Source organism: Legionella genomosp. 1 (genome assembly GCF_900640215.1).
Lineage (GTDB): Bacteria > Pseudomonadota > Gammaproteobacteria > Legionellales > Legionellaceae > Legionella_C > Legionella_C quinlivanii_A.
Map to the genome: position 1 here is coordinate 1 of NZ_CAAAJH010000001.1, position 57,671 is coordinate 57,671.

Genomic DNA, 57,671 nt, shown 5'->3' on the forward strand with positions numbered 1-57,671 from the left:
TAATTATTGAGCATGATGGATTTAAGTATCTTAAATTCCACGATGAACCACTTGCTCAAATCATTCAAAATGAATTGAGCAGAAAATGGTAATTTTCGTGGGGATCATTCAGCTCGGGATGACGTCAGGCTTGACTTCTCATTGGGTCTCCGTAGGTATGCCAGGAATACAAAAACCTTTCGGTCCCCCCGTCATCCCGAGCATAGCGAGGGATCTCCGGCATAGGCACGTATTTAAGGGAGATCCCTCGCTGCGCTCGGGATGACGTCGGGAGTGGATTATTGTCTCCTAAAATTCAGACTTGGTTCCTCATCGGTCTCCATTGGCATGCCAGGAAACAAATCATCCAGCAATGCCTGCATTGGTGGCTGTGAGGAATATAAGTCATCCGGTGTTTTTTCTGAGGATGAAACCTGATAGCTTTTTCCCATATCAGAGAGTTCGTTTCTGCGATGTCGTTTACCTGGCGCAGCCAGCTCTTCGTTCGCTTTGCGTTTTCTACTGCCAAAAAATGATTGGGGATTTAGCCCAGGTGAATCATTTGGAATGACCTCTTTAAGCGCGGGTAAATACCTTGACAGGGTTTGAAGTTCCCCGGTTTCAAGACGGTATATTAACTCGTCACACTCCTTTGTGGATGGATTGAGGGCTGCCAAGAGGGGTTGGGCGGCTTCGAGGAATAGTCCAATATTAAAAAACATACGTCTTTTCATAAAGAAAATGACGTCTTCAACAGAGCTGAGCAAATTCGGTAAGGATTGCAGCTGATTATTGCAAAAAGTGTTGAAGTTTACTCGATTGTCGCCAAGAAATCCAAGCATAGTGAAAAGAATAGCTTGGGCAGTTTCCTTTGGTCTTGCTTTAATCAGAAGAGGCGAAATTATGAATGACTGCTCAATCTTGAGTCTTTCCAGAAATTCAAGACAAGAAGCTGTTGTGGTTAAACTGGATGACAATTGGGGAAATACTGTCAAAAACAATTTGTAACATTGTTCATGGTTTAAATAGCTGCTGAGCAATATAAAATTTTCCAGCGACTTAATTTCCGCCGGGAGAAAATCAAATATTTTATCTATAACCGGCTCGCGTTCATGTAACTCAAGACGGTCCAGTGCCGAAAAAGTCAAATTACTAATGGACTTGATGGTCAGTTTAGGTGCAATAGCATCTATCTGCTCTTTGCTTAAAAAACGTGAAATAGAAATTAAATCCATTAAAAATGTAAACTCGTTAGGTATAAATCTCTTTAGCAGTTTAAATGCTTCTTTGCGCCCCTCATCATCTAAATGAGCAAAAAGGACGGTAATTTTATAAGCATTTTTATCAACCCAGCTGGTAATTTTCTTTCTAAATAGCTCAAATACTAACCGGCACTCTTTATTTGAAAGCTCATTAAGGCTTATAAAATTCGATAGATCAGAGAAAGAACTAATCGAATATGTTAATTCCTGTTTAAGGGTGTTGAGAATATGAGAACGCTGCCCCTCATTCAAAAATTGCATGGGGCCCCAGATGAAATCATTAGCTCCCCTGAATAAGTCTGAAAGCACAAGGTTACTATAGACAAAATCATTAACTGTTTCACGCTGAGCAGGTGAAAGATGAGTTAATAAGATACCCCAGTTTGCTGCAGGAGCTACGAGGGAACCTAAGTGTGGCAAGATGAATTGGCGAAATATCAATTCTCTCTGTTGAATATTGCAATATTTAAGCACATAAGAAAGAGTCGAAATCGTATCCCAGCTAAGTTTTGGTAAGCACTCTTTAATGCTTAGAAAAAGATTTTCAATTTGTTCTCGTGACTTACGCAAAAAGAGACGCTCTGTCTCGTTAAGCTTTTCTTCATGCTCGGGAGTAATTTCTGCTACCGCACTGAGATAGGCAGGTGAAGTTGCTTTATTGATTAGCCGTAATTGCTCAGCGGCAATAGGTTTAATAGCGTGTAGTAAAGACTGGAAAGAGAGAATAGCGTCGGGATCTGCTAATGGAATCAGCAGGAAAAGGGATCTATGGGGTATTGATCCCTCATACTTTTTATCAAACACAGAATATATTTCTTCAGGAGTTACTTTTTTCTTAAGCTGAAGCTTGAGCTTGTCTATTGGTATGATATCGAGCAATTCATTAAAGTGCTCCTGGGTCAGGATTTTGCATAACTGTAACAAATGTCGGGAGGTTTTGACCCAAACCGGGAAACGCTCTTTATGTACTAAAAACAAATTCGCTGCTTCATCAGAGCTGAGTGAGGCATAGGTCTTAATAAAATCATTAAGACTTTTTATTTTATCTATTTTCTCTTTTAATCCCTCAGGAAATACAAGTTCTCGATGAGCGGGTAAAAGCGTTTTATAAAGATGGGCCCACTCACCTATGCTCTTTGGCAATCCAGAAAGCTTCCCTCTCATACCATTGAATAAAGCTTCTTGTTGCGGGGTACCTTCCAGAATATACAGTGAGTATATTTTACAGAAAGATGCGTTGCTAGTGATCGATTTTGGCAGTTCATCTCGTATTGAATCCAAAATAACAATTTGTTTATCTGAATCAAGTTTGTCCACCAGGTTTGTGAATTTACCTGTCTTTAAAATACAGAGTTTAGTGGAATACTGTTTTATCTGCTCGCAGATACCCTTGCACTTTTCTATGTCCAAAGCACTAAAAAGATGAAGAAGTAAAGGAACTAAACGATCCAGCTTTTTATTATCCCCATCAAGCAGTGATTGACTTAAAGCGCCTATGAGCGCATTTAATTTAGCAGGGGATGTGGTCAATGCAAAAAGGATTAGTGGCTCAGTATTTTCTGGATTTAGTAATGAATCTGCTGTCTCTTTGTCAGAACAAATGGCTCCAATTTCCTCTTCTTTCAGGGATTCAAGAACTTCAAAATCCTGGGGATGAGTAAAACTGGGTTTTAAGGAAAATTTATTCAAGAGATCGAGACTTAATTTAAGCTTGTCGTAGCCATTTAATTCTTTATGTTCATTGAGTTTACTTTTTAAGGCGGCTTTTGCATCTTTAAATGATTGGACTACTTCAGCAATGAATAATTGTTTCTTCTCATTACTGATGCCGATTTTACTTAATATTGGAGCATGTTGTTTTATCAGTTCTTCTAGCTTATCCCCTAAAATTTTCAGACAGGTATTTGGATCTTCCTGGTTATTTTTTTTAAATGCAAAGGTCCTCAGTCTGGAGAGGTATATAAAAAGTGTCGGGGGAATAGTGACTGGATCGGAGGTTTCACCAGAAATAACTCCCAATTTTGAAAGAACCTCATAAATAACCTGACGTGCCTGTTCTAGTTGATCCACATTCGGTTCGTTCATTTCCACTAAGGGCTTTAGGGGGTTGATATAATTCTGAAATATACTCTTGACTTCGGATGGCAATTTATCAACTGCCTTTATAATTTTAACAATCAGATCCTTGTCGAAAGCTTTAATACCAGGGGCAGTAAACTCACGCACTTTCTGGATAAAATCCCTGACTTTTTCAGGCTCTACACTGTGGTCATCCAGTTGATCATACCAGGACAGAAAATCAAAGATATTTTTATCAAAGAATTGACCTGCGGTTAATTCCTTTCCAATGCCATGGACGCTATTTTCCCGCATTTTCTGGCGTAAGAGATTGAGCTGACCAAGCAAATTGCCATCATTTAATGTCAGTGCGTCGAGCCGTTGTTTGGTTTCATAAATCGTCTGGGATGCAAAGCAGTGCTGAGCCAATCGATAAATTTCATTACTGTTCATTTCGACTGAACTGGGTTCAGTTTTATCATCAATATAGGGATTATATATCCTGGGCGTACCAGCATTTTCGTTAAACACCAGCATCGCACGCAATGGCAGCAAGTGAGTGCCAGCATCATTTAATATGTGAGTAGAAAGAATATGAATCAGATCCATATCCCATTCTTTTTCCTGGTTAAGGGCTGGTACTAAATAAGGATAGTCATCATACACTGACTCGACGCATTGCAGGCTGGGAATTAAAAATAACAGAGGATTTGCCGGTTCTCCACTTTCTGAATGCGGTTTGCTGGAAGCAACGACTTTGGCCGCTTCGCACCAGATTTTAGTGACTGGATGATGCGGTAATGCCGTATAGCAAAGCATGTTACCGGTTATGAGATTCCAGTTTTCAATCAGCGCTTGTTCGAGTGCCGCTACTGGATTCTCCGATTGTAAAACGCTGCGAAGCAGTTTGAAGCTGCGAATAGTATAGGCATGTATGGCTTTTTCATGGAGAGTATGCGCAGCCCCTGCTGCTTCATAATCGTCGATCAATTGTGGGAAAATGGTCTCAATGCTATTGAAAAATATTTGCTCTTTTTTATCCATTGTGTTCTTTCGTAAATCTTAGTGATTATCGTAATGGCTATATAATAATTTAATTGTTCACTTTGTGCAATGGTTGAGCATATTGGCTTTTGAAATTAGTCTTCGCGCTCGCCTTAAATCGATGGTGTAAATTCTATCTACGGGATAGGTTTGATACACTAAATGAGTTGTTCAATAGAGTTACTCATATTGAGGCAAACTAATCGCATTTGAGACTGACTTTATCATCCCCAGGACTTTGTTCGAGCGTTCTTCTGCAATCTCCTTGGAAACTTCATCATCTACCAGAAAAGATTTGCTCACCCAGACACCAAATTCCTGATTGGCATCAACAAGGGGACGCAGCAGCTCATTATAACGAGCAAACGCTTGCATATAATTTCCATTCGCAGCTTTTAATTCTCCCGCCAGGATATAAGCTCCCACAAAAGCCAAATTATTACCTTGCCCGGATAAGGGAGAAGGGCAGTAGCCCGCATCACCGACCAGCACAATTCGCCCTTTGGTCCAACTATTCATTTTGACTTGCATAATCGCGTCAAAATAAAAATCATCACTTTCTGGCATTCGATTTAAAATATTTTGGGTTTCCCAGCCAAAATCACGAAAATTCTCACACAGGAATTGTTTTTGTTCCTGCTCATCTCGAGGATTTTTGAGCAACTGCTCTGAGCGGAACATAAACCCTGCTCTCGCGATTTCAGGATTGTTATCGCTATTGATTGATACCATTTTGCAATTGGCTTCACATTCCAGGTCTATGTGACTCAATCCAAGATAATTCGGAATAGTAAATGTACTAAGATAGGAACCCAGGTGAACCAGTTGATATTCATTTTTATTAAAAATCATGCGTCTGGTAGCGGAGTGTATGCCATCTGCGGCAATCACCAGGTCGTAATTAATCACTTTGCCATCATTGTAATGAACCAGCACGCCATCAGCACTCTGCTCCATGCGTATGACGGATTGATCAAAATCACAAGGGACATCAGTGATAGTGCTCATGAGAATTTCAACCAAATCACCGCGAAGAATTTCCACTTCGTCATCTTGCCTGAATCCAAATTCCTCACCCTGTACTTCGTGCAAAACCTTACCTTCTGAATCAACATAGCGGCCGCATTCAATTCGCGTGCGCATATTACATATCTGCTCATAGATACCCATATCTCTGGCGATATGAGTGGCTATGCCGCGAACATCCAGGGCTTGCCCTCCTGTTCTAATGGAAGCAGCTTTCTCAATCAAACATGGCGAAAACCCAAATCTTTTCAGCCAATAACAAATAGCTGGACCCGCTACTCCAGCACCAATTACGAGAATTTTGATATCTTTAGACATTGAGAATTACCTGAATGCTGCCTCTGATTAAAAGGATATGTATTAACTTTTTATATTCCTAGCATACCAACGGAGACCCCAATGAGGAGTCAAGCCCGACGTCATCCCGAGCGCCTGCGAGGGATCTCCCTTAAATAAGTGCCTGGTGCCGGAGATCCCTCGCTGTGCTCGGGATGACGTGGTGACCGAAAAGTTTATCCTGGTTAGCTTCTGCTTTAATCTTTACTTGATTAGTTAAAGAGTGTTTCTACAAACGCTTATCCAGAGTTAATGTGCCACCATTGGACATAATGTGAATTAATAACGCGAACGTACCATAGAGGCTTAAAAAATGTCAATAATTAATCATTCATTTGAAATTGCGATTCCATTTGAAGGAGTTGAACTGGAATTATCTTTGTCAGAGAGGCTGACAGGCCTTGGCGTCTGGTTTTTATTAAATATTCTATGCACGTTTGAAGCACTTTTTAGAGCAGGAAAAGGAGAGTTCACATAATTTAAAAAACCTTCCAATGTCCGTTCAACAGATTGATATCGATTGCAAAAAGTTAACAAGTAATTCTTTAATTCACTGATAGTCAGCCTGGCAGTAAGTTTCACAGGTGTTTCGCGAATGTCTATTTCTAATTTCAACGCCTTAATTAAGGTTGAAATCTCGGGTTTTTGGATTGTAGCCGGCATTCTTATTGTCTCATCGCAAGCAATTTGCCCATTAAATAGCTGTTGAACAGATTCCACATTTTTGCTCACCATCACCACTCTCAATGTTTCGCCCTCATCAAGCGGCATTTTTAATTTATCACGCAGATAAATACGGGGATTAAAGTGGCAGGAAGTAATATCTTCAATATTGTCAATTATTAAAACACCCTGCTCTTGGTTTAGAGCCTTATAAAAACGGTCATCAATATATTTTTCCTGGTCTTTAGGGGGTAAATTAACGAGTTCTCCCGCTTTCATATACACGATTTTATCAGGTTGTTCCGGGAATAGATTTAAAGCACAAGTTGTGGTTCCTGTACCCTGTTTTCCTGTGACATTCACAATCATCGGGCTTAAATAAGCAAAGTTGCTTTCTTTCTCAAGCAGATCTGACATATTTTTTTGCAGAGAGTCATTCCAGGGGCAGAAAACGCGTGATTGCAATAATTCCTGCTCCGTTTTTTTCCGCCGATTATTTTTAAGCGCATCATCAAGACAGCACAGAAACTGTGCATCATTAAGCGGAATAATCTGGCTTGAGTCTTCAATTTTATACTTGCCATTATCAAAACTGACGAGTTGAGAGATACCAAATCGCTTCATAGCGCTGTCAATAAAGGCTTTTATGCCGGCACCGCTTAATCCCTCCGATTTTTGTGCAAGCATTTCAATGTCCAATGACGCCTGAACTTTATTTTTTTTCTGAAGAGGGCACAAATACAGGCTCAAAATAGCCAGGCGATCCTTATAATTTGGCAATCCAATATTAATATGTACATCAAGACGCCCGGGACGTATTAGCGCTTCATCCAAACGTTCAAAATAATTGGTTAAACCAATAATCATCAGATTCTCAATGGCATCTACCCCATCAAGATAGGTTAAAAGTGTCGTAGTTAAATCGGCTTTAATTTGTCTATTAAGATCATCGCCAGAGCTGTCGCGAGAGCAAACCAGTGCATCCATTTCATCGATAATAACCACATGGGTTACCCCGGGTTTTTTTTTCGCTTCGTCCAGAATGCGGCGAAGATTTTCAGCTGACTGGCCTACATATTTTGAGATTAAAGCAGGCCCATTAATAACCGTCACATTCTCTTTCCCAATAAAGTCATTAGCAATAGTGCGGGCTATCAATGTTTTACCTGTGCCGGGGGGACCATATAATATGCCGCCTCGCGGTAACTTAAGATCGGTTTCTTCCAATTGTTTTGGGGAAAGCGATCTGGGGATGAATAATTGCTCTACAATGTATTGCGTTTCATCAGTATAACCGGCTACCCCGTGCTTATCCCAGGCGAGTGTTATTTTTTCTCTGATTTTTATATATTCAGGTACAGGCTCTGGCTCTAGTGGGGGCTGAATCTCTTCTTCAGGGGCATAAGATAATGGTTGCAAGTGACTCTGACCCGTACTCACCTCGCTTATTCCTTCTCTTAGAAGCTCTGCCTGGGGCTTTTTCACTTTGTAAGGGGGAAACCATGAAGGGGGTAATACCTCTAAATGATTAAAAAGGAAGGCAATTTTGATTAACTGCATTTTGTTTTCAGTCACTTCAGGCTCAAAAAAAAACTCCTCTCCATTCGACATTTTTTGATAATAACTATTTATAAGTTTCTGACTAAACTCCTTTATCGAATAGCCCTTGATGCATGCCAGGCTATACGCATTTAAATGAGCAATAAGTGCATCGTTGTTAATATTAATTCGGTTATTGCGGGTAGACTGATGTTCTGCCAGAAGGTTTAAGCAGGTGTAACATTCTTCAAATTGCTTTAATTGACTTAAAATCTTAATTTTAAGATTCATTGCATAGCTGTATACTTTCGAGCCTGTCCAGGAAACACTATTGAGATTTTTCAGGATTAGATCAATGAGATCTATCGTCTCCTGAGCCGATAATTGGCTTTCATATTCCTCCAGATACTTAATTATCTGCTCTTTATATTTTGTCTGAGTTGTCGATGATAATCTGATTAATAATTCACAAAGATATTTTTTGCATTCCTCTTTTTTATTCAGTGCCTTAGTACATTCAACAAGGCCTTCTAATACCTCGATATAGGAGACTGCAGCCTCTGAGTCCAGATTTCGAGCCTTATAAATAATGATTAGGAGATCGAATGCTTCATTATAGTGCTGGCCATTTTTATAAAGTGTTGCGAGTTTTATACGATTTTTAAATAATTGTTCTTTTATTTCCTCTTCATCCACCGGCCCTGAAAGCAACGATAATATTGAATTTGCTCTTTTAAGCTGTTCCTCAAGTTTTTTTATTTTTTGTTTTATTTCTTCTATATTATCGTGCATGGTAAACCTTTTAAGAAAACGTAACTCCAGATACCTCATCCTGAGCGTAGCGAAGGATCTCACTGCTTAGAACTGAGCCAGATTAAGGAGATCCTTCACTGCGTTCAGGATGACGTTGGGACCAGCTGAACAGGTTTCAGCTCCCCAGGTACGTCATCCTGAGCGTAGCGAAGGATCCCACTGCTTAGAACTGAGCCAGATTCAGGAGATCCTTCACTGCGTTCAGGATGACGTTGGGACCAGCTGAACAGGTTTCAGCTCCCCAGGTACGTCATCCTGAGCGTAGCGAAGGATCTCACTGCTTAGAACTGAGCCGGATTCAGGAGATCCTTCACTGCGTCCGGGATGACGTTGGGACCAGCTGAACAGGTTTCAGCTCCCCAGGTACGTCATCCTGAGCGTAGCGAAGGATCTCATTGCTTAGAACTGAGCCAGATTCAGGAGATCCTTCACTGCGTTCAGGATGACGTTGGGACCAGCTGAACAGGTTTCAGCTCCCCAGGTACGTCATCCTGAGCGTAGCGAAGGGAAGGATCTCAAACTGCTTAGAACTGAGCCGGATTCAGAGATCCTTCACTGCGTCCAGGATGACGTGCCTGGGGAGTTACAAGAAAACAAAGTCACTGGATTAGGAAACGAAGTCAGCCACCGCCTTGCAAACAATATCTATCTCTTCCTCAGTATTATAATAATGGAGCGACGCTCTGACCAGGGCATCAAGTCCTCTGGATTGAAGATCCAGGCGGGCAAATTCCATCACCGATACGGTGACATTGATCCCTTGTCCACGCAGTGCCTGTTTAATCTCAGCAGGGGTTTTGTTTTTGGTAGAAAACGTGATAATCCCGCATTGATCTTTTCCTAAATCCTGGAGCGTAAGCCCGGGGATTTGCTCGAGTTTACTGCGAAAGAGTCTGGATAAATGCTGGATTCTTTGCCAGATATTTTCCATGCCGATATCAAGCGCATAGCGTACTGCCGCGCTTAGGCCCAATTTCCCGGCATAATTTTGTTCCCATGTTTCAAAACGTCTGGCATCAGGCATGAGTTCATAAGCATCCAATGAACTCCAGTTTGCAGCATGTAAATCGATAAAAGGTGGATTGCAATCGTTGATGATGCGCTCGCTGGCATATAAAAAGCCAGTACCTCTTGGCCCTCGCAAAAATTTTCGCCCGGTACCGCAAAGAAAATCGCAGCCAATTTGTTGAACATCGATGGGCATTTGCCCCACTGACTGGGTTGCATCCAATAAATAAGTGACGCCCTGTTTTTTGGCAAGATGTCCCGCTTCTATTGCTGGATTAATTAATCCCCCCTGAGTGGGAACATGAGTAATCGCCAGCAATTTTACCGAAGAGTCAAGCATGGATTCCAAAGCATTTAAATCCAGTTGCCCGTCACGGTCATCAGGGATTACTTCTATTTTTACGCCTTTCTGCCGGGCCATATGCAAAAAAGAAAGATAGTTGCTGGCATATTCATTCATGGCCGTGAGTATGCGATCACCGGGTTTAAAATCCAGACTATAGAACGCCATATCCCAGGCTCGAGTAGCATTTTCGGTGAAAGCCACCTCATGAGGCTGGCAGTTAATCAGTTCGCTGATATTGCGGTAAAAACCGTTAATCTCATCGGCCTTAAGCTCTTCAGCTTCATAGCCCCCGATGCTGGCCTCCAGATCAAGATAGTTTTTGACTGTGTTGGTGACCACTGCGGGGGGCAGGGAGGTACCTGCGTTATTAAAATGAATTACTTGTTCAGAACCGGGCGTTTCTTCACGCAGTTGTTTGATATTTAATTGTTTCAATTGATAGTCTCCACCAAAGATTGAATCACGATATCCCAGCCATTAATAAGAACAAAAACCAGAATTTTTATTGGTACTGACAAACTCGCCGGAGGCAGCATCATCATTCCCATCGTCATTAGCAAACCCGATACAATCAGATCGATTAGTAAAAACGGCAGAAAAATCATAAATCCAATTTGAAATGCGGTTTGCAATTCGCTTAATAAAAATGCCGGGATTAGTTGAAGCAGTTTTATCTCGTCAATGTTATCAGGTAGTGGTTCTTTCGCAAGCTCCAATAATAGTTGTAAATCCTTTTCACGGGTCTGATGAAAAAGAAATTGTTTTATTGGCTCCTTCGCTTTATCGATGGCTAATTCAAAATTAATTTTTTGCTCCATAAACGGTTGATAAGCTTCGGAGTAAAGGACCTTTCCGACTGGCATCATGGTATAAAATGTCAGGAAAAGAGCCAGGCTCATAAGCACCGTGTTCGGGGGTGTTTGTTGTAAACCAAGTGCTGTGCGCAGCATCGACAGCACAACCACGATGCGGGTAAAGGAGGTCAACATAATCAAAATACTGGGCGCAAGACTTAAAACCGTCAGCAAGCCAAAAACTTTAAGTGCAGGCGCAATCGTTTCCTGATTAAAAGACATAGCGCCCAGGAAACTGGTGTCCGCAGAAGCAGCAAAATGAGAATAGCCTAGTAACGCAATCCAGCACAGGTATTTCATTTCTGGCTCTCTTTCAGGGAATGAAAGCAGAGGCCTTTCTGGTTTTCCGCCAGCAAAAAACGCTGCTCCTGGTATTCAAGAAGATAAATAACGGTTTTATTATTGAGCCAGGTCTTTTCAAGCAACCGGCAACCGGTGGATGGTTTTTTATTTTTTTTAAGATGTAAAAACAGCACAGCCAGGCTTAAAATAAAAAATGCAAGCCCATAATTGAGCCATCCCATTCCACTGTTTACAGGTGTTTTAAAGGCTAAGGCCGAGTTTGAAAACGCTTCTTTGCTAAAAAAGTTTAAAATAATCATAGAAAACAATGGCACTTTCATTGGGCAACCTCGAGAATCTGCACTGCAAAATAATCATCGCAGCTCATTAACTCGCCTCTTGCAAACACTTGATTGTTTAGCAGAAGATCAACCGGCTCATTTGTTTTCTGTGAGAGATTAAGCACTTTGCCTCGAGTCAATTGCTTTAATTCAGCAATAGTGAGTTTAAGACTGCCTATGCGGATTTGACATTCCACCTCAACATTTCCCAGTAGTCCCAGGTAATCGGCCTTAACAGTGTCAGTGGTATCTTTGACTTGCAGTTCAGGGAAATGAATTTTTTTAACCAGAGTTGTCATATTAATTACTCGCTATTTGAATGGATTTATAGCCATCATTGATCCCCTTGTGCACAGTACACAAAGTGAGCTGCTGATGCTTTAAAAGCAGATCCTCATTTTGCGGATGATCTGTTTTGATCACTTCCCCGGGTTTTAGTGTCAGTAAATCAGCAAGGTTCATAGTAAAAGAAAGCAGTTTGATCTCAAGTTCGAGTGGCTCGCTTGACAAGTTATTCTCAAGCGGCGACAGGGGAGTGTTGCCGGAAAGCACTGGTAATTGCTCGACAACCCAGCGGGGATGAAAAAAAAGGCTTGTAGTGGTCTGGCCAAACGTCAGATCTAATTCCAGACAGGGTGAACCCCAGTAAAACCACTCCCGACTGTTTAGCTGTTCTTCCTGTGTGGAGAGATGCTTGTGCTGAAATAATGCAGATAACAACTCATGAATGATTTGTTCGTTTACACCACGAAAACACGAGCTGCTGCTTCCAAAAATAACGTGCTGTAAATTTTCAAAAAAGGCGGTGGGGATAAATCCGATTAATTCCCCTTTCTGATTATACAGGTACAGCATTCGGCTTGCCTCGACAGGGCGAGCTTTTTGCAAATAAACTGATGCCGTCGACAGGGTATAGACTTCATTCCAGGCCTGCAAAACCCTATGGAACTGCTGGCTCAGCCTCTTAATTTCACTTGGGTTAATCAATCGATAAGGTTTAAGTGTTTGATTCATTTTCTATACAGCTCTTCCAATAATTGTTTATCAATATCCATAATTTGCGAGCAGGCCTGAAACATTCTTTGCAGCACCACAATTTGAGCAAATTCGGTGGTAGGGTCGACATTGGATTGTTCCAGCGTTTTGGGCTGAATCTTGCCTTTTCCTTCTTTGTTGGCAAGACCAATATGGCGAAACTTGTCATTTTTAACACGAAAAAGGTTGTTTTCCGTTTGTACCAGCGTATGTTCCATATCATCGAACGTGGCCAATGCAAGATGAGAACCTTGCAGTTTCTGACCATTGTCGTAGGAATAGGTGATTTGACCGTTGAAATCAAAGCTGAAATCAATTTGCCGGCCTTCTCCATAACCGTCCTGTTTATACACTTCGATATTAGTGAAGGGGTTGTTTGATGTAAATTTATCCAGTTGCACCGAGCTTTCGGCATTACTGTCGCGATCGCCCAGTTGCAGGCAGACCGACTGTGTACCGTTTAGCAGGAAACGAATGCAATTGCTGCCTTCTTTACCTTTGCCGCCTGAATTACTGTCGAATACCAGTTCCTGGGGATTGAATGTAACATCGCCATCGTAGCAGCGAATATTTTTTAGGGTCCAGGTTTCTCCATCATTGAATTTTACCTGGGAATCTTCACTGCGTTCTAACTCAATAGTCACTTGATGAACTTTGCCGTTTGCATCATAAATGCTGCCTACATTGAATAGAATAGGCTCATACTTATTCTCTTTCTTACTGTCATTTTTATCAGGCTCAGGCACTGATACTGGTACTGTAGCATCTTCCTTGATTGGTTTACTGACTAGATTTCCTTTCAGATTGACGACCGAGGTGGCTTTTCCAGGATATTTAAGTGGGCCTTTTTCCTGGATAGGTACGAGTTGGTGGTTTTTATCATAGCCCATAACCAATCCCTCGCTATGCTGGTCAAACAAAAGGCCCTGCTGATTGAAACCAAACTCACCGTCTCGCGTGTACAGCAGTTCTCCGCTTTGAAGGCGCACGATGAAAAAGCCATTGCCATCAATAGCCAAATCCCCGGCATTGCCTGTATTAACATAACTGCCTGCTTTAAAATTGGTTTGCTGGCCCTTAATCGAAACTCCAAGCCCTGTACCTTGCTGACCGTGATCACTTCCCAGGGAGGATTAAAAGACATCACTGCGCTTAAATCCCGGGCTTTGCATATTGGAGACATTATGGGAGGTATTTTGCAAGCCATAACTTGCTGCCATCATGCCGCTCATGCTGGTGTAATAAGTATTGCTCATTTGTATTTCCCTAGCTTACTTCACTCACATCGAGCAGTGTTTTCTTAATATAGCCCCCATTGATGCTGATATTAAGAAGGGGAGGAGAGCCATCAGGAAATTCAATGTCAATTACTTTGCCGAGCTGATTGCTATCTCGCAGTTTGACTGATTTTTGCAAAAGCATCAGACTTTGACTGCTACTTGTCAGCTCAAGCAGTCGCCTCAGACTCTCATTCGTACTACGCGCTTCCTGCAGTGAGGAAAACTGGGCCATCTGTGCCATAAACTCGCGGTTATCAATAGGCTTTAGAGGATCCTGATAGGTTAACTCCTTTGTGAAAAGCTGTAAGTAATCGGTTTGACTGATAATATTTTCCTGTGCGGGTTGAACTGGGCTGCTCATTGTACTACTCCATTAATGACTAACTTTTTTAATAAAAATCCTTTGGAACTAATAAGCTGACGAATCTGACGGCTGATTTCCCTGGCTTGTGAAAGGAACTCCCCGGGTAGTCCAATAGCCAGCTGCACTTCACCATCCTCGATGAACAGTTGAAACTGGTCCAAAGAACGTTTGGGAATTGAGGGGGCTGATAAAGAAGGAGCAAGGCTTTCTTTCCTTGTACTGCTGCCAAAACGAAAGGAATTAAAAGCGAACCCCGAACATTCCTGTTCAAAATAGTGGTCTATAAATTCACGTAAATCATTTTCCAGATAAATTATTCTACTAAAAGGAGGCTTTTCAGTTTGCGTTGCTGCCAGCATTTGTCTGGAAGGAACCTTGGGTTCTGACAAAACTAATTTGTCGGGAGTATTTAAGTTCGCTTCATGGCCAGAGTCTGGATATTGATATTCTTCTTTTGAAAAATTGCTCTTAAAGTGAAGATCATTTTTCTGAAGTTGATCCAAATGTTCAACGTAATAGGAGTCTACCTGGGGCGAATGTTGATTAAGCCACAATGAAAAGGGTTTAGCGGCAGAGGAATGCCTGTAAAATGCGTCAAAAGCTGCAGGTTGGTTTGTTATTTTCATATCGTCTTCCTTGTTCAGCGTATTATTATCAATTTTTTATTGGACTGTCTATCAATTTTTATTTAGCAATCACTTGGACGACAATTTCGCCGAGTCTTTTGCAATGCCCAATCGTCCATTTCTTTCTCAAGTACTAATTGAAGGGTCTTTTTTTCATTTTGCTCACGTCGGTCCTGGTATTTCCTTAGCAGTTTAAGCTCTGTACTGAGGCGCAGACGGCTTTCCTGATAGCTGAAGAGAAGTTTTTCATAATCCATTTTTTGATTCTGCAAATCGTCATGCTTTTGCTGTTCGGAGATAATAAAATGAAGCCGGGATATTTCCTGCTCTGGAAGAATACAGGCAGGAATTTTCAATGCGTCCAAGAGCCTTGATTTGATTAGAAGAGCTGCTTTATCCAGCGTCTGTATTTTTTCCTTGAGAGCCAGCTGCTCAGTGTTGAGCTCTTCAAGCTGACTTTTTAATCGAGTCATTAGGCTGGTTAATGCCTGATTCATACTAAAATCTCCTGAATGCGCGTCAGTAGGGCTGATAAAGGGAGTGACTCCTGTTTTTGTTGAGCGAATAATTTCTTCAAAGGATCAATGCGGGCAATTGCATAATCCAGTTCCTGATTGGAACCGGTTTTATAACCGCCCAGTTCGAGTAAATCCTTATATTGCTCATGCAGTGCAAATAACCGAATTACTTTTTTAACCAGATCATTTTGTGACGAGGGAAGTAAATGATCTTTCAGACGCGAAACGCTTTGGAGAATATCAATGGCGGGAAAGTGACCGCGTTGCGCCAGCTCACGAGTCAGGATAATATGTCCATCAAGCAGTGAGCGCATGGTATCTGCAATGGGCTCGTTGAAATCATCGCCTTCCACCAATACGGTGTAAAGCGCGGTAATACTGCCTTTCCCAATAAAATTACCCGCTCGTTCGACCAGACCTGGAAGGAGGGCAAATACACTGGGCGTGTATCCGCGGCTGGTAGGCGGTTCTCCCAGACTTAAGCCGATTTCGCGTTGCGCCATTGCCAAACGGGTTATGGAGTCGACAAATAGCATCACCTGTTTCCCTTTGCGACAAAAATATTCAGCAATTGCTGTGGCGGTAAAGACGGCTTGACGGCGCATGATGGCTGATTCATCACTGCAAGCAACGACCAATACGGATTTTTGGCGGCTGTGTTCATCAAAATGCTCTGTGATAAAATCATTCACTTCGCGGCCACGTTCACCTACCAGGGCGATAACGTTAATGTCGCTTTGCAATTGCCTGCACATCATTCCCATCAATACGGATTTTCCAACGCCGCTACCGGCGAAAATTCCCATGCGCTGTCCCTTGCCGAGAGGAATCAGACAATCCAGAGCATGGATTCCGGTGATCATATTTTCTGTCACCGCTTCGCGATCCATGGGATTAATCGCATGACCTGAAATCTCCAATGATTCAGAAGAAGCGCTGATGCTCGATTCTAGCGGTCGTGCTAATGCATTTACGACTTTGCCGAGAAGATGTTCACCCACCTGAATCCTGCTGGCATGACCTGATGCACGTACTTTAAAGCCCATACTGATGCCAGTATGGGAAAATGGCAGTAAATAGACTTTTCCCTGATTAAAGCCGATGACTTCTGCCTGGGTGATGATCTGCTGATCGCTGCCAAGAATATCGCAGATTTCTCCTACAAAGACTTGAGGAGGACCTTTAGCAACCAGTTGTAAGCCAATCGATTGTTCAATTTCACCGATACGTTCAATTGGTTGTAATAATTCAGACCAGTTTTTCATTGCGGCACCCTTTGTCGTAGTTGAACAAGCATTCGTTTGAGTTTGTCAATTTGCTGTTCAATGCTGGCATCAATCAACCCATGATCATTACGGATACGACATCCTCCTAGCATTAATGTCTCATCAGGAATAAACTTCAAATGCCGGCACTCACTGAAATCAATTTTCAATTTGCTATGCTGCACAAGCGCAAGATCCTGGGGATGAAGAAAAATCTCTATATTTTCTTTATGATTTAAATGATTAATTGCCTGCTCAATCTGAAAAGAAATCGCTTCTTTGCTCGAAATCTGATTAGAAAAAAATTGCCTGCAAATTAATAAGACGATGTCTGCAATCTGGTCACGAAGTGTTTCCTGATAAGTTTGCAATGCCACAGGTATCTGGGTCAAAAGCTGTTTTAACAAGGTGGCTTGCATCTCTGATTCCTGCATCTTGCAACGATTCTCCTCAGTATATTTTGCTTCTGCTTCCTGAAAGCCCGCTGCAAACGCCTGCTGCCTTATTTCATCCAGAAAATCATCGCTTTTTGCAAGTTGTTCTATTGAGGAAGCAGGATTGTTTTTCTCATTGTCAGGGGAAGAACTGCAATTAGTTATCAAAATCACTTTTTCACCACTTACCCTGATATTTTTTAATAGTTCTGCCATAGTTATTCCACTAGTCTTTATTCATGCCGATATCAGATTTTTGATGTAAATTTCCCACTCCGCATACACCAGACTTTTGCTGGTCTGGCTAATATTGGCAAGGGAAGTTTCAATCGAATCAATGCGTTCTAAAAGATTAAATTCATTTAAAAATTGCTCTTTCCAAATGAACCGACCTTCCTCAAGGATAATGGCGATATACAGAGGGTCTTTAGCCGCAAGACTGCGGCAGAAACCTGGTAAGTTATTGTCAATTATATTATTGGAAAAGGGCGCTTTGTGACTCTCGCTCCTATTATCCAACTGTTTCCTTTTGGTTTCTGGTAACTTCCTCAGTATCCATCGCTGATCTCTGAGGGCTAATTTGCCTATAGCTGATACAATATCCTGTAAATTATTCATGATGACTAATCCATTGATTAAGAGACTCCAGGAGATGTTGACGTCTTCTCAAATTATTTCTTCTCTGAACTGCATAACTAATTGCTCCGACCATCAGAAGCGCTGCTAACCCATATTTTATAGAAAGGGTTTCTACTGCTGGAGCGGAAGGCGTCTCGTTTAAAAAAATGTCTGACTGGACGGGTGGTGGCAGGAGTGCTTCCACTGAAATGGAATCCCCTCGTTTGGAATCAAAGCCTATGGTAGTTTTTACCATGCGTTCAATTTGTAAAAGGGTCGAGGATTCGGTTTGTTTGGGAACTGTGACAGAGACAGTTAGCCGCTCAATCCTGCCATTGGCACGCAGGAACTGCTCTTTTTCATGACCAAACTCATAACTTCGTTCGCGGGTGAGATCCTGAACTGGATTTGTTTTCTTTGTGAGTTCTGCAGAGGCTGTATGTTGAATCTCTTTTTCATGTGTGATTAAGCCCTGGGACTGCGGCTTAATCAATTCCCGCCGCAATTCATCATAATTAAGCGTCACATCTATTTTTACATAGACATTATCCTGGGGGAATATGTGCCTTAGCATATCGGTTATTTTACTATTTAAATAATCTTCTATTCTTCGCTTGGCCGCAAAATGACCCTCACCATTAATTTCTTTGGGTATACTCAGATTGTTACCATTTTGATCGATGATCACCACATTTTCTGCAGCAAGATTTGCTATGCTGGCGGTCAGCAGTTTCTGAATGCTTTTTACCTGATGTTTTCCTATTGGTTTTTTTAATTGAAGGGTAACAGACGCTTTGGTAGGGTGCGTTTCTTTCTGCAGGAAATGCTGTTCAGGGATTACCAGATGAACTCTGGCCTGCCTGACTTCCTCAAGACTGCTAATGGTTCGCTCAAGTTCGCCTTGCAGAGCTCGTTGGTAGTTAATTTTCTGTGAAAATTCGGTCAAACCAAAATCAGTTTTATCAAACAATTCAAAGCCTACATGACCATTTAAATTGCTGCTCATCAATTGAATCCTGGTTTTATCCACCAGGTGTTTATCAATTAAAATATCACGTCCGGAATTCTGTAGCTGATAATGAATATTGTCCTGATCCAGTTGACGAATTATTTCATTGGCATCCTGTGAATCAAGATTATTAAATAGTGTTCCATAATCAGGCTTCAGCAAAAAAATGGAGATAAATAAACTGCTTAAAATGAGAAATCCACCGGCAAGCAGGAGCATGATTTGCTTTGACTTTTCTTGTCTGCAAAACCAGAGATAGATGGAATTGAAATAAAAATTCATATTAAATTTGCTCCCTTATAATTTCCTGATAAGCAGTCATTAAGCGATTACGCACCTGCTCCAGTAATTGAAAAGACATTTTGGCTTCTTCCAGATTCCACATTACCTGGTGCAGGCTGGCCGTTTGACCGCTGACCAGTTGTTGCAGCGAATGATCAGCTTCAATCAATTTATCATTCACCTGCTGAATGGGAGCGGCCAGCCAATGACTGAACTGGTCTGCTTTCTGAATGTTTGAATTATTAAGGTTAAAGTCGATTTTGAAATGATTGACGGGTTCTATGGTCATCGTTCATCTCCTATTGTCAGGGTTTGCATGAACAGGCTGTGTGCTGTGTTAAAAATTTTGATATTGGCTTCATAGGCACGCGAAGCGTTTAATAAAGTGGTCATCTCCTCGACTGTATTTATCCCGGGATAATGGATATAGCCTTTTTCATCAGCTGCCGGATGCTCTGGTTGATACACTTTATTAGGCGGTAGAGTTTTCGGGCTTAGAACCGCTGCACTCCATTGCGTTTCATCTGTGATGTAATCATTGAAATTTCGACTGCCTGTGATGACCTGCATTGGCTGAAAACCGCTGCCATCACTTTTCAGCAAGGTATGCTGATTAGCGATGTTATAGGCGACCGTATCAATACGTAATTTTTCGACTTGCATTCCCTGGGCAGCAATTGAATAAATGAGATTGTAATTCATGCCTGATTATTTCCATGAAGGGCCATCTTCATAATGGCCAGTTTATGATTAAGTCCTTTGATGAGTGCGCGAAATTGGGTGGCATTTTTAATACCAAGCGCAATTTGTTCATCCAGTGCTGGTGCGGTGTCGCTAGTATGGATAGCCGGTTGTAATTCCAGAAAATTACCCGAGCCTCGATTGCTATTCTGGTCATAATTGGCAAGTTGCTCCTCAAAAATCACCTCAACAGTCTGGTAATTGGGGGTATTGACATTGGCTATGTTGGCAGCAATCGCTGTTTGCCGCATGAGCGCTGCATCGAGCCCCAGTTTTACGAGCCTTATCGTGTTATCTTCAAACATGGTTCGGTACTCCTATTGAACAATTAATTCTGCGTGTAAAGCACCAGCGCGTTTTAAGCTCTCTAAAATGGCAATCATGTCCCGCGTGGTGATTTTGGCCTTATTCAGGGCGTTGATTAAGTCAGCAATGGTAGCTCCCTGTTCAAGAACAATGGATTGTCCTGCACTTTCTTTAACCTCAACATTGGTCGATGGAGTTATCGCAGTTCTGACAGAGGGGGACGCATTGAAAAGCATTGCCGGCTGTGAAACTTTATAGTCGCTGGCAATGGCAATCTGGAGATTGCCCTGGGAAATTGTTACTGCATCGAGTTTGACATCGGAACCGGCAACCACCACCCCTGTTCTTTCGTTGACGACTACGGTGGGCAGGTTATCCGGAATAATTATGATATTTTCCAGCTGGCTGATGAAACGAACATAATGCTGTTTTGCGATTACCGGGGGATGAATTTCAATATCCTGGGCACTGCGTGCGATCGCTGTGTTTTCACCAAAGCGTTTATTGACAGCAGTTTCAACATTATCTGCCGTTGTAAAATCAGGATGATTCAGAATCAGATGCAATTCGCCGCTTTTATCGGTCAATTCATTGTAGAGCGTTTTCTCAACAATGGCTCCTCCTGAAATCATCCCGGAAGTAGGATGGTTTTTTTGCACCACATTGCCAAATAAATCATATTTAAACCCTCCGAGAGAAATCGGACCTTGCGCCAGGGCGTAAATTTGGTTATCGGGTCCTTTGAGAGGGGTTATTAATAAGGTGCCTCCTAACAAGCTTTTCGCATCCCCGAGAGATGATACATTAATGTCAAGCTTGTCGCCCTGATGGACATTGGCAGGCAGATTGGCGGTTATAATAACTGCGGCACTGTTGCGGCTGGTGATGTCCCGGGCGTTAATATTAAGGCCAAAATTCTGCAGCAGGTTGGAAATTGCCTGGGTTGTATCTTTATTGCGATGCGAGTCACCTGATCCTGCGAGACCGATAACCAAACCATAACCAGTAATCGGATTTTCCTGCAGTCCGGATAAATGCGCCAGAGATTTAAGTCTAACACTGGCAAAACTGCTGAATACCAGCAGTTGCAGGCAAGCGCAGAGCAATAGTTTTCTAAAACTAAACATCATACTAGCCCCATGAATGACATAATTTTATAAATAGTGTTGTAACGTTGTGAGTTTGAGACAGAGCCATCGCCAGTGTAGGTAATCTGGGCATTGGCAATGCGAGTCGACAATACGGTATTTTGCGGACTTATATCCTCTGGTCTGACGATACCGCTTAACAAAATTCGTTGTTGTTCCCCATTAATCTGGATGAGCTGATATCCCTCCACTTCATAGCTTCCATTAGGGCAGATTGCTTTAATTCTAACGGTTAATGAGGCTTTAATTTTGCCGTTTCTACCGGTTTGTGCCTTGCTATTTCCTTTACCGGTTAATCCCAGACGCAAATCATAGCGTTTTTGATTATAGCTGGCCTCCAGCGCTGTTTTGATTTCTTTACTGGAACCTAAATCGGCGCTGGTTTGCGCATTAGAGGTTTCCAGTACAATGACAGTGAGTAAATCGCCTGGTACAGACGCGCGCCGATCTGCAATGAGTGGGCGATAATAGAGATCATTGTATAAATTGGCTGCTTTTGCAGAGGGGTTATACATGAGAATTACCAGACTTGTAAGTAATAAAATTGGCTTTATCATGAGTAAATCTCTAGTCGCGAAGTTCATTAATCATTTTTTCCAATTCATCTGCTATCTGCACTGTTTTGGCGTTCAATTGGTAAACGCGCTGGGCCATAGTAAGCTGCATTAATGAGGTGACCATATCGACATTGGATGCTTCAATCTGTCTCTGCAGCACTTGCCCCATACCGCTATTACCGGGATTATCAATAATGGGATCACCACTGTCGGCAGTGGCATGAAAGAGTCCGGCACCATAAGGGTCCAGGCGGCCTGGGTCCATAAATCGTGCTAAACTGATAGTGCCGACTAGCTGAGGCTCGGCATCCTCTGATGACATAATTTCAACCTCGCCGTTTTTTTGAATCACAATGGACTGAGAATCTTCAGGTATCTGGATGCTGTCGGCTAGCCGCAAGCCCTCCGCTGTGCAGAGGTAGCGCTCACTGTCGATTGAAAAGCTGGAGCTTCGCGTGTAAGCCAGGCTGCCGTCAGTTTGCAGTACCTGAAAAAATCCCTCTCCATCAATGGCTAAATCATTCCAGTTCGTGCCCGCTTTTAGCGGTCCCTGGCTGAAATCTTTAGTTGACTTGATAATGGCTGTTCCTAAACCTATTTTGATCCCGGACTGCCGCATCGAGTGATTGCTGTCTACGTTCTGGTATAAGACATCGGCGAAGCTTAGTTTGCTGGCCTTGTAATTGGGCGTATTCAGATTGGCAATATCATTGGCGATCTTGTCAATAAAATATTCTTCAGATTTTAAGCCACTGGCAGCTATTGAAAGCGCGTCAGACATTTCCTTCCCCTAATTGACTAATTGCTGTTGAAAGCAGATTGTTGCTTGTTTTCATAATTCGCTGGATCGCTTCAAAATGGCGTGAAATCTTCAGCATTTCAGTCATTTCATCGACTGATTTGACATTGGATTGTTCCAGGGAAAACTGCAGAACCCGGGTTTCAGAAGAGGCTTCTTCCGGCAGATCTTTACTGAAATATAGCCCTTCCCCCTGATAGTGAAGTGATGCAGGCTGGGGAAAATCAACAATGCGAATCTGATCGCTGAGTTGTTTATCTATAAATAGTTCTCCTTTGGTATTGATTGAAAACTCTTTATCGCTGACACGAACAGGTCCATTTTTTCCCATTAATTTTCCGCCCCTTTCGCTAATCAACTCTCCATCCTGGCTAATGTGAAACTCGCCACTTCGTGTGTAAAAAACGCCTTCATTGTTCTGGATCTCAAAAAAGCCTTTCCCGGCAAGTGCCAGTTCCGATCCCTGATTGGAATGAGAGATTGAGCCTTGCTGAAAGTTACTGAGTGATGCCATTTGCTGAACTACAGTTTCAAAATCAGGCGCGTCCAGTGCCGGGAAATCCTGACTTTCCATGATTTGACGTTTATAGCCAGTTGTATGCAGATTACTGACATTCTGGCTGAGCACCTGCAGACGAAATTGATCCTGCAAAAGGGCTATCTGTGTGGTTTTTATAGCGGATAACATGCAATGCTCCTTATTGAATGACACCAAATGGTTCAATCTGGATATGAATTGGTATTTCGCTTAACGATAAAATCGTCAAGTGGGGAATAATGCGCTGGGTAAACAGTTTCAATTGCCTTCTTAGCATCGGAGAGCAGAGTAATACTGGTTTCTTGCGCTCACCGAGCATCTTTTCCACGTGTAAGGAAAGGGATTTAATCAGTTTTTCGGTCTGTGAAGGGTCAAGGTGGAGATGATTGTTAGCCAGATTTTGCGCAAGCGCCTGCTCCATAACCGGGGCTAAGGTGAGAACTGGAAGAAGGCCCTGATTATTTATTAATCTCTGACATATCTGAGAAGAGAGACGAACGCGTACAAGTTCAGTAAGTTGATTGATATCCTGGATGCTTTTGGCGTGTTCCAGCAAGACCTCCAGAATCAATGACATATGGCGAACAGAAACTTTTTCTGACAGTAAATTCTGCAAAATTTTTTGAACCTGACCTAATTGCAGCATGGTGGGTATCAATTCATCACGCAATTTGCAGACATCAGACTGATCCAGTAAGGTTTCCACTTCATTACGGCTTAATAGTTCAGCCAAAGAGGATTGAATCACTTCCTGTAGATGAGTCGCCAATATGGACAAAGGTTCGCATACGGTAAATCCCTGATGCTCCGCCTGTTCTTTTTCGGCCCTGTCAATCCATTGAGCTGCTAAACCATAGCTGGGATCGCTCACTTCTATACCTGATATTTTATTTTCAATCGCCTTTTGAGACGAAGCGGCTATTGCCAGAAACTTATCCAGATACAAGGGATGTTTGTCATAATGAATTCCCTGAACGGTAATTCGATAGAAGGGATAATTTAGTTTGGCCTCCGATCGGAGTTTTACTTCAGGGATAACCAGGCCCAGATCGAAGGCCAGACGCTCACGTATTTGCTGAACAAGCGACAGAAACTCATCCTGTTGGGATAATAAATTTTCATAGAGACTGGGATTAAGCTGTATCTCAATCGGATAGATATGAATTTTCTGATAAAGTGTTTCTTCCTGGATCAGACTAACTTCAGGATCCTGCTGCTGGCGCTTCATGGCAAACCAGGCACAGACTATAAAAAAGGCCAGCACCAGGAATACCGGTATTCCCGGAATTCCATTAATGAACAGCAGTAAAGCCAGGCTGCAACTGACGATCACCAGGCTTTTAGGATAGGTACTGATTTGACGAACTATTTCACTCCCCAAATGGGTATCGGTCGCGGCCCGCGTCACAATAATACCGGTCGCTGTAGAAATGATGAGGGCAGGAATTTGGGTCACCAGACCATCGCCTACAGTAAGCAGAGAGTAGTTTTGAATCGCCTCGCCAAATGTCATGCTCTTCTGGAGTACACCAATTGCCAGACCGCCAATAATATCTACAAGCATGATTAGAATTCCGGCAATGGCATCGCCTTTAACAAATTTACTGGCCCCATCCATGGCACCGTAAAAATTAGCCTCTTTCTCTATCTGGGAACGTCTTTCGCGCGCTGTCTCCTGACTGATTAATCCCATATTCAGATCAGCATCAATACTCATCTGTTTACCGGGCATACTGTCAAGCGTGAAGCGGGCTGCGACCTCAGCGACCCGCTGCGCACCATTAGTGACTACAATAAACTGCACAATGATTAAAATCAGAAAAACGACCATGCCCATGACATAGTTGCCATGAATGACATATTCACCCACGGCGGTTATAACCCGGCCGGCATCGCCTTCAGACAGTATCAGTCGGGTTGCGGAAATATTTAAGGCCAGGCGGAATAAAGTGGATACCAGAAGCAGGGCAGGGAAAGTCGAAAAGCTTAAGGGCTTATCCGTATAAAAGCAGAGCAGCAGGATAACCAGTGCCCAACTGAAATTGATAATCAGAAGCAAATCAAGCAATGCAGAGGGGATTGGAATAAACAGGATGAGCAAAATGCCTGTGACAAAAAGAATGGTACCGAGTTCGCTTCCCATACTGGAAAGATTTGTTTTCTTGTTTTCCATACACTAATCCATTGAATTCCATTGATTACGAGGTGCTGCAATTGGCTTTAATTACTTATGTCATCTCTTACCCAACCCCAGTTGTTTATAAATTGCGGCGGCAGCTGGAAAATGCTCTCGACGAATCCATTGATTCAAATCCACTGAAGCGTATAAACGTCGAGCAAATGCCTTATTCTCAATAAGGGGAACCTGATGTTTCAAAGCAAGTTTTTTGATAATCCTTGCCTGTTCATTACGGCCTTTACATATCAGTTTCGGAGCCGGCATGGTCAGACGATCATATTTTAATGCAATTGCATAATGTGTAGGATTTGTGATTACCATATCCGCTGTTTTGACTTGCTCAAAAGAGGCACTGCGTTTTCTTAACTCAGATTGTAATTGCCTGATTCGACTTTTAATTTTGGGATCACCTTCATGCTGCCGATACTCCTCTTTTACTTCCTGTTTACTCATACGCTGCTCTTTGGCAAACTTTCTGCGAGTATAGAGTTTATCAATGAGACTTATTGCGAGAAGAATAAGCACTAAAGGACAAAGCAGTCTAAGCATCAATTGCAGGATGGCCAAAGGCAGTTGAACGGGCAGAATACTCGATAGTTTTAGAAAGGAAGCCTGCATTTGCCTTAGGCTATAAAAGCTGATCAGACCTGTTAAAGCAATTTTTAGCAAATTTTTTAGTAAATCAAATACTATTTTGGTTGAGAATAATCGTTTAAAACCTGCGGCTAGACCAATTCGTTCAAATCGGGGGGATAAGGGAGCCGCCGACCAGACAAAACCGGTTTGTACCAGGCTGCATAATATTGTTGTGGCCACTAATATCAAAGCAAAGGGCAGCCATATGTACAATAGATTGGTAGTTAACAACTTGAAAATATAAGTGACAGTTTTTAAAGAAAAATGCAAATGGCCAGTCAGATGTAGCTGCTCCTGGCTAACAGCCAGCATTTGCTGCCAGGCCTTTGTTCCATATAACCATATAAGCAGCAAAATAACCATGAGTTGCGTGGTATTGATTAACTCGCTGCTCTTGCTGACCTGGCCTTTTTCCTTCGCCTTTTTTAGCTTGTAGGCTGTTGCAGTTTCTGTTTTTTCACTCATAACAGATACTCCTGCCAGGCTTGAAAGCCCAATTCAAAGGTTTTTTCGAACAGGGGATTCATATTGTTTATTAGTAAATAGAAGATAAAAAAGCCCAGCAGGACTTTTAAGGGCAAAATCAGGAAGTAAGGGCTGATTTGCGGCATGTTTCGACTTAATACACCACTGCAAAATTCGGTAAGCCATAAACAGAAGACCAGTGGCGCCGCAATTAACATGCCTAGTGACCAAACCAGCGCAAACTGCCTGATAAACTGAAGCATGCTCGCTTCTCCAATCAATTCACCAGGCGGGAAAGCAATAAATGAGAGGAGTAGCAATTTGATGACGCGATGATGGCCTTGGCTGGCAAAAAAGAATAAGCCAGCAAGCATTCCCAGTAAATGAGCTGAAATAGAATCAAAGCCTTCACCCGGTTTAAAAACAGAGATACCGTTTAAGCCATTTTGGAAATCAATTAACTGACCGGCAACCTGAAAACAGCCGAAACAGGTGATAAGAGCCAGATAAATCAGTTGGGCATTGATGAACTCGGCTGCAAATGCGGCTAACAGGGAGCCAGATGTCTGAGTAGTGGAATTCAGGTTTGAAATTATAAAAAAGCTGAACAGGAGAATCAGTATTAGCCTGATTTGTACAGGAAGCCGTCTGATCACCTCAAGTGGTGAAAAAAGTATAATCATGCCAAGGCGCGTAGCAATTAAAAAGAAAGTGGGAAGAGGGAGCAGGTCAGTCATTTCAAGCGCTCCGGGATATTACTAATCATATTTTCAGCAAAACTGACCACTGAGCCTAACATCCAGTGACCACAGAACATCAGCATGAGTGCAACAGCCAGAATTTTGGTAATGGTGCTTAAAGCTGAATCCTGGATTTGGGTTACTGCCTGAAGAATTGAAATGAGCAAGCCGCAAATTACTGCAACAAACACTACAGGGGAGCATATGCAGAGAGCCTGCCAAAGTAATTGTTTTGAAAGATAGACCGCGAGATCCTCGGACATTTTCCTTATCCATTCCATTATAGGTTAACGACTTCCTGCCTCGAGTGTGATTTCCATTACTCATTCGCAGTGAACGGGAATTAAAGCAAAAAGTATTTACGGAAGCAAGAGAAATTATTCTTTTCTATAAAGATTTGTAATTCCCTTGTCATCCCGAGCGCAGCGAGGGATCTCCATACAGTGGCTGAATCTTTAGTACATTGAATTTAGTATGTGCAACTGCCGGGAGATCCCTCGCTGTGCTCGGGATGACGTGGCGCGTAGCCTGACGGCTATGGGATGACATGGGGAGTTACAAAGATTTTATAGTGCTTTTAGAGTACTATTTCCCTGCAGGCTTTCTCCCATGACAGTTCTTGTATTTTTTTAGACTGCCACAAAAACAGGCAGTATTTTGAGACATGCGCTGACTTTTTGCTGGGCGCGTGTGATGGGGAGAATGACTGTCAATGTAATACCATTGACCCTCATCAAGCAAAAACTCACTTCGTTCATGAATTGACTTAATCAGACCTGACTGATGATATCTTGCTATAAACTCCACAAATCCCTGATTTGCTTTTTCACAAGGGTAGAGAACTTCTAATACCTCCAAACCAAGCCAGTCTGCTTGTTCGGCCCATTCTTTGGCATCAGACCCGTTAAAATGCGCTAAAGGTTTGCCTCTCATGGTTTTAACAATATAGGGTATGTTAGCCTTTGTATAGGCAGTGTACCGTGAACGCATCAGGGCTTCTGGGGTGGCAGGCTTGCCGCCTTGATCAATTAAAATACCGCAGCAGGCGGTATAGTCAAGTTGCGAACCGCAAGGACAGAAGTTCATATATTCGATAATTGGTTAATTTTCACGAGTGTAGCGGTTTAGGACAAAAATCACAAATTTCCTGGATAATGATTTTTTGTCTATTTTTCAGTACTATTCCATTATTAGAAACCAAATGGTCATCGTCATGATAAAGCTGTATCAATTTCCCGAAATATGGGGTTTGCCCAATGCCAGCCCATTTTGTCTTAAAATAGAGACTTATCTGCGGATGACCGAGCTGCCTTATGAAAATCGCTTTGTCAGGGATCCGCGAAAAGCGCCTAAAGGGAAGCTGCCTTTTGTTAAATGTGAAAATACGATAATCGCTGACAGTGAGTTTATTATTGCAGGCTTGAAGCAGCAATTTGGAGATCTCCTGGATAAACATTTAAGCATAGAACAGAAAGCCCTGGCAGTCCTTCTTGATAATGTATTTTCCGAGCGCCTTTATTGGCTGATGTTTTATTTCCGCTGGCAGGATGAGCAGGGCTGGAAGCATGTTAAACCCAGTTTTTTTGCAGGGCTTCCCTGGATTTTAAATCTTTTTTTGCCCAATCTGATCCGTAAGAAAACCATTAAAACCCTCTATATGCAAGGTACAGGCAGACATAATCGCGAAGACGCCTTGCAATTGGCTCAAACCACTATTCGAGCGATAGCGGACACGCTGGGGGATAAACCCTATTTTATGGGAAATGAAGTTTCGACTATTGATGCAAGTGCCTTTGCATTTTTGGCAAATATAGTTTGGATGCCTTATGATGATCCTTTGAAAATCATCGTCCAAAAACATCAAAATATTCTGCATTTTTGCGATAGAATGTGGCAGAGTTTCTACCCGGAATTAAAGCAGCCCTTTCGGATTGTTTAAAAACGCGAGTAGCAGGTGATTTATCCCTAACTATATGATAGTTAGAGTTGTTTTTTATTTGACGTCTTCGTCAAAATTATAGTTTCGTTTAAAAAACAGCATAAAAATTTGCCGATGGGGTTTGCAATTTTCACTTTATTTGCTAAGCTTCTTTCGTCTTATTAACACTTGGGGATTGAAATGCCTATTATAAATGGAACACGCTTCCAGAAAAAAGAAAAAATTAAAGCAGACATCAACAGTGAAACCTATGAGAAAATTATGGAATATTGCGCGTGGGCGGATATTGATGATGTTGGTTTTTTTATAGAAGAAGCAGCCAGCTTTGTTTTCGCGAAAGATCGTGAATGGAAACAACACAAAAAAGCGGCAAAAAAGCGCGCTGAATCAGTTTCGGAATAATTTTTTAATGTTCAAGGTGCTTTTAATAAAACACCTTGAACATGCATTTAAGCCTTTCTTCATACTGCTCTGCTCTTGCCTTTCTGATTTTTTAAAATATCTTTTGATTGATTATGACACTGCGTAAGGAAACAAAATGTCGGTACACAAGGTACATTTATTTATCCATGCCTTATTGGGATTGTTATCGCTGCTTTTCATTTCATCCGTCCAGGCTGCAACGCCTCTATGGACATTTATACCACAAACACCAGTTGAGCTGACACTGACTAACAGCGCTAGCGCTGAAGTGATTTATACGGTGCAAAATCAGTCTGTTCGCCCGAAAACCCTGGTGATGATGCCAATTGGCGGTATAACGCAAAACGGCGTTTGCCAGTTACCGGGAAAGGGGACATGTACTTTAAGATTGAGCATTCAAGGTAATGCATTACAGGGTGATGTTTTAGGCGGGCCAATATTATGTCAGCAAGGTGATCCTAATCAATGCTATCAACCAGCACCCGGGTATTCACTCAGAATCCACTTCGTAAACCAGCCGCCAGTACAGCAATTTACCGTAACACCATCGGCAGGGCCTAATGGCAGCATCACACCTGCCACACCTCAGGTGGTTAATTCTGGTAGTAATCTGGTATTCATGGCGACCCCTGCTGCAGGATTTGCAGTTAAACAATGGTTGCTCGATGGGATGGTTGCTCAGAATGGCGGTACCAGTTTTCAGTTAAATAACATTGACGCCAATCATCGCCTTGAAGTGGTTTTCGGCCAGTATTTTGCCTATGTCACGAATGATTTTAACTCAGCCGCGAATAATGTCACTCGCTGTAGATTGGATACTAGCGGTAATTTTATCGACTGTACTATAGTTGGTTCGGGATTTACAAATCCTTTAGGCCTGGTATTCAATCCGGAAGGAACGCGGATATATGTGGCGAATTTTGGTGTTGCCAATACAATTAGGAAGTGTGATATAGGAACAAATGGTATTTTGCTAAATTGCATTAATTCAGCTGCAACATTCAATAACCCGGTTGGTGTTGCAATTAATCCACAGGGCACAAAAATCTATGTAACTAATACGGGCAATGTTTCTCGATGCGATTTGGACACTAATGGTAATTTGATTAATTGTACAATCACGGCCCTAATCAATTTTCCAAGAGGCATTACTTTTAATCCTGCAGGGACAAAAGTGTATGTAACAAATAATACTAACGTGACACGCTGTGATGTGGGGTTTAACGGTGATTTAGTGAATTGTACCCAGGTTGGATTCGGACTTGTTTTACCTATAGGGATTACATTTAATGCTAGCGGAACCCGGCTATACACTGTGAGTGGTCCGAATTTTCTTACAGGCGAGATAAATCGGTTTGATGTGGATGCCAATGGTGATCTGAGTAATCCAGCTGTAGCAGGTACTTCCGGTACTACTTCTCGATTTATTGCTCTAAGTGCCGATCAGACAATAGCTTATGTAACGAATGCATCAAATGATAATGTTACAAAATGTGAGATTGACATCAATGGAAACTTTACTAATTGTTCGGTAACTGGTTTTAATATGGATGGCGCGACGGGTTTACAGTTGGTTGTTCAATAGTCAATAGCGTATACGATAAAATGTGAAAGTCACTGATTTGCATTTAATTTTAAAAATTGCTTGACAGTCAAGGGCGAGATTATTAAACTGCCAATCTCTTTCGGGGCTATAGCTCAGCTGGGAGAGCGCTTGCATGGCATGCAAGAGGTCGGCGGTTCGATCCCGCCTAGCTCCACCATCTCTCTCTCTCGAGAGATGGTTAGAAGAACAGGGTCCCCATCGTCTAGAGGCCCAGGACATCGCCCTTTCACGGCGGTAACGGGGGTTCGAATCCCCCTGGGGACGCCATCCTCCTTAACTGGAGATGGCTCCAGGATGTACAATATAGTAGATTAAAGTTCCAGGTCCCCATCGTCTAGAGGCCTAGGACATCGCCCTTTCACGGCGGTAACGGGGGTTCGAATCCCCCTGGGGACGCCACCTAAATGGTGGATTTAACTAGTTCGTAACAAATCAGATAGTTCTCTTAATGCAATGAAAAACATTGTGTAATCAAGACTGGTGCTTCCATGAAGCATTCCCAGCAACATGTCCCAACGCTTTTGAATATCTGTGTTTGCTTCCAGCCAGCTATCAATCAGTTTACTCGCATTATTTTCCTTGATATTACTTTGTAAGATAGCAATCGCCAGACTGCGTTGCAGGGAATCCAGCTCGTCGCGCAAAGAAAGCCTGGCCATTGTGTTCCAGTGCCCCTCTCGCCCATCACTGGCAATTTGATCCCTGAACCAGACCAGATTAAATCGTCCCCCAATCTGGAAATAGACTTCGGCTGTTTTGGTCAGGTTGAGTTTATTCTGAGTAGAGACTTCAATAACGTTTAATGCGGTATACAGTGGTCTGGCAATCGCAATTTTTTGTGCCATATCGGCGGCAAGCCCGGCTTCAACAAATTGATTCACGATTTTTTGCATATAGTCTTTGGTGACGCCGACTATCAGTGTAGGGATTAATGATTCGAGTTTTTTAATAGCATTACCATAGTGCTCAATAATTTGGTGTATGTCTCCATTGAGCCGGTTATTTCTTAAAAACCAGTGGGTTGAAAGATTGAGCAACTGCCTGATTTGGTGCATTAGATCGTACTGAGTTTGCACAGGAATTTTGAAATTGGTTGAATCAATCAAATATTGCAGATTGTGAGTGTCATAAATACTTGCAGAAACAGAATAGGCTCGGGCAATGTTAGGAATAGAAGCCCCTGTTTCAACGGACATGCGGTATATAAAGGTCATACCGGCAACATTGACAATTTGATTACTGAGCTGAGTGGCCACAATCTCCCGTCGCAGACGATGTTCGCACATTGACTCAGGGTATAATTTAGCCAGACGGGCAGGGAAGGCCGATTCCAGGCAATGAATAAAATAGGGATCATCGGATATTTCTGATTTAAGCAATTCCTGGGTCAAATGGATTTTAGAATAGGCCAATAGAACCGCCAACTCTGGTCTTGTCAAACATTGTCCTGCAGCTTTACGTTCAACCATTTTTTTATCATCAGGTAAATACTCATTAGATCGATTCAACAAACCTGAGCTTTCCAATTCTTTAATATAGGCCTGATAAAGACTACCGTATCGCTGAGCACTTAGAGACGAAATACTCATAATTAAAGCCTGATTATAATTATCATTTAGTACCAGTTCTGCTACCTCATCAGTCATTTTAACTAATAGCTGATTCCGTTTTTTCTCAGTCAGATGGCCTTTTTGTATTTCCTTGTCCAGTAAAATTTTTATATTGACTTCATGGTCAGAGCAATTCACCCCGGCAGCATTGTCAATAAAATCAGTATTGATTAATCCACCCTGAAGCGCATATTCAATGCGCCCTAATTGGGTACAACCTAGATTACCGCCTTCACCGACCACTCGGCAGCGTAATTCATTGCCATTGACACGGCAAAATTCATTGGTTTTATCACCAACGTCTGCATGCGATTCGCTGCTTGCCTTGACATAGGTTCCGATTCCGCCGTTAAACAATAAATCAACTGGAGCACGTAAAATGGCTTGAATCAGTTCATTCGGCGTCATGGCATTTTTTTGTGTACCCAGGGCTTCTTTTACCTCAGGGCTTAGTACTATCGATTTGACAGACCGTCTGAACACTCCGCCGCCGGTAGAGATGAGTTGGGGATTATAATCTTCCCAGCTGGATAAAGGTAAGTTGAAAAGCCGTACCCGCTCCTCATAGGAAATAATGGCATCTGGATTGGGATCTAGAAAAATATGGCGATGATCAAAAGCGGCGATCAGCCGAATATGGGGGGTATAAATCATACCATTCCCGAATACATCACCGCTCATATCACCAACTCCGACAACAGTGAAGTCCTGGTTCTCAATGTTGATGTCTAACTCTCTAAAATGACGCTTAACTGATTCCCAGGCACCCCGTGCAGTAATCCCGATTTTTTTATGGTCATAACCAGAGGAACCGCCTGAAGCAAAAGCATCTCCCAGCCAGAAACCATATTCGGCTGAAATTCCATTGGCTATATCGGAAAAACTGGCAGTACCTTTGTCAGCAGCGACTACAAGATAAGGATCATTATCGTCATAACAGATGGTATTTGCTGGAGATACACATTGATCATTCACCAGATTATCAGTTAAATCCAAAAGCCCGCGAATGAAAGACTGGTAACAGAATATGACTTCCTTCAACAGGATTTCACGGCTGACTCCTGGCGGCAGCATTTTTAAAACAAAACCGCCTTTGGCACCAGAGGGGATAATTACTGAATTCTTTACCACCTGAGCTTTCATCAATCCCAGGATCTCGGTTCTGAAATCTTCCCGTCGATCGGACCAGCGCAATCCCCCGCGTGCTACTTTGGCACTGCGTAAATGGATGCCTTCAAAACGGGGAGAATACACAAAAATTTCATAAAGAGGTTTGGGTAATGGCAAGTCCGGAATTTCTGTGGAATGTAATTTGATAGAGAGATACTCTTTTGCTTTCCCGTCTGAAGTGGTCTGGAAATAATTAGTCCTTAAACTTGCTTTTATTAAATGCCAATACAGACGCATGATTCGGTCTTCATCGAGGCTTGTAATTGCTTCGAGCTCAGCTTTAATCTTGTTTTTTAACTCTTTCAGTTGTTTTTTTGTCGATGAGTTTTGTTTAAGAGCAAATTTTAATTTAAAAAGATTCACCAGATCTCTGGCCAGCAGTGCATTATTTTCTACAGTCTTTTCAATATAAGCAGGGCTAAATCGAATACCCATTTGCTGCATATATTTAGCATAGCTGCGAATAATGGTAATTTCCCGCCAGTTAAGGCCGGCAGTCAGCACCAGTTTGTTAAATCCGTCATTCTCGCATTCACCATTGCAGATTTTGATGAAGGCTTCCTCAAAATTGCTTTCCACTTCATGAATGTCCAGACACTGAGGATTGGTGTAATTGATGACAAAATCATTAATCCACACCGAGTGTTTGCCATCCAGCATAAGCTGATAAGGGTTTTCTCGCTGGGTATGCAAACCCATGTTTTCCAGCATAGGAAGGATGTCAGATAATGGAATAAAGGCTTGATACTGGTATAGCTTCAGATGCAAAGGGAATACATCGCCCTCCTGCTCATAGAGGTTGATCTGCAAGCGATGCTCATCCGATAACTTTTCTATATAATCAATGTCCTGCAAGGCTGCGGAAATTTGATTTTGTGCTGAATAAGTCAGGGGAAAGGCGTTATAATATTTTTTAGAAATCAACTCACCTTTTTTATGTCCAAATTGTTTGAGAACCTGTTGATTTAATTCATCTTTCCAATGATTTAACACGTTATGGTCCTTATTGAAAGCGAGATAGCACGAAACGGAACCGTTCGATAAATCCCATTATGTTTTTATAGTAGTATAGTCTGAATTGGAAAAATGTATAAAAAACCAACTCTTAGTCCACGAGTCGCTGATATCTAAGGTTTCCGGAGACCTCGGAACTCCGGAAAATCAGTCCTTATCTATCAACAAGCCGTTACAGGCCGGCCCAAGAGTTGGACGGGAAAAATTATTGGCTTAAGCCACGGGTATTAGCGATTTGCTGATCATTGATATAGCTTTCAATCAAATTAATTTTGTCACCAAGGTATTCTTTTACCCGCCCATCTTTCAGGGCTTTCAATTCGCCGGCTGAGACTTCAACACCCTCTACACCGCTAAGTATCTGGATTGCTTTGTCTACAGCACTGATTTTGTTTCGAGCGCTGCCTACTTCATGCTTGAAGATTCTCGCCCAGTTGGAACCGTACTCTGAGCCTGATTTTTTCCATTCATCAGCTCGAGCCTGTTTATAACTTTGAAGATTATTGATGATGTCCGAAAATTCTCCTCTGATCACAGCTTCTGTACGGCTTATATTGTTTGATTGATGCTTATTGAAACTGGAGAGAGTGCTTACATGATGATTTGCGACAACAAAGCAATTGGGCTTAATCGGAAGGTGTGGATGGTCTATAATTTCCTGAAGATTATCAGGATGATCATCAAAGAAATCCACTTCGATTTCTTCGTCAGTCTTCAAAATCGTGGGTAATGCACCAGTTAAAGTGACGAATTGTTCGACTTTTCCTTTTGGATAAAAATCTGCAGCATTCACCTCGGGAGCCTGAGCCAGTAATTGCCTTAGAACAGCCTCTTCCTGAGTGACCACTTCTCTGAATGGGGCTAAATTTAAGTCTTCACCCTGTTCTATTAATGCTTTTTTAAGGTTTTGCTCGAAAGGCTTCAGTTCAGTTTCATAATAGGATAGAGGACTGTTAAAAAAACGATCAACGGAGGTGGACACCTTGACCTGTTTACCTAATAAAGCACTTAATTTGTCAACAGCATCAGGCGTTACTAAAATATCATTCTCAGTGACGGGATCCCCACCACGCCATATATTAGCCTGTATTGTCTGGATATACTTACTTCTCTGAGTAAACAGGATGACTTCATCATAGGCTTTTAATTTTTCTGCCAGGGCAAGATTCAGCTTGCCATCCTGTATTAGACAACCGTCAATATCCACTAAAGCCACTTTTTTAGTCATTTATTATCTCAAGTGTTGGTATTAATTATTATTGTAATCGTTAATTATTAAGGATTTATGACAGGTTTCTTAAGGGAGAATTAAGCAACAGCTTGATCTTAATTGACTTTCGCGACACCGCACCTAAAGCCGTTCAAAGATTGTGCGCGTATTAAATCCGAATAAGCGCTCATGCATGCGGTAGGCATATTCATCAGTCATATTGGCAATATAATCACAGACTACACGCATCGCTTCATCGTCTGAAGAGGCCTCGTTATAAAGCTGCCGATTTTTGGTGTCCAGTAAACTGGTCGGGTTTGAGCTGATGGCCTCAAACAGGCGCAGAACCACGGTTTGCCCGCCGTATTCAAAGGTTCTTGCCTCCTGGGAATCAATGACGTGCTGATAAACGCAATTTTTCAGATAGTCAAGCAAACGGCCTGCTTCAGGTAAGAGATTAATATTATATTTTAGTAAAGGGTTTTCAAAATTGGCATCGGTAGTTTCAATCTGAGTGGCTGTAATCAGATAATTCACCATTTCACCAATGGCCTGTTTGCGCTCGAAAAGCTGACTTGAAAATAAATGATTGAGCAGAGCGCCGCGCTGTTGACCAAGCGGGGTGCTGTCGATAAGGCTATGAAAGCCGGCATTATCAATCTTGTCACGAGTAATCAGGCGTAAGTGAATTGCATCTTCCAGATCATGTACTCCATAGCCGATATCATCAGCGACATCCATAATGGAACAATCAAAGCTATGAAAGGCGGACCTTCCATGTTCGTTTTGTGCTGGAGGTTTACGAAGCGATTGAAAAAGTGATCGATCGCCTTCACTAAACGGCGCCAGTAACCAGTCAACTTCTGCCTGTTCACAGTTAAAATAAGCCTTGGGAGGAAGCCAGTCATTGATGCGGATTGTTTTGTGCAGGGTGTTAACTGCTTCCTGTTTGCCAAGGCAGATCACTCGGCTTCTGGGGACAGGATACTTCAGAATCCCTAGCAATGTGCGCCGCGTTAAATCGAGTCCATAGGCGCCATAACTGTTTTCCAGTTTAGTTAAAAGCCGCAGCGTCTGGCCATTGCCCTCAAAACCACCATGTTCACGCATCATATAATTTAATGCCACTTCACCCCCATGACCGAAAGGGGGGTGGCCGATATCATGTAATAAACAGATGCTGCTGATTAAATCTTCACTGGGAAGTAAACCAGAGAGAATACTTTCCTGATGGTTCACAATAAGATTTCGTGCGATGCTTCTGCCAATGGACGCCACTTCAAGTGAATGAGTCAGACGAGTGCGATGGAAATCACCTTCATCCGTTCCCAGAATCTGTGTTTTACGCTGCAAACGTCGAAAAGCGGGGCAATGAATGACACGTGTTTGGTCGCGCTCATAGGGGCTGCGATGATCCTGAACGCCGCGTTGGTGATTTAGGCCGGAGCGTCTGTGAGTCCACATGGGTAATAACCTCGATACTGATATGGGTATTATTTCATCATGGTATCAGAAATAACTAAAGTTTTTTTTAAAACTGCAGCTAACAAGAGTATGAAACTCCAATAAGAATAAAAAAGGAGCCTGCATGAATACCTTAAAAATAGCTTCAATAGCGATAGTGGTAGTCCACTTGTCTTCTTGTACGATGAATAATCCAAGCACTAGCTATTCCACTTATGAAACGTATAACTATGAAAATATGCAATACTACGGTCATGGGGTTGGGTCGGTTGATTATGGAAACTATGGCAATAATCAGGGTTATTATCCACCAAGCCAGGCTACCGTTCCTGATTCTTATTATACTGGTGGCAATAACCGGCCTGTGTCTCATAAAGATCAGGATAGAAACTGGGTTAATAATCAAAATCCCCAGGGTTACACTATAGAAATTGCTGATGGTGAAAAAGCCTCTCAGGTGGCTGGTAAATTGTATAAAACGCCTAAAACCGACCGAACCGCTCAAATAAAATATTATCGAGATGGTAAAACTTACTATAAAGGGGTCTATGGAACCTATAATACCCAGGAAGAAGCCGAGAAAGCTTTGAACGCACTGCCTGAGAATGTGAAACAAGGGGCGGGGGTCAGGAACTGGGGAAGTGTTCAGGGCGCAGCAGAATAGAGAAAATCCCCTCTCCCAAGTTGGGAGAGGGCTGGGGTGAGGGTTGATTCGTAAAGAAAATTTCCGTAGCAATCTATTTTGCTGAAAGAGTGATTGTCAGCTTCACCACGCCTGCTGTTTCTGTTTTATCTATCGAAAGTTGCTTTAAGATGACCGCATAATCGGTATTCAATTGCCATAACCATTGTAAAAATTGTGTGTAAGGCACTTTATCATAACTAATCTGAATATCCCCGGGACCTGTTTGCTGCAGTTGATAAGCGAATGTTTTGAAAGGGGTATTACTTAATTGCGTTGAGATGATCGACAGTAATCGCCCGTTATTAATCATTTCCGGTTCTTTACTGTTACGAGGACGCTGATTAATTTGCTTCATCCACACAAGTGTTTTCTGTTTATCCTCTAATTGATTGGTTTTACTGACTACAGCGGTATTAAGTGGGGAATAAATCAGTAAATAAAAAAGGTAGGCAACGGTGAACACAAGACCAATACTTAGAGTCAGACGATCCCGTTCACTTAAGTTTTGCCAGAAATTCATCATAAGCTAAGCTCCAGGGTACTCGCGACTTGCTGCTCTCTGGTTGATGCCTGCGTTTGCTTTACTTTGACATTCAGTTTTTGTAACTGATTCTCAACTTTTTCAACGCTTGCGAAATCCTTACCAATCACAGTCACCTGCAAAACATGATTCTGATAACGAAGTTGTTCAACAGTCACATCGCTTGTATCCAGTGTTTTCGAGAGTTGATTTAGCAATACCCAGAAGGGGTTCTCGCTGTCATTCCCTTTCGTTTTTAACAATTGCTCAATACGAAATCTCGGGCTGATAACCTGTTGCGCCTGAGGGAAAAACTGCTTGTAAATGACGGCAATTTGCTTGTCCGTTTCTTCTATTTGCTGATTGAGCCGATAATTTTGCCATATTGTGCTCGAAAGATTGCTAACCAACCACAAAGCGGCCATCGCAACAGCTGCGACTATCCAGCGTTTCTTTCCCGCAGTTTCGCTGCTTGCCAGAAATTGACCCTGTGCCATATTCATAGGATGACCAACCAGAAGACGTTTTGCCAGCCAGAGATATAAATTCTCTTCATGAATTACTTGGGCCACTAAATGCTCTGGAAGCGCCATGCTTTCCTTAAAAACAAAGAGCCGATGTTCCGGGCTTGCTTTTTTCAGGAATAAATCAGTAAGCGGCGGGTTTAATACTCCGCAGAATGTCTCATCATGAATAAGCAAACTATCTTCTGCGACACAAATCTCTTTATTCTCGAGAGCGAACCAATCGACAGTAAGAATATCCAGGTGAATGTCATTGTCTTTGAGAAGTAGAAGCAGTTGCTGCAAAAACTCTTTTTTGCAGGCTGCTACAAGATAATGACCCTGTTGGTAATATTGGCGATTAAACGCGAAATGAAGTTCGTCCACATTTTCTGCGAACTTGTCTTCAAGTGCGTAGGGGATAGCAATACGGGCTTTTTTTTCTCCCAGCCAGGGCAATTCAAGGCGGTGAAAGGCAAAGTGTTCGCCAGAAACCACAATGCAGGTACGATGATTGATTTGAATCTGTCTGAGTTCTTCAGCCTTTCGTTTTGCTAAAGGCTGAACAACCTGTTGGTTCTGATCCAGGCTTACTGATAAGAAGCTGTCGTCACTCAGAGACTTGATAAAAACAAAACAGGTTGCCAAATGTAAATCCTTCTACTGAATTAGCTTTATGCGTAGGCATATTGTTTGGAAACATTTGCCTCAGCCCACTGATTTTTCAATTGCTGGGCTAACAAATAAACGGCCAGCGCATACTGTGGGCTGCTATTATACCGGGTTATCACATAAAAATTTGGATAAGCTAACCAGTATTCAGGACCTTCCTGGGTAATCAGCTCAATCAGCCCTGCTTTTTTAGGCACATGGAAGGAAGCGGTTACCGGCTTAATTCCTGCTGCCCGTAATTGACTGGTTTTATATGCAGCTGTTTTATAGGAGGTATTAATGCGTTTGTAGGCTGAACCGGTAATTTGGGCCGGCTGAGCGATTCCCTGATTAAAGGTCCATCCATGTTTGTGAAAATAATTGGCAACGCTGGCAATTACAGCATCATCATCATTCATCAGATCCTTTTTAGGGTTGCCAGTGAAGTCTGCGGCGTAATAACGGTAGCTGCTGGGCATAAACTGTGGTTTACCCATCGCACCGGCATAAGAGCCCATGTATTGGGTAGGGGAAACGTGGTGTTCACGGCAAAGCAGCAGATATTCGCCAAGCTCTTTGGTAAAAAACTCAGAGCGTTTTGGATAATCAAAGGCTAAGGTTGAAAGCGCATCGAGAACGCGGTAATTGCCCTGATTTTTACCGTATAAAGTCTCAATACCGATTATTGCAACGATAATATTGGCCGGCACATGATATTTTGCCTCAGCCTTACTCAAGGCTTTCTGGTTTTTTCTCCAGAAATCAATACCGCCTTCAACACGCTGTGGTGTTAAAAACAATTGCTTATATACATCCCATGTTTTCTTCTCATAAGGTTTTTCCATTGATTCAATAATCTGAGGCTGCAGTTTGACATCACTCATTACCGCGAGTAATTCAATTTTGTCAAAATTATGTTTTTTTACCATCGTATCAATAAACGCTTTGACGTCTTTTCTCTGAGTGAAACTGGCGTCGGCGAGACCGAAAGAAGAATAAAGAATGGTGAAAAAAGCAAAACCAATTGCAATGAGTCGTCGCATCGGATGTCCTGTCGGTTGAACAAAATGACCCATTGTAGTCAAGTAAACGACTATTGTGAAGAGGACTGGTGCGGTTATCTCAGGTGCTTGCCAGACTTAGACAAGATAGTTTTTACAGGTCATTACATTAAAAGCTTTCTGCTCAGTGATTATTAAGCTAGAATAAGCGCTTTTAGCAACAGGTTTTTAGAGTTGAGCGACCTATCCCGAATTCGTAATTTCTCAATTATTGCCCACATCGATCATGGTAAATCAACCCTGGCTGATCGATTCATTCAAATTTGCGGCGGACTTAGCGACCGTGAAATGGCAGAGCAGGTGCTTGACTCGATGGATATCGAGCGTGAGCGCGGCATTACTATCAAGGCGCAGAGCGTATCCCTGAATTACAAGGCGCGTGACGGCAAAACCTATCTTCTTAATTTTATTGACACGCCGGGCCATGTCGACTTCAGTTATGAGGTATCGCGATCCCTGGCTGCCTGTGAGGGCGCAATCCTGGTGGTCGATGCCGCACAGGGTGTTGAGGCTCAGACGGTTGCCGTCTGTTATACCGCTATTGATCAGGAACTCGAAGTTTTGCCGGTTTTGAATAAAATCGACTTGCCTCAGGCTGAGCCGGAACGTGTCATTGCTGAAATTGAAGATATTATTGGTCTGGAAGCTCATCATGCCATCCATGCCAGTGCCAAAAGCGGACTGGGCGTTGAAGAAGTTTTGGAAGCGCTTGTCAATCATATACCGCCTCCCACTGGCGAGATCGATGCGCCTCTGCAGGCCTTGATCATTGACTCCTGGTTTGACAGTTATCTTGGCGTGGTGTCTTTGGTGCGAATCGTCAATGGAAGCTTACGCAAGGGCGATAAGCTGAAAATCATGTCAACCGGCCGCAGCTATGAAGTTGATCAGGTGGGTATTTTCACACCTAAACGCACCAAGGTGGATGTGCTGCAGGCTGGTGAAGTAGGTTATGTAGTCGCTGGAATTAAAGAAATCCAAGGCGCGCCTGTAGGGGATACCTTAACTTTGGAAAAGAATGCGGCGATAGAACCTTTGCCTGGTTTCCAGCGCGTGAAGCCGCAGGTTTATGCAGGGCTTTTCCCGATCAGTGCCGATGATTTTGAGGCCTTTCGCGAAGCACTCGCCAAGCTGAGTCTTAATGATGCATCTCTCTTTTATGAACCTGAGTCATCTGAAGCGCTTGGCTTTGGATTTCGTTGTGGGTTTCTGGGCATGCTTCATATGGAGATTATTCAGGAGCGTCTGGAGCGTGAATATAATCTCGATTTAATTTCCACAGCCCCGACCGTGGTTTATAAGGTAGAAACAACCAAGGGTGAAACGGTGATGATTGATAACCCATCACAGTTGCCAGCTTCTCCCCAGCTCAAGCAGATGTATGAACCCATCGTCAGAGCAAACATTCTGGTTCCTCAGGATTATCTGGGGCAGGTGATAACACTTTGTGTCGAGCGCCGCGGTGTTCAGGTTACCATGATGTATAGCGGCCGTCAGGTTTCTGTAACTTATGACATACCGATGAGTGAAGTAGTTTCCGACTTTTTTGACCGCTTGAAGTCAGTTAGCCGTGGTTATGCGTCGCTGGATTATAATTTTCTCAGATTCGAGCCGGCGGACCTGGTTAAAATGGATGTTATGATTAATGGCGAGCGGGTGGATGCCCTGGCAGTTATTGTGCATCGCAGTGCTGCTTACAGCCGTGGAAAAGCCCTGGCTGAAAAAATGCGGGAGTTGATTCCAAGACAAATGTTTGATGTGGCAATTCAGGCTGCTCTGGGTAATCATATTATTGCCCGCCAGACAGTCAAGGCGTTGAGAAAGAATGTGACTGCTAAATGTTATGGTGGGGACGTGTCTCGTAAGCGCAAGCTGCTGGAAAAGCAAAAGGCAGGTAAAAAGCGTATGAAACAGGTCGGTCATGTGGAAATTCCCCAGGAAGCATTCATGGCAGTATTTCAAACGGACAGGAAAAAATAATTCCTTAAATGTAGCTATCTCGCAGGAACTGAACTATGAATTTTGCATTGTTGCTGGTTGTACTTTCTCTCATCAGTGGCTTGATTTATTTGCTGGATGTTTTGTTTTGGCAAAAAAAGCGCTCAGCGGGAGAAAAGCCCAATAAGATAATTGAGTATTCCCGCTCTTTTTTTCCTGTTTTTTTTATTGTTCTGTTACTGCGCTCATTTTTAGTCGAGCCATTTCGCATTCCCTCCGGTTCTTTGGAGCCCACGTTACTGGTGGGCGACTTTCTTGCCGTGAACAAGTTTGCTTATGGGCTTCGTATACCCGTGTGGGAAAAGAAAGTCATCCCTGTTTCAAATCCGAAAACCGGTGAAATTGCTGTTTTTCGCTGGCCACCCAATCCTGGTTTTGACTACATCAAGCGCGTGATTGGTGTTCCGGGCGATACAATTAGCTACCATAACAAAGTGTTAACGATAAACGGCAAGGTAATGAAACAATCCTTTGTTGAATACACTACTGATGAGAGTTCAGGAAAAGCTGTAGCGAAATACCAGGAAAACCTGAATGGTGTAAGCCACGATATATTTGTTCGCCCTGATGTGGCGGCTACTGATTTTGAAGTAACCGTTCCCGCAGGACAATATTTCATGATGGGCGACAATCGGGATGACAGCGCCGATAGTCGTTTCTGGGGATTTGTGTCTGATGAGTATTTGCGTGGCAAAGCCTTTTTGGTGTGGATGAGCTGGAATGGCAAAACAGACAGTTTGAGATGGTCTAAAATAGGACGATTTGTCAATTAGAATTATAATATGCATTAGGTTAAGGAATTATTGTAGGTTGGGCCCTTGGCCCAACAAGGGGTTTCACCACCAATCCAGAACTCAATGTTGGGCCAAGGGCCCAACCTACAGGTAATTGCAGATTAATGGCAGTGCTCCACGAACTGGAACCCTTAATCCCATTAGTAATTTTCATAGACTAAGGATAGACATGTACAATCAGAAAGGAATGACGCTTATTGGTTTACTATTAACCGTTGTAATTATTGTATTCCTGGGGATATTAGTTATGCGTGTGGTGCCAGTCTACATACAAAATTACGAAATAAAACGGTCACTGGCTTCATTAAATAATTTGGATCCCTCGCAATTTAGTTCAGATTCTATGGCCAATGTCAGTGTATTGAAAACAAGGCTTGTTAATCAGCTGGATTTGGAAAGCATTGGATTTATCAAACCAGAACAAATAAGCATTACCCCCAGTAATGGGAATTATCTGGTTAAACTTAAATATACGGTTATCAAACCTTTAATTGCCAATGTCAGTTTAATGTTTGATTTTGAAGAATCAGAAGAGGTAAAAGTTGGTTCGCATTGATTTAGAACGATTGTGCAGGCGGCTTGGCTATCAATTTGCCAAACCCGCCTTACTTAAACAAGCTTTAACTCATTGCAGCGTGAGCAATGAGACTAATAATGAGCGTTTTGAGTTCCTTGGTGACTCTATTCTCAGTTTTGTAATCGCTGATGCGCTTTTTGATAAATTCCCGCAGCAAAGTGAAGGCCAGCTTAGCCGGCTGCGCGCCTATCTGGTAAAGGGTGACATGCTGGCAGAAATTGCAGTAGAGCTTGAGCTGGGTGATTTTTTAATTCTCGGTCAGGGTGAACTCAAAAGCGGCGGATTCCGAAGAGCGTCTATTCTTGCCGATGCATTAGAAGCGATCATCGCCGCAGTGTATCTGGACAGTGGCATCGAGGCCAGCAAGCAGTTAATTCTTAAGTTATTCGCCAGCCGTCTTGATTCAAGTGAATTACAGGATAATCTTAAGGATGCAAAAACTCAGTTGCAGGAGTTTCTGCAAGCAAGCAGGCAATCTTTGCCAGAATATAATTTGCTGCATATAAAGGGCGAAGAGCATGAGCAGCTTTTCTATGTATCCTGTGTAGTTAAAGGTTATAAAATACATACTGAAGGTTTTGGCCCAAGCCGGCGGAAAGCAGAGCAGGAAGCAGCCAAGCAGTTTCTAGCGCTTATAAAAGCGGAAAAGGCTTGAGTAGCGCTTTGGCTGATATTCTCATGAATTGCTTATTAGGAACCAAATAGTGAGTACATCACCCATCTTTCGTCTTTGCGAACAAAGTGAAGCAATCCAGATCGAAACTTGAACAAAGAAAGGAGATGGATTGCTTCGCCAATGCTCGCAAAGACGGTTTTTTGTTCAGCCATCTCCATTAATGCAACCACTGCGCAGAAATGACAGGTTTGAAATGTATAAGCAATTCGTTTAACTAAACAGAGGGCCCCTGGGAAAAGCTCACATCATTTTCCTTATGTATTTCTTTCGCTATTTTTACTGCAAGTTCAGGATTGCCAACAATATTCTCAAGATTCATAGGCTCGGGAAGAATCTTTTCAATCATACCAAGCCAGTAAGTAAGAGTCTTTCGGTCTTGCATCACTTCTCGCCAGGGAAATAATTTAATCACCACTCTGAAGGCCTCATCCAAAGTCAAACTTTTGGGATCATCAATACGAGAGCTTTGCTCTGAAGTCATTAATTGACCAAGTGTTTTTGGCGATGCAGAGCTGTTCGACTGCTGTATCAGAGACGGTGTGCTATGAGTGGTATTTGCCTCCAGCTTGGAGCCGCTTGGCTGTTTGATGAGACGGGGCGCAGTGGTTGTCGAGTTTTTGCGCCGCCGGGTAAAGAAGCTGGAACTATTGCTCTCTACCTCATTGCCATTGACAAAATCCGGATTTGTATTTAGTAACGTTTCGCTGGCAGGAATAATGTCTTCCATGCACATGGTATACATTTGATAATAGGCCCGCAGAGGACTTAGGCTGTTTTCCTTATATATCTTTGAATAATAGGTGGCCAGCAAGGGATCAAAGAAATAAAAGAACTTTTCAAAACTTTCATGGGGATAGAACTTGATAAAGTGAATGAGAGTTTTTAAGCCTTCATAAATGGAAGGAAGATCTTCTGCGGTAAAACGGAAAGGGATCATTTGGTCAGTGATTAATTCCCCGCTTTCTGTATAGAGTTGCTGATTAATAAAATTTGTGCAGACCCTATTGGCCTCCCTGGCTGTAACCATGGCTTCCAGAAACAGATTTTCTGCTGTGTCTTTAAAAACTAATTTACTGACAATAGCTGACTGTATCGGTGGAATCATAAACAGAATGGATTTAATCCCTGCACGATGTTTGATAGTCGAGTTAACATTGCCCTGCAAAGTAGTGGTGGATTTTTCAGCGACCACTCCGCGTTCCAGCATCTGTGCGCCAATATCAATGAATACAATAGACCAGTTAATTAATTGGCCTTTATTATCGCGGTGCAGACACACCTGATAGTTATCTGCTTTGCCATCTTCGGCACCTAGAATAAGGCTGCCGGCTGCCAGTGCCAAAGCGCTTTGTAAATCAAGTGAATTCCAAAGACCGAATAACTGTTGCTCTATTTGTGATATTTTATATTTTAATTCCTGCGGATTGCTTTTTAATGCAGATAATTGTTTGTCGTCTATATCCAAAAATAACTCAGGCAATCTGGCGAGAAGAGATACCCATCGAACAATTTCATCAAGGCTGCGCCCCGCGGTTAGTGTCGGCCATTTAAGGATAAAAGAATAAGCTTTGATTACAGTCGCTTCTCCTTCGTCTTTTATCAGCCGTTCTGATAAATTTTTAATTGTATCGGGAAGATCAGATAATAAACTTTGCAATGACTCCAGCTTTTCGCGCCCCTGAAGCTTTTTAAATTGTAAAATTCTCTCCTCAGGGGCCATATTACGCTGATTATCAATTAATCGTTCAAATAGCTCAGTGATTTTTGTTTCGCGTATATAGGCACCTGTAATCCAGTGATACATGGCCTTCTTTAAAATATCAATACCGTGCCGAGCTCTTAATACATCGGTGATTTCCTTGATTAAGAGCCAGTGCGTTAAGGAAATACCCTCTACCGCATAGCTCGCCTGTATATAGCGTGGAGGAAGTATTTCAGACTGGCCGTTTGCATTTTGCTGAATAAACACATTTTCAAGCCGCAGGAGTGTCGAAGGAGTTAGAAATGAGGGTGCCTCCTGGGGGAAGAAGGAATGGAAAATCCTTTGAATTAAAGCTTCTCTGCCAAATCCCAAAGGAGGAACCGGACGATCTGTTTTGAAATACACCTCGCCCAAACGTACGACAAAGTGTGTCGCGTTAGTGAATATCCAGGGTTGTCCTCGGCCATTGGCATCAATACCCAAAAGACGATAGGCTGTATCCTGGGGGATACTTCGGGCAGGTATTTCCAATCCATTGATTGTGGCTGAAAATTCATTTGACTGCGGAGAATTATAAAACTTTGCCAGTCGTTGCAGCAGGCTGAAAAGAAGCGGTATACATTCTTCCTGCGACCGTCTTGCCCCTGGTTTTGAGCGGGGTGATATGGGTGCTAAATTCGAGCAATAGGCACCCAGAGATAAAATAAGACGGTCCAGAATAGTACACATCATCACACAAGGGTGATGAATAGTTGCTTTGCCTTTATCCGCAGCTTGTTCCTTAAATTGCAGTTGTTTTTTGATCTCAACCTCCTGGATCAATGCCAGGTGGCTGGGCGAAACCAGAAGCGGGAGGAGATGGATCCTGATTATTTCAATTAACCTGGAGAGATCTTCTTTTCCCGGCTGAGTTACCAGAATGGGTATCTTGGTTTTGGAAGGAAAAGGGTGTAACAGAGATTTAATATCGGATGCAAACGAGCGCTCGGATTGACTTTTTTTAGCAAGAAAGTTGCTGCTGGAAGGCTTAACCTGCAGAAACTTGGTATTTGAACCATTATTATCAAAGAGAAGAGCATAGAGCTCTTTTATTCTTTTGAGATATTGTTTCAGATCGCTGACTACAGGGGCGAGCGGCGCAATATTGTGCAGGGTATGAAATAAGGCAAGCCTGGTCTTTTCAAATTCGGCGAATTCAAATCGCTTATTATCGCCATGAATAGCCAGAATGGCACCCTTCAACTGTTCTTCGGAGCGGGGTGTTGCCAGTGAATGAAGTTTACCTGATAAAAGCACTTTGCCTTTCATATTCTCTCCACTTCAGTCCTGCATTATTGCAAAAGGGGATATCAGAAGCCTAAAATTGCTCGAGGAGTTCAGATACCTCAAGCCATTCTTCTTCAGCTTTTTTTAATTCATTGGAAGCTTTCTCCTGCTTCTTCAGAAGCTGTTGCAGCTTTTCTTGCTGAGTGGCGTCATAAAGTGATGAGTCACCCAACTCCAGTTCAAGTGCTTTCATCTGTTCATGATAATCATCAATATACTGTTCCAGTTTTTTCAGACGATTTTGCAGGGATTTTCGTTCCCGATACTGATGATTTCCCGAGATATCGGCAGTATTTGATTTTAACGGTTCGGGATTAAGCAGCCAATTATGGTAATCCTCTAGGTCTCCCTGGAAAACACGGAGTTTTTGCTGATAAACGAGATAAAAATCATTCACGGTCGTTTTTAATAGATGACGGTCGTGCGAAATCAGTATTAAAGCTCCTTCATAACTTTGCAGGGCAATTTCAATGGCTGTTCGCATGCCAAGATCCAAATGGTTTGTCGGCTCATCCAGGAGCAATAAGTTGGGCTTTTGCCAAACCAGCTTGGCCAAAGCCAGTCTTGCTTTTTCACCACCCGAAAAGTGGGTAATCGGATTCGTTGCCATATCACCTATGAAATTAAATCCACCTAAGTAATCGCGAATCGCCTGTTCGCGAACTTCTGGAGAAAGCTGTTGAATAGTTTCCAAAGGGGAGAGACGAATATCAAGATCTTCAAGTTGATGCTGGGCATAATAGCCGATTTTCAGATGCGCAGAGCGATTAATCTGACCGCTCAGTGGGGCAATAGTTCCTGTTAATGTTTTAATCAGCGTCGATTTACCCTGCCCATTAGGACCAATCAGTGCAATGCGATCACCAGGATTTAGTATCAGATTGAATTTTTTTAGAATAGGCTGGTTAATGTCATAGCCCGCAGTCACCTGTTCGCAATGAATTAAAGGATTTCCGGCGCGAGGGCTTGGCAGAAAATTAAAAGAAAAAGGCGAGTCGGCATGGGCTTGTGCGATAACCTCCATTTTTGAAATCGCGTTAAGCCTGCTTTGCGCCTGTTTTGCTTTGGTGGCTTTGGCTTTGAATCGGTTCACAAAAGCCATCATGTGATTTATTTTCTGTTGCTGCTTTTCGTACATTTGCTGCAAAAGGCTGAGTTGCAGAGCCCGTGTTTTCTCGAAGCTGCTGTAATTTCCCGTATATAGTGTCATTTTACGCTGTTCGATATGAAGAATATGCGTACTCAGCGCATCGAGAAATTCACGATCATGGGAAATTAATAAAATACTGCCTGGTGTCTGCTTCAACCAGCGCTCAAGCCAGAAAATGGCCTCCATATCCAGATGGTTCGTGGGCTCATCAAGAAGTAACAAATCAGCAGGTTTCATCAAACAGCGCGCCAGACTGAGGCGCATGCGCCAACCACCGGAAAAACTGTTTACTGGTTTTGACTGCTCGTCAGCGCTAAAACCCAGACCATTCATAATACTGGCCGCCAGCGCCGGTTTGCTGTAGCCGCCTGTTTGAGTCAGCGATTCATGACAGCTTAAAACTTCTTCGTGATTGTCTTCTTGCTCTGCCCTCTGCAACTTTTCCAACAGGTTCATATAATCAACATCACCGCTTAGGACAAATTGCAGTGCTGATTCATCCGTATCAGGCAGCTGTTGGGAAAGATGACTGATCCGCAGATTATTACTGATTATACAATCGCCCTGATCAGCTTGAAGTTGTCCCAGAATTAAGGCGAAGAGAGTGGATTTTCCACAGCCATTATGGCCAATAAAGCCAACCTTCTGTTTTTCAAACAAGCTGATTGAGCTATCCTCAATGAGGACTTTATTGCCACGCGATAGTGAAATCTGACGCAAACTTAGCATAGTTTTACAAAACACCAAAAATTTGTAAGATATTAACACACTTACCTTGAAAAAAAATGCTGGAATATCGATTAATAATCAGGGCTGGGGAAAAAAGCAATTTTACAGGTGCCTGGCCTGCAATTAGCCTTTATAATACTGTCTGTTTATTGATATAATGCAGGCAATATAGTTCTCAGGTTGTATAATGAAAAAGCAGGATTTTTATTTTGAATTACCCCAGGAGTTAATCGCTCAATATCCCCTAGCCAATCGAAGTGATTCCCGTTTGCTTTATTACAATCGAAAGCAGGCCGCTTATCAGCATCAGCAGTTTAAAAATCTGCCTGAACTATTAGAGCCCAATGATTTATTAGTCCTGAATAATACCAAGGTAATTCCTGCTCGATTTTTTGGAACAAAATCGACTGGCGGCAAGGTGGAGTTTTTAATAGAGCGCCGCATGGCTGATAATCAATTTCTGGCTCATATTAAAGCGAGTAAAACCCCAAAAAACGGATCGCTTATTCAGCTTGAAAAAGCCTGGCAGGTCGAGATCCTGGATAAGCTTGATGATCTTTATCTTTGTCGTTCGCTGGGTGATTTAGACTGTCTATTGCAAGAGGTAGGGCATATTCCGCTGCCGCTTTACATTAACCGTGAAGATAACCAGGCTGACGAAGAACGTTATCAGACCGTTTATGCGAAACATGAGGGCTCTGTTGCAGCGCCAACGGCGGGTTTGCATTTTGATGAGTTTGTAATCAGCCAGTTGCAGGAGAAAGGAATTCGTCTGATGAATGTCACCCTGCATGTCGGGGCTGGAACATTCAGACCCGTGCGTTGTGACGATATTCGCGATCACAAAATGCACCGCGAACAATTTGAGGTGAGTGAGGCAGTCTGCGAAGCGGTCAGCGAAACCCGCCAGCGAGGCGGGCGCGTGATTGCTGTAGGAACCACGGCCATGCGTACTCTGGAAAGTGCTGCCCGCGATGGATATTTAAAAGCTTTTAAGGGCGAAACAGACATCTTTATTTATCCGGGGTATCAATTTAAAGTGTGCGACGGGTTAATCACTAATTTTCACCTGCCGGAGTCCACCTTACTCATGCTGGTTTCAGCGTTTCTTGGCCGAGAACAGACGATGGCTCTATATGAAGAAGCAATTGCAAGGCGCTATCGGTTTTACAGTTATGGCGATGCGACTTTGTTATTGTAGGAATGCATGAGGAATTAAAATGTCAGGACAATTTACACCTGTCGTAACCACAACTGCCGGCAATTGTCTGAGCATGTCAAACTGGAAGTCCGCGGGGGCAGAGCAACTCTCTTTTTATCTTGACGAGCTCCTGATGAAACCCGGATTGGCTTTTTTTGAAGACAATAGTCTTAATTTGAGATCCTATTGCGGTTGGTTGGGCGAATTCGTTTTGAATCTTGGTAGTCTACGAATACAAAACAGGCGCTGCCAGATTCGTTCCCGCTACGATGGTCAATTAATATCAATTGAATTGCCCGAATTGGCAGCACTGATTTTAAGATTAAATCCCGATTTTCTGGTCTTGCCCGTAGTTGCTGATTCGCTGGACATTCTATGGAGTGATTTACCTGCCAGTATTAAAGTAATTTCCAATTCGTCTCCCCGTCCGGTATTTGGTCTTCGTACTTATTCACCTGGAGAATGTTTTAACAGTTTTTATAGTATGGCGCAGGACAGCCAGCAGCCATTATATCTCATTGGCCAGTTTAGCTGGCAGCAATTTCAGCGGTTGGCTGGCTTGCCTCTTCATGTTGTGGAAAGTGATCAACCTGCTGCTGATGCCTTATCCGGGATGGTCTATATAAGGATGGAGGTGCTCAATCTGCAGGATGAAATATGGCGCATGGATCATCAGCCAATTGATGAGCATTGCAGCTGTTCGGCCTGCCAGCAAGGCCTCACCCGGGCATATTTCCATCACTTGCTGCAGCATACTCCCTTGCTCTGCCAGCGATTTTTGATCGAACATAACATCCATTATTGTCTCCATCATTTACCTTAGCAGCAATTCGCTATATGATGTCACGCTAATTTGCTGGCACTTTCTGCCGGAGTTTGTAAATGAGGTCAATTGGAGGAGAGGCTTATGAGTTTTTTTATCAGTGATGCGATGGCTGCACAGACGCAGACCGGGCAGCAGGATGGCACATTTTCTCTGGTGATGATTCTTGCTATTTTTGTCCTTTTTTATTTTATGCTGATACGTCCACAGAATAAACGGGCCAAAGAACAACGTGAATTAATCAATAACCTGAAAAAAGGTGATGAAATCATTAGTGCAGGCGGCCTGGTAGGAAAAATCGTCAATCTTGATGAGCAATATATCAAGGTGAGTCTGGCAGATGGCGTTGAAATCATGATGCAACGAGCTGCAGTGAATGCAATTTTGCCAAAAGGCACAATTAAATCTCTATAAGTTTGGTAACTGGTAACGGAAATGCAGAATAAATATCCACTGTGGAAAAATATTGCGTTAGTTGTGTTGGCGGTGCTAGGGCTAATCTATGCCATTCCTAATTTATATAGTGAAGATCCTGCGGTTCAGATCACTTCTCAATCGCCCGTCGATGAACAACAACTGGCTGAGCAGGTTGAAACTATATTAAAGGACGCCAACCTACCGTATAGATCAATGAATATAGGTACAGATAGCATAGAGCTACGATTTAAAACAACCGATACTCAATTATTGGCTCGCGATGCAATTAAAAGCAGTCTTGGTTCGGATTATACTGTTGCTTTAAACCTGGCAGCAGCCACTCCGGAATGGCTTCGCAAAATTGGTGCAGAGCCAATGAAGCAAGGACTGGATTTAAGAGGCGGGGTTCATTTTTTACTGGAAGTGGATGTTGATAGCGTTATAGCACGCCGTTATGAAGGGCTGATGAAAAATATCGGCCAGAATTTGCGTGAAGCCGGCATTCGCTATAACGGAATACGCTATCAGCCAGATACTGGAGTTACCATACGTTTTCGTTCTGCTGATGTGGTGGAGAGTGCAGCGGCTGAAATTAAGGACAAGTTACCAGGAATTGTCGTTAGCAAATTAAAAGAAGGTTTTGGTTTAACCGTCGCTTTATCTCCAACAGAATTGAACAGCATCCGCCAGAATACCATTGAACAGACAATGGGTATTTTGCGAAATCGCGTCAATGAATTGGGAGTAGGCGAAGCGGTAGTTCAGCAGCAGGGCGCTACTCGCGTGGCCGTAGATCTTCCCGGAATTCAGGATGCAGCCAGAGCCAAACAAATTCTTGGCGGTACTGCGACTTTGCAATTCTATTTGGTCGATCAGGAGCATGATGCGCAGGTCGCCAAGCAAACTGGTGCTATCCCGGTTAATAGTAAACTCTATATGATGGATGGGCAGCCCATTCTTCTGAAACGCCAGGTGGTTTTAAGCGGTGATTCAATTACTTCTGCGGTTTCAAGCTTTGATCAGCAAACGGCTAGCCCTTCTGTGCAGATCCAGTTGGGAGGTGGCGGCGAAAGTCTGTTCACCAAGATTACCCGTGAAAATATTGGCAAACGCATGGCGATTGTTTATGTCGAAACCAAAACATCCACTCAGACAGTTGATGGTGTCGTCAAAAGGATTAACCGCCGTGAAGAGAGGGTAATCAGCGCGCCGGTTATTCAGAATGCCTTGGGTAACAATTTCCAGATCACTGGTCTGACAGACAGTAAAGAGGCCAGTAATTTAGCCCTTTTACTCAGAGCAGGCGCTTTACCCGCGGTAATTTATCCCGTTGAAGAACGTACTGTAGGACCTTCATTGGGCAAAGAAAACATTAAACGCGGCCTGGTTTCCCTGGAAGTGGGAATGGGATTGATTCTCATACTGATGCTGGTGTACTACCATTTCTTTGGATTGGTAGCCAATATCGCACTGTTTCTGAATCTCATCCTTTTAAGCGCTTTGCTATCATTGATAGGTACCACTTTGACCCTGCCGGGTATTGCCGCTTTCGTACTGACAGTGGGTATGGCTGTCGATGCCAACGTATTAATCTACGAGCGAATCCGGGAAGAACTGCGAAACGGTATGTCGCCACAGGCTGCTGTGTATGCCGGTTATGACCGGGCGTTTTCAACAATTATGGATGCCAACCTGACAACTCTGATTGTTGGGATCATCCTGTTTGCGATTGGCACCGGGCCTATTCGAGGCTTTGCGGTGATTTTATCGCTCGGGCTTTTGACTTCCATGCTGACCAGTATTACTTATACGCGTGCTATCGTGAATTGGTATTATGGTGGTCGTAATGTGAAAAAATTATCCATTGGTATTTAAGGCGAGGCAGAGATGGAATTTTTTAATCCAAATTCAAATGTCGATTTCATGGGAGCCAGGAAATGGACAGCGATCTTCTCGGCTCTCATTTTTATAATATCTATAGGTGCCCTGATTGTTAATGGTCTGAAATGGGGGCTTGATTTCACCGGTGGAACGCAAATTGAGGTCTCTTATGCGCAAGCGGCGGATTTAAATCAAATCCGCGATAATCTTTATAAAGAAGGATTTAAAGAAGCGCAGGTGGTCAGTTATGGCACATCCAAAGATGTATTGATTAGCATTGCTCCAAGAGCCGATATGGAACAATCCGTGCTGGTTGATAAGGTCATGTCGCAATTACCTGGAGCCACCAAACAGCGTGTGGATTTTGTCGGGCCGCAGGTTGGAGAGGAGCTGGCTACCAAAGGTGCACTGGCGATTTTGGTCTCCCTGTTAGCGACCATGATTTATATTGCAATGCGATTTGAATACCGTCTGGCAGTGAGCTCAGCGGTTGCCCTGATTCACGACCCGGTGTTAATTCTCGGTGTGTTCGCTCTGTTTGGCATTGAGTTTGACCTCAAGGCCCTGGCTGGCTTATTGGCTGTAATTGGCTACTCACTCAATGATACGATTGTCGTATTTGACAGGGTTCGCGAAAACTTTATTAAAATACGTCGCGCAAGCCCCCTGGAAATTATGAATATCTCTATCAATCAGACATTATCCAGAACAATCATGACCTCTTTGTTGACTTTATTCGTTGTGGTTGCTCTTTTTGTTTACGGTGGAGAAACGATTCATGGTTTCGCTCTGGCATTGATTATCGGTATTTTAGTGGGTACTTATTCTTCCATTTATGTAGCGGGCGCCCTGGCCGTTATGATGGGCCTTGATAGAAAAGACTTTCTACCTTCTCAGCGCAAAGAACTCGACGATCGCCCATAGCTATGGGTGATCTTAACAGCTGAAGGAGTATGTAATTCTTAATAACCTAGGATGGGACTTCAGATGAAAAAAGCTGATTTGGAACAATATACCAAAAACTATTATCAGAATATGGGTTTTGGAAGATACTTGATCAAGAGCGAAAAAAAGATGGCAGCGCTTAATGAGTTTGTTAACTCAATTAAGGACAATGTGGATTTAACTTCTCAACAAATATACAAACTGGCAGAATTACTGCTCACCAAACTGAAACCTCATGAAGCCGAGCTGATAGAACTGGAAGTTAAATTGGCCGACCTTGCTCAAAAGAAAGCGTCAGGAAAGAAATTATCTGATCCAAAAGCAGACTATAACAAAAGCCTTGTTGCTTTTTGGGAAATGGCCAATTTGGCTTTCGGGCACTTTACAGTCCTTACCAAACTGGAAAAAAAAGGGACACTAACCGAAGATGTTACAGCTCTGTGTGCAACGCATCCAAAGATGGCCTCTAAATTGGCTGATCAACTCATTGATCTTAACAATAAAGCCTGTCCTGCCGCTTTTGTATTATTAGCAGGAAAAATTGCCAATGCGATCCCTGATCCTGAGAAATTATCGAAATTTTATGATGATGCGTTTAAGAAGGCGGTTCCTGATGTTCTGTTCGCAAAATATATGGAAATACAAATCCTATTGAGTGAAGCGAAGCTTGAAGTTGAACCTGCTGTTCTATTTGGAATCGACCGATCGGAAATAGTCGATGTGGAAGCCTTAATTAAAAAGATGATTGAGCTTTCAAATAGCGAAAAATGGGATATCCAGCCATACCTGACTTTAGCTTGTAAGAGTGGAAAACACAGTGCCGAGCTAAATAAAGCTTTGGCAGGTCTTTTTGCTTTGCGCTGCGAGGAAAGCACACAAAAAGCTCTTTTGGATCTCATGTTTGCTTATCCAGAGTATAGCGGAACTGTGTTGAAGATTGCAGAAGAACTCCAGCGCAATAACTCATTAACAGAAGCATATGGTTCAGAACTCAGGAAATTTTATAATTTCGCTTCCAGGAATGCAGTTCCCGATGTTCTGTTTGCAAAATATCTGGATCTGCAAGTCATTTTAAGCGAAGCGAAGCTTGAGCTGGAGCCCGCTGTCCTGTTTGGAATTGAGAGTTCGGCAATAGTGAATGTTGAAGCCTTAACTCGAAAGATGGTTGAGCTTTCCAGTACTGAAAAATGGGATATCCAACCATATCTGACATTAGCCTGCAAGAGTGGAATACACAGTGCCGAGCTCCCTAAGGCTCTGGAAGGTCTTTTTGCACTGCGCTGTGAAGAAAGCTTGCGAAAGTCCCTCTTGGATACCATGTTCGCTTTCCCAGAGCATAGCGGCGCGGTGTTGAATATTGCTGAAGAGCTCCAGCATAATAACTTATTGACCGAGAAGTACAGTTCAAAACTCGGGGTATTTAAAAAAGAACTTCCTTATTTTGCGAGGCTTTTAGAAAAATTATCTGGAAGCAAAGATACACCTTCGGCGGAGAAAAAAGAGAGTTTATTAAATCCAGAAAATCTCGAACGCCTCATCACAGAGTCCTGTCACATAAAATCAATCCTGCAGGGCTGCCTGTATTTAGAAGCTGCCCAAAAGCTGGACCAGCATAATTTTACATTGATTATGAAAAAACCTTGCGCCGCTCATGGACTTGCCGAGACCTTATGCGGAAGAGAATCCAGTGCGGGAGCAAGAGATAAAGGGCTGTTAAAGCTTATTGCGGCAGAAAGAAGAGAAGGTCGGCTACAAAATCAACTGAATAAGGTCGAGCAGATAAAATCATCTGAACCAGCAAGGGAAGCGAAATCCTTAAGTGAGCAAATGCCTGCTAGAAGAAAACTAAGCTTTTTCAAGCTGATGAAAGAAGCCTTGCTGGATGCACCAATATTAAATCAAGAGGAAAGCGCATCAGCTCCGCGCGCGGTTGTTGCGTAAATGAAGACGGGTGTGCGAAAAATAGTCTTTGCGAGCGTTAGTGAAGCAATCCAGCTTCTAAGTTTGTTCAAGGATCGATCTGGATTGCTTCACTTCGTTCGCAAAGACTACAGATTAGTTGCTTGGTTCTATCTGTACAACAATGCTTTTCTGCGCCTGCGGGATGACAACGATGGCTAATTTATTAGATACAATCAGTGCGGTCGCTGTCTGAATAAATTTAGGGAGTTTTATGAAAAGAATAGGGATGTTGATTTTACTCTTACCACTGATTTTATCGCTTAATTCGCACTTGAAAGACGAGCCTTTTCCACCGGATGAAGAAGATATTCCTTGTTTTTCAAGCGCTGGAACAGGGGCTTAAGAGTAGAAGCATTGCGTATAGATTGCACAATGCTCACTCAACGTTGTCATTGAACCAGCGTAGAGGAGCTGCGTGTTAAAGCAAGTTATTCGGCCAGAAGACCATCTATTTTGGCGGCACAGATAAAATCATTGGCAGTTAAACCATTTAATGCATGGGTCATAAAGGTTATATGGCAATAATTATAACCGACCTCAAGA

Annotated in this window: 52 protein-coding genes and 3 tRNA genes (1 of these 55 running past the window's edge); 18 read left to right on the forward strand and 37 right to left on the reverse strand. The window is 42.7% G+C overall.

Going from position 1 to position 57,671, the window contains the following annotated elements:
- Positions 1-278 precede the first annotated feature (278 nt).
- From E1O89_RS00005 to E1O89_RS15525, 28 genes are all read right to left on the reverse strand, one after another.
- Positions 279-4,343 carry a hypothetical protein gene (locus E1O89_RS00005; protein WP_133138388.1) on the reverse strand — a complete coding sequence of 1,355 codons (4,065 nt, stop codon included), beginning with the start codon at positions 4,341-4,343 and terminating at the stop codon, positions 279-281.
- A 180-nt stretch (positions 4,344-4,523) separates the two neighbouring features.
- Positions 4,524-5,687: a tetracycline destructase gene (locus tag E1O89_RS00010; protein WP_133138389.1), complete on the reverse strand. Its 1,164-nt coding sequence runs from the start codon at positions 5,685-5,687 to the stop codon at positions 4,524-4,526.
- A gap of 345 nt (positions 5,688-6,032) precedes the next feature.
- Positions 6,033-8,699 carry an AAA family ATPase gene (locus E1O89_RS00015; protein ID WP_165483018.1) on the reverse strand — a complete coding sequence of 889 codons (2,667 nt, stop codon included), beginning with the start codon at positions 8,697-8,699 and terminating at the stop codon, positions 6,033-6,035.
- Between the two features lie 628 nt (positions 8,700-9,327).
- On the reverse strand, positions 9,328-10,509 hold the full coding sequence (locus E1O89_RS00020) for an aminotransferase class V-fold PLP-dependent enzyme (protein WP_133138391.1): 1,182 nt from the start codon (positions 10,507-10,509) through the stop codon (positions 9,328-9,330).
- Positions 10,506-11,228, reverse strand: a complete 723-nt coding sequence (gene fliP, locus E1O89_RS00025; RefSeq protein WP_133138392.1) for a flagellar type III secretion system pore protein FliP — start codon at positions 11,226-11,228, stop codon at positions 10,506-10,508. Before fliP ends, E1O89_RS00020 begins: the two co-directional genes overlap by 4 nt.
- The gene (locus E1O89_RS00030) at positions 11,225-11,551 is read right to left on the reverse strand and encodes a hypothetical protein (RefSeq protein WP_133138393.1); all 327 of its coding nucleotides are present in this window, start codon (positions 11,549-11,551) and stop codon (positions 11,225-11,227) included. Before E1O89_RS00030 ends, fliP begins: the two co-directional genes overlap by 4 nt.
- Positions 11,548-11,850, reverse strand: a complete 303-nt coding sequence (locus tag E1O89_RS00035) for a FliM/FliN family flagellar motor switch protein (protein WP_133138394.1) — start codon at positions 11,848-11,850, stop codon at positions 11,548-11,550. The genes E1O89_RS00030 and E1O89_RS00035 overlap by 4 nt, the downstream gene beginning before the upstream one ends.
- Before the next feature lies 1 nt (position 11,851).
- Complete coding sequence (locus E1O89_RS00040) at positions 11,852-12,565, reverse strand: FliM/FliN family flagellar motor switch protein (protein ID WP_133138395.1); 714 nt, start codon at positions 12,563-12,565, stop codon at positions 11,852-11,854.
- Positions 12,562-13,713: a flagellar hook-basal body complex protein gene (locus tag E1O89_RS00045; RefSeq protein ID WP_133138396.1), complete on the reverse strand. Its 1,152-nt coding sequence runs from the start codon at positions 13,711-13,713 to the stop codon at positions 12,562-12,564. The genes E1O89_RS00040 and E1O89_RS00045 overlap by 4 nt, the downstream gene beginning before the upstream one ends.
- Positions 13,714-13,852: 139 nt before the next feature.
- Complete coding sequence (locus E1O89_RS00050; RefSeq protein ID WP_133138397.1) at positions 13,853-14,227, reverse strand: flagellar hook assembly protein FlgD; 375 nt, start codon at positions 14,225-14,227, stop codon at positions 13,853-13,855.
- Entirely contained in the window at positions 14,224-14,856 is a 633-nt protein-coding gene (locus E1O89_RS00055) for a hypothetical protein (RefSeq protein ID WP_133138398.1), read from the reverse strand. Before E1O89_RS00055 ends, E1O89_RS00050 begins: the two co-directional genes overlap by 4 nt.
- A 62-nt stretch (positions 14,857-14,918) precedes the next feature.
- Positions 14,919-15,353, reverse strand: a complete 435-nt coding sequence (locus tag E1O89_RS00060; RefSeq protein ID WP_133138399.1) for a hypothetical protein — start codon at positions 15,351-15,353, stop codon at positions 14,919-14,921.
- Entirely contained in the window at positions 15,350-16,639 is a 1,290-nt protein-coding gene (locus E1O89_RS00065) for a FliI/YscN family ATPase (protein ID WP_133138400.1), read from the reverse strand. The genes E1O89_RS00060 and E1O89_RS00065 overlap by 4 nt, the downstream gene beginning before the upstream one ends.
- On the reverse strand, positions 16,636-17,289 hold the full coding sequence (locus E1O89_RS00070) for a FliH/SctL family protein (RefSeq protein ID WP_133138401.1): 654 nt from the start codon (positions 17,287-17,289) through the stop codon (positions 16,636-16,638). The genes E1O89_RS00065 and E1O89_RS00070 overlap by 4 nt, the downstream gene beginning before the upstream one ends.
- Positions 17,290-17,310: 21 nt before the next feature.
- The gene (locus E1O89_RS00075) at positions 17,311-17,691 is read right to left on the reverse strand and encodes a hypothetical protein (RefSeq protein WP_133138402.1); all 381 of its coding nucleotides are present in this window, start codon (positions 17,689-17,691) and stop codon (positions 17,311-17,313) included.
- Entirely contained in the window at positions 17,684-18,982 is a 1,299-nt protein-coding gene (gene fliF, locus E1O89_RS00080) for a flagellar basal-body MS-ring/collar protein FliF (RefSeq protein WP_133138403.1), read from the reverse strand. The genes E1O89_RS00075 and fliF overlap by 8 nt, the downstream gene beginning before the upstream one ends.
- A gap of 1 nt (position 18,983) precedes the next feature.
- Positions 18,984-19,271: a flagellar hook-basal body complex protein FliE gene (fliE, locus tag E1O89_RS00085; RefSeq protein WP_133138404.1), complete on the reverse strand. Its 288-nt coding sequence runs from the start codon at positions 19,269-19,271 to the stop codon at positions 18,984-18,986.
- On the reverse strand, positions 19,268-19,684 hold the full coding sequence (gene flgC / locus E1O89_RS00090) for a flagellar basal body rod protein FlgC (RefSeq protein WP_133138405.1): 417 nt from the start codon (positions 19,682-19,684) through the stop codon (positions 19,268-19,270). Before flgC ends, fliE begins: the two co-directional genes overlap by 4 nt.
- Entirely contained in the window at positions 19,681-20,028 is a 348-nt protein-coding gene (locus tag E1O89_RS00095; RefSeq protein WP_133138406.1) for a flagellar basal body rod protein FlgB, read from the reverse strand. The genes flgC and E1O89_RS00095 overlap by 4 nt, the downstream gene beginning before the upstream one ends.
- A 12-nt stretch (positions 20,029-20,040) precedes the next feature.
- Positions 20,041-21,159, reverse strand: coding sequence for a flagellar basal body P-ring protein FlgI (locus tag E1O89_RS00100; protein ID WP_262337347.1), 1,119 nt, complete (start codon positions 21,157-21,159; stop codon positions 20,041-20,043).
- Positions 21,156-21,734 carry a flagellar basal body L-ring protein FlgH gene (locus tag E1O89_RS00105; protein WP_165483019.1) on the reverse strand — a complete coding sequence of 193 codons (579 nt, stop codon included), beginning with the start codon at positions 21,732-21,734 and terminating at the stop codon, positions 21,156-21,158. The genes E1O89_RS00100 and E1O89_RS00105 overlap by 4 nt, the downstream gene beginning before the upstream one ends.
- Before the next feature lie 10 nt (positions 21,735-21,744).
- Positions 21,745-22,515 (reverse strand): flagellar hook-basal body protein, encoded by a 771-nt coding sequence (locus tag E1O89_RS00110; protein WP_133138408.1) that lies wholly within the window; start codon positions 22,513-22,515, stop codon positions 21,745-21,747.
- On the reverse strand, positions 22,508-23,221 hold the full coding sequence (locus E1O89_RS00115) for a flagellar hook-basal body protein (protein ID WP_133138409.1): 714 nt from the start codon (positions 23,219-23,221) through the stop codon (positions 22,508-22,510). Before E1O89_RS00115 ends, E1O89_RS00110 begins: the two co-directional genes overlap by 8 nt.
- Positions 23,222-23,231: 10 nt before the next feature.
- Entirely contained in the window at positions 23,232-25,244 is a 2,013-nt protein-coding gene (locus E1O89_RS00120) for a flagellar biosynthesis protein FlhA (RefSeq protein WP_133138410.1), read from the reverse strand.
- A 60-nt stretch (positions 25,245-25,304) separates the two neighbouring features.
- Positions 25,305-26,351: a flagellar biosynthesis protein FlhB gene (locus E1O89_RS00125; protein ID WP_133138411.1), complete on the reverse strand. Its 1,047-nt coding sequence runs from the start codon at positions 26,349-26,351 to the stop codon at positions 25,305-25,307.
- The gene (locus E1O89_RS00130) at positions 26,348-27,088 is read right to left on the reverse strand and encodes a flagellar biosynthetic protein FliR (protein ID WP_133138412.1); all 741 of its coding nucleotides are present in this window, start codon (positions 27,086-27,088) and stop codon (positions 26,348-26,350) included. Before E1O89_RS00130 ends, E1O89_RS00125 begins: the two co-directional genes overlap by 4 nt.
- A complete protein-coding gene (locus tag E1O89_RS00135) occupies positions 27,085-27,354 on the reverse strand; it encodes a flagellar biosynthetic protein FliQ (RefSeq protein WP_133138413.1) in 270 nt (89 codons plus the stop codon). Before E1O89_RS00135 ends, E1O89_RS00130 begins: the two co-directional genes overlap by 4 nt.
- Positions 27,355-27,676: 322 nt before the next feature.
- Positions 27,677-28,177 (reverse strand): YchJ family protein, encoded by a 501-nt coding sequence (locus E1O89_RS15525; protein WP_133138414.1) that lies wholly within the window; start codon positions 28,175-28,177, stop codon positions 27,677-27,679.
- A gap of 127 nt (positions 28,178-28,304) precedes the next feature.
- Between E1O89_RS15525 and E1O89_RS00145 the strand changes: the two genes are divergently transcribed.
- The 6 genes from E1O89_RS00145 to E1O89_RS00170 all read left to right on the forward strand — a co-directional run bounded on the left by E1O89_RS00145 (position 28,305) and on the right by E1O89_RS00170 (position 31,458).
- Positions 28,305-29,030: a glutathione S-transferase family protein gene (locus E1O89_RS00145; protein WP_165483020.1), complete on the forward strand. Its 726-nt coding sequence runs from the start codon at positions 28,305-28,307 to the stop codon at positions 29,028-29,030.
- Positions 29,031-29,210: 180 nt separating this feature from the next.
- Positions 29,211-29,432, forward strand: coding sequence for a hypothetical protein (locus E1O89_RS00150; protein WP_112219052.1), 222 nt, complete (start codon positions 29,211-29,213; stop codon positions 29,430-29,432).
- A gap of 136 nt (positions 29,433-29,568) precedes the next feature.
- Entirely contained in the window at positions 29,569-31,038 is a 1,470-nt protein-coding gene (locus E1O89_RS00155; RefSeq protein WP_133138416.1) for an InlB B-repeat-containing protein, read from the forward strand.
- Positions 31,039-31,140: 102 nt separating this feature from the next.
- Positions 31,141-31,216 (forward strand) — tRNA-Ala (locus tag E1O89_RS00160).
- 34 nt (positions 31,217-31,250) lie between these two features.
- Positions 31,251-31,326: transfer RNA gene (locus E1O89_RS00165), tRNA-Glu, on the forward strand.
- A 56-nt stretch (positions 31,327-31,382) separates the two neighbouring features.
- Positions 31,383-31,458 (forward strand) — tRNA-Glu (locus tag E1O89_RS00170).
- A 14-nt stretch (positions 31,459-31,472) separates the two neighbouring features.
- On the opposite strand, the gene E1O89_RS00175 is transcribed toward E1O89_RS00170, so the two are convergent.
- From E1O89_RS00175 to E1O89_RS00185, 3 genes are all read right to left on the reverse strand, one after another.
- Positions 31,473-34,832: an NAD-glutamate dehydrogenase gene (locus E1O89_RS00175; protein WP_133138417.1), complete on the reverse strand. Its 3,360-nt coding sequence runs from the start codon at positions 34,830-34,832 to the stop codon at positions 31,473-31,475.
- A 226-nt stretch (positions 34,833-35,058) separates the two neighbouring features.
- Complete coding sequence (locus E1O89_RS00180; protein ID WP_133138418.1) at positions 35,059-36,081, reverse strand: hypothetical protein; 1,023 nt, start codon at positions 36,079-36,081, stop codon at positions 35,059-35,061.
- Between the two features lie 123 nt (positions 36,082-36,204).
- Positions 36,205-37,527, reverse strand: a complete 1,323-nt coding sequence (locus E1O89_RS00185; protein WP_133138419.1) for an anti-phage deoxyguanosine triphosphatase — start codon at positions 37,525-37,527, stop codon at positions 36,205-36,207.
- A gap of 124 nt (positions 37,528-37,651) precedes the next feature.
- Here E1O89_RS00185 and E1O89_RS00190 point away from each other — a divergent pair, with 124 nt between their 5' ends.
- Positions 37,652-38,191, forward strand: a complete 540-nt coding sequence (locus tag E1O89_RS00190; protein ID WP_133138420.1) for an SPOR domain-containing protein — start codon at positions 37,652-37,654, stop codon at positions 38,189-38,191.
- 73 nt (positions 38,192-38,264) lie between these two features.
- On the opposite strand, the gene gspM is transcribed toward E1O89_RS00190, so the two are convergent.
- Genes gspM through mltB form a run of 3 tightly spaced genes read right to left on the reverse strand, consistent with a single transcriptional unit; the run spans position 38,265 to position 40,929 of the window.
- Positions 38,265-38,735 (reverse strand): type II secretion system protein GspM, encoded by a 471-nt coding sequence (gene gspM / locus E1O89_RS00195; RefSeq protein WP_112219046.1) that lies wholly within the window; start codon positions 38,733-38,735, stop codon positions 38,265-38,267.
- Complete coding sequence (gspL, locus tag E1O89_RS00200) at positions 38,732-39,883, reverse strand: type II secretion system protein GspL (RefSeq protein WP_133138421.1); 1,152 nt, start codon at positions 39,881-39,883, stop codon at positions 38,732-38,734. Before gspL ends, gspM begins: the two co-directional genes overlap by 4 nt.
- A 26-nt stretch (positions 39,884-39,909) precedes the next feature.
- Complete coding sequence (mltB, locus tag E1O89_RS00205) at positions 39,910-40,929, reverse strand: lytic murein transglycosylase B (RefSeq protein ID WP_133138422.1); 1,020 nt, start codon at positions 40,927-40,929, stop codon at positions 39,910-39,912.
- A gap of 192 nt (positions 40,930-41,121) precedes the next feature.
- On the opposite strand from mltB, the gene lepA reads away from it, so the two are divergent.
- The 4 genes from lepA to rnc all read left to right on the forward strand — a co-directional run bounded on the left by lepA (position 41,122) and on the right by rnc (position 44,971).
- Complete coding sequence (gene lepA, locus E1O89_RS00210) at positions 41,122-42,927, forward strand: translation elongation factor 4 (protein WP_133138423.1); 1,806 nt, start codon at positions 41,122-41,124, stop codon at positions 42,925-42,927.
- Between the two features lie 35 nt (positions 42,928-42,962).
- Positions 42,963-43,718, forward strand: a complete 756-nt coding sequence (lepB, locus tag E1O89_RS00215; RefSeq protein WP_112219043.1) for a signal peptidase I — start codon at positions 42,963-42,965, stop codon at positions 43,716-43,718.
- A 190-nt stretch (positions 43,719-43,908) separates the two neighbouring features.
- Positions 43,909-44,295: a DUF4845 domain-containing protein gene (locus E1O89_RS00220; RefSeq protein WP_112219042.1), complete on the forward strand. Its 387-nt coding sequence runs from the start codon at positions 43,909-43,911 to the stop codon at positions 44,293-44,295.
- On the forward strand, positions 44,282-44,971 hold the full coding sequence (rnc, locus tag E1O89_RS00225) for a ribonuclease III (RefSeq protein ID WP_133138424.1): 690 nt from the start codon (positions 44,282-44,284) through the stop codon (positions 44,969-44,971). Before E1O89_RS00220 ends, rnc begins: the two co-directional genes overlap by 14 nt.
- Positions 44,972-45,206: 235 nt before the next feature.
- Here the strand turns inward: rnc and E1O89_RS00230 are convergent, their stop codons facing one another.
- Both E1O89_RS00230 and E1O89_RS00235 read right to left on the reverse strand, forming a co-directional pair.
- A complete protein-coding gene (locus tag E1O89_RS00230; protein WP_133138425.1) occupies positions 45,207-48,002 on the reverse strand; it encodes a hypothetical protein in 2,796 nt (931 codons plus the stop codon).
- Positions 48,003-48,051: 49 nt separating this feature from the next.
- Positions 48,052-49,899, reverse strand: a complete 1,848-nt coding sequence (locus tag E1O89_RS00235; RefSeq protein WP_133138426.1) for an ABC-F family ATP-binding cassette domain-containing protein — start codon at positions 49,897-49,899, stop codon at positions 48,052-48,054.
- A 187-nt stretch (positions 49,900-50,086) separates the two neighbouring features.
- Here E1O89_RS00235 and queA point away from each other — a divergent pair, with 187 nt between their 5' ends.
- The 7 genes from queA to E1O89_RS15575 all read left to right on the forward strand — a co-directional run bounded on the left by queA (position 50,087) and on the right by E1O89_RS15575 (position 57,471).
- Complete coding sequence (gene queA, locus E1O89_RS00240; protein ID WP_133138427.1) at positions 50,087-51,100, forward strand: tRNA preQ1(34) S-adenosylmethionine ribosyltransferase-isomerase QueA; 1,014 nt, start codon at positions 50,087-50,089, stop codon at positions 51,098-51,100.
- 19 nt (positions 51,101-51,119) lie between these two features.
- A complete protein-coding gene (locus tag E1O89_RS00245) occupies positions 51,120-51,923 on the forward strand; it encodes a tRNA-guanine transglycosylase (protein ID WP_133138428.1) in 804 nt (267 codons plus the stop codon).
- Positions 51,924-52,007: 84 nt separating this feature from the next.
- The gene (gene yajC / locus E1O89_RS00250) at positions 52,008-52,337 is read left to right on the forward strand and encodes a preprotein translocase subunit YajC (RefSeq protein ID WP_112219036.1); all 330 of its coding nucleotides are present in this window, start codon (positions 52,008-52,010) and stop codon (positions 52,335-52,337) included.
- 21 nt (positions 52,338-52,358) lie between these two features.
- Positions 52,359-54,215 (forward strand): protein translocase subunit SecD, encoded by a 1,857-nt coding sequence (secD, locus tag E1O89_RS00255; protein ID WP_133138429.1) that lies wholly within the window; start codon positions 52,359-52,361, stop codon positions 54,213-54,215.
- A gap of 12 nt (positions 54,216-54,227) precedes the next feature.
- Positions 54,228-55,145: a protein translocase subunit SecF gene (gene secF / locus E1O89_RS00260; protein ID WP_112219034.1), complete on the forward strand. Its 918-nt coding sequence runs from the start codon at positions 54,228-54,230 to the stop codon at positions 55,143-55,145.
- Positions 55,146-55,208: 63 nt separating this feature from the next.
- The gene (locus E1O89_RS00265) at positions 55,209-57,107 is read left to right on the forward strand and encodes a hypothetical protein (RefSeq protein WP_133138430.1); all 1,899 of its coding nucleotides are present in this window, start codon (positions 55,209-55,211) and stop codon (positions 57,105-57,107) included.
- A 232-nt stretch (positions 57,108-57,339) separates the two neighbouring features.
- Positions 57,340-57,471, forward strand: a complete 132-nt coding sequence (locus tag E1O89_RS15575; protein ID WP_262337348.1) for a hypothetical protein — start codon at positions 57,340-57,342, stop codon at positions 57,469-57,471.
- Positions 57,472-57,556: 85 nt separating this feature from the next.
- On the opposite strand, the gene E1O89_RS00270 is transcribed toward E1O89_RS15575, so the two are convergent.
- On the reverse strand, positions 57,557-57,671 hold the 3' end of the coding sequence (locus E1O89_RS00270) for a 4a-hydroxytetrahydrobiopterin dehydratase (RefSeq protein WP_058508863.1). Its footprint extends 227 nt past the window's final position; 115 of the gene's 342 nt are visible here — the last part of the coding sequence; its start codon lies off the right edge, out of view — the gene reads right to left on this strand; it ends in the stop codon at positions 57,557-57,559.

Coding starts and splice junctions, on each gene's coding strand:
- E1O89_RS00065 (WP_133138400.1), bottom strand. CDS start 16,639: ATGAAAAACTGGTCTGAATTATTACAACCAATTGAACGTATCGGTGAA.
- E1O89_RS00035 (WP_133138394.1), bottom strand. CDS start 11,850: ATGACAACTCTGGTTAAAAAAATTCATTTCCCTGAACTGCAAGTCAAA.
- E1O89_RS00180 (WP_133138418.1), bottom strand. CDS start 36,081: ATGACTAAAAAAGTGGCTTTAGTGGATATTGACGGTTGTCTAATACAG.
- E1O89_RS00105 (WP_165483019.1), bottom strand. CDS start 21,734: ATGATAAAGCCAATTTTATTACTTACAAGTCTGGTAATTCTCATGTAT.
- lepB (WP_112219043.1), top strand. CDS start 42,963: ATGAATTTTGCATTGTTGCTGGTTGTACTTTCTCTCATCAGTGGCTTG.
- E1O89_RS00075 (WP_133138402.1), bottom strand. CDS start 17,691: ATGAATAATTTACAGGATATTGTATCAGCTATAGGCAAATTAGCCCTC.
- E1O89_RS00040 (WP_133138395.1), bottom strand. CDS start 12,565: ATGAATCAAACACTTAAACCTTATCGATTGATTAACCCAAGTGAAATT.
- E1O89_RS00230 (WP_133138425.1), bottom strand. CDS start 48,002: ATGAAAGGCAAAGTGCTTTTATCAGGTAAACTTCATTCACTGGCAACA.
- E1O89_RS00235 (WP_133138426.1), bottom strand. CDS start 49,899: ATGCTAAGTTTGCGTCAGATTTCACTATCGCGTGGCAATAAAGTCCTC.
- E1O89_RS00155 (WP_133138416.1), top strand. CDS start 29,569: ATGTCGGTACACAAGGTACATTTATTTATCCATGCCTTATTGGGATTG.
- fliP (WP_133138392.1), bottom strand. CDS start 11,228: ATGAAATACCTGTGCTGGATTGCGTTACTAGGCTATTCTCATTTTGCT.
- E1O89_RS00100 (WP_262337347.1), bottom strand. CDS start 21,159: ATGATGTTTAGTTTTAGAAAACTATTGCTCTGCGCTTGCCTGCAACTG.
- E1O89_RS00010 (WP_133138389.1), bottom strand. CDS start 5,687: ATGTCTAAAGATATCAAAATTCTCGTAATTGGTGCTGGAGTAGCGGGT.
- E1O89_RS00120 (WP_133138410.1), bottom strand. CDS start 25,244: ATGGAAAACAAGAAAACAAATCTTTCCAGTATGGGAAGCGAACTCGGT.
- E1O89_RS00110 (WP_133138408.1), bottom strand. CDS start 22,515: ATGTCTGACGCGCTTTCAATAGCTGCCAGTGGCTTAAAATCTGAAGAA.
- E1O89_RS15525 (WP_133138414.1), bottom strand. CDS start 28,177: ATGAACTTCTGTCCTTGCGGTTCGCAACTTGACTATACCGCCTGCTGC.
- E1O89_RS00095 (WP_133138406.1), bottom strand. CDS start 20,028: ATGTTTGAAGATAACACGATAAGGCTCGTAAAACTGGGGCTCGATGCA.
- secD (WP_133138429.1), top strand. CDS start 52,359: ATGCAGAATAAATATCCACTGTGGAAAAATATTGCGTTAGTTGTGTTG.
- E1O89_RS00060 (WP_133138399.1), bottom strand. CDS start 15,353: ATGAATCAGGCATTAACCAGCCTAATGACTCGATTAAAAAGTCAGCTT.
- mltB (WP_133138422.1), bottom strand. CDS start 40,929: ATGCGACGACTCATTGCAATTGGTTTTGCTTTTTTCACCATTCTTTAT.
- E1O89_RS00150 (WP_112219052.1), top strand. CDS start 29,211: ATGCCTATTATAAATGGAACACGCTTCCAGAAAAAAGAAAAAATTAAA.
- E1O89_RS00145 (WP_165483020.1), top strand. CDS start 28,305: ATGATAAAGCTGTATCAATTTCCCGAAATATGGGGTTTGCCCAATGCC.
- secF (WP_112219034.1), top strand. CDS start 54,228: ATGGAATTTTTTAATCCAAATTCAAATGTCGATTTCATGGGAGCCAGG.
- E1O89_RS00005 (WP_133138388.1), bottom strand. CDS start 4,343: ATGGATAAAAAAGAGCAAATATTTTTCAATAGCATTGAGACCATTTTC.
- E1O89_RS00115 (WP_133138409.1), bottom strand. CDS start 23,221: ATGTTATCCGCTATAAAAACCACACAGATAGCCCTTTTGCAGGATCAA.
- E1O89_RS00015 (WP_165483018.1), bottom strand. CDS start 8,699: ATGCACGATAATATAGAAGAAATAAAACAAAAAATAAAAAAACTTGAG.
- E1O89_RS00185 (WP_133138419.1), bottom strand. CDS start 37,527: ATGTGGACTCACAGACGCTCCGGCCTAAATCACCAACGCGGCGTTCAG.
- fliF (WP_133138403.1), bottom strand. CDS start 18,982: ATGAATTTTTATTTCAATTCCATCTATCTCTGGTTTTGCAGACAAGAA.
- E1O89_RS00055 (WP_133138398.1), bottom strand. CDS start 14,856: ATGAAAATAACAAACCAACCTGCAGCTTTTGACGCATTTTACAGGCAT.
- E1O89_RS00265 (WP_133138430.1), top strand. CDS start 55,209: ATGAAAAAAGCTGATTTGGAACAATATACCAAAAACTATTATCAGAAT.
- fliE (WP_133138404.1), bottom strand. CDS start 19,271: ATGACCATAGAACCCGTCAATCATTTCAAAATCGACTTTAACCTTAAT.
- E1O89_RS00130 (WP_133138412.1), bottom strand. CDS start 27,088: ATGACTGACCTGCTCCCTCTTCCCACTTTCTTTTTAATTGCTACGCGC.
- E1O89_RS00125 (WP_133138411.1), bottom strand. CDS start 26,351: ATGAGTGAAAAAACAGAAACTGCAACAGCCTACAAGCTAAAAAAGGCG.
- E1O89_RS00135 (WP_133138413.1), bottom strand. CDS start 27,354: ATGTCCGAGGATCTCGCGGTCTATCTTTCAAAACAATTACTTTGGCAG.
- E1O89_RS00070 (WP_133138401.1), bottom strand. CDS start 17,289: ATGGCAGAACTATTAAAAAATATCAGGGTAAGTGGTGAAAAAGTGATT.
- E1O89_RS00190 (WP_133138420.1), top strand. CDS start 37,652: ATGAATACCTTAAAAATAGCTTCAATAGCGATAGTGGTAGTCCACTTG.
- E1O89_RS00245 (WP_133138428.1), top strand. CDS start 51,120: ATGTCAGGACAATTTACACCTGTCGTAACCACAACTGCCGGCAATTGT.
- queA (WP_133138427.1), top strand. CDS start 50,087: ATGAAAAAGCAGGATTTTTATTTTGAATTACCCCAGGAGTTAATCGCT.
- E1O89_RS00030 (WP_133138393.1), bottom strand. CDS start 11,551: ATGAAAGTGCCATTGTTTTCTATGATTATTTTAAACTTTTTTAGCAAA.
- E1O89_RS00220 (WP_112219042.1), top strand. CDS start 43,909: ATGTACAATCAGAAAGGAATGACGCTTATTGGTTTACTATTAACCGTT.
- yajC (WP_112219036.1), top strand. CDS start 52,008: ATGAGTTTTTTTATCAGTGATGCGATGGCTGCACAGACGCAGACCGGG.
- gspM (WP_112219046.1), bottom strand. CDS start 38,735: ATGATGAATTTCTGGCAAAACTTAAGTGAACGGGATCGTCTGACTCTA.
- flgC (WP_133138405.1), bottom strand. CDS start 19,684: ATGAATTACAATCTCATTTATTCAATTGCTGCCCAGGGAATGCAAGTC.
- E1O89_RS00050 (WP_133138397.1), bottom strand. CDS start 14,227: ATGAGCAGCCCAGTTCAACCCGCACAGGAAAATATTATCAGTCAAACC.
- E1O89_RS15575 (WP_262337348.1), top strand. CDS start 57,340: ATGAAAAGAATAGGGATGTTGATTTTACTCTTACCACTGATTTTATCG.